The sequence below is a fragment of the Phenylobacterium sp. genome, assembly GCF_035309685.1.
GTDB lineage: Bacteria > Pseudomonadota > Alphaproteobacteria > Caulobacterales > Caulobacteraceae > Phenylobacterium.
Map to the genome: position 1 here is coordinate 1 of NZ_DATGEX010000049.1, position 55,105 is coordinate 55,105.

At 69.7% G+C, this 55,105-nt stretch carries 54 protein-coding genes (1 of these 54 cut by a window edge); 21 read left to right on the forward strand and 33 right to left on the reverse strand.

Annotation, left to right across the window (positions count from 1 at the left end):
* The coding region (locus VKQ35_RS15635) for a DUF3458 domain-containing protein (RefSeq protein ID WP_324363249.1) at positions 1-1,687 on the forward strand (1,687 nt) is incomplete at its 5' end.
* Between the two features lie 120 nt (positions 1,688-1,807).
* Here the strand turns inward: VKQ35_RS15635 and VKQ35_RS15640 are convergent.
* The 4 genes from VKQ35_RS15640 to darT form a co-directional block, all read right to left on the reverse strand.
* Positions 1,808-2,449 (reverse strand): dihydrofolate reductase family protein, encoded by a 642-nt coding sequence (locus tag VKQ35_RS15640; protein WP_324363250.1) that lies wholly within the window; start codon positions 2,447-2,449, stop codon positions 1,808-1,810.
* 554 nt (positions 2,450-3,003) lie between these two features.
* Positions 3,004-4,968 carry an ATP-binding protein gene (locus VKQ35_RS15645; RefSeq protein ID WP_324363252.1) on the reverse strand — a complete coding sequence of 655 codons (1,965 nt, stop codon included), beginning with the start codon at positions 4,966-4,968 and terminating at the stop codon, positions 3,004-3,006.
* Positions 4,969-4,974: 6 nt separating this feature from the next.
* Entirely contained in the window at positions 4,975-6,027 is a 1,053-nt protein-coding gene (darG, locus tag VKQ35_RS15650) for a type II toxin-antitoxin system antitoxin DNA ADP-ribosyl glycohydrolase DarG (RefSeq protein ID WP_324363254.1), read from the reverse strand.
* An 8-nt stretch (positions 6,028-6,035) separates the two neighbouring features.
* Complete coding sequence (gene darT / locus VKQ35_RS15655; RefSeq protein WP_324363256.1) at positions 6,036-6,680, reverse strand: type II toxin-antitoxin system toxin DNA ADP-ribosyl transferase DarT; 645 nt, start codon at positions 6,678-6,680, stop codon at positions 6,036-6,038.
* Between the two features lie 371 nt (positions 6,681-7,051).
* Between darT and VKQ35_RS15660 the strand changes: the two genes are divergently transcribed.
* The 3 genes from VKQ35_RS15660 to VKQ35_RS15670 all read left to right on the forward strand — a co-directional run bounded on the left by VKQ35_RS15660 (position 7,052) and on the right by VKQ35_RS15670 (position 11,088).
* Entirely contained in the window at positions 7,052-7,639 is a 588-nt protein-coding gene (locus tag VKQ35_RS15660; RefSeq protein ID WP_324363258.1) for a hypothetical protein, read from the forward strand.
* 401 nt (positions 7,640-8,040) lie between these two features.
* Positions 8,041-9,900: a PAS domain-containing sensor histidine kinase gene (locus VKQ35_RS15665; RefSeq protein WP_324363260.1), complete on the forward strand. Its 1,860-nt coding sequence runs from the start codon at positions 8,041-8,043 to the stop codon at positions 9,898-9,900.
* A gap of 30 nt (positions 9,901-9,930) precedes the next feature.
* Positions 9,931-11,088: a serine hydrolase domain-containing protein gene (locus tag VKQ35_RS15670; protein ID WP_324363262.1), complete on the forward strand. Its 1,158-nt coding sequence runs from the start codon at positions 9,931-9,933 to the stop codon at positions 11,086-11,088.
* Here VKQ35_RS15670 and VKQ35_RS15675 read toward each other — a convergent pair.
* Positions 11,055-13,961 carry a bifunctional [glutamine synthetase] adenylyltransferase/[glutamine synthetase]-adenylyl-L-tyrosine phosphorylase gene (locus VKQ35_RS15675; RefSeq protein ID WP_324363264.1) on the reverse strand — a complete coding sequence of 969 codons (2,907 nt, stop codon included), beginning with the start codon at positions 13,959-13,961 and terminating at the stop codon, positions 11,055-11,057. The genes VKQ35_RS15670 and VKQ35_RS15675 overlap by 34 nt on opposite strands.
* 165 nt (positions 13,962-14,126) lie before the next feature.
* On the opposite strand from VKQ35_RS15675, the gene VKQ35_RS15680 reads away from it, so the two are divergent.
* Positions 14,127-14,885 carry a PEPxxWA-CTERM sorting domain-containing protein gene (locus VKQ35_RS15680; protein WP_324363266.1) on the forward strand — a complete coding sequence of 253 codons (759 nt, stop codon included), beginning with the start codon at positions 14,127-14,129 and terminating at the stop codon, positions 14,883-14,885.
* A gap of 164 nt (positions 14,886-15,049) precedes the next feature.
* Here VKQ35_RS15680 and VKQ35_RS15685 read toward each other — a convergent pair whose 3' ends face one another.
* The gene (locus tag VKQ35_RS15685) at positions 15,050-15,700 is read right to left on the reverse strand and encodes a helix-turn-helix domain-containing protein (protein ID WP_324363268.1); all 651 of its coding nucleotides are present in this window, start codon (positions 15,698-15,700) and stop codon (positions 15,050-15,052) included.
* Positions 15,701-15,807: 107 nt separating this feature from the next.
* Here VKQ35_RS15685 and VKQ35_RS15690 point away from each other — a divergent pair, with 107 nt between their 5' ends.
* Together VKQ35_RS15690 and VKQ35_RS15695 are read left to right on the forward strand one after the other, a co-directional pair.
* The gene (locus tag VKQ35_RS15690) at positions 15,808-16,377 is read left to right on the forward strand and encodes a hydrolase (RefSeq protein ID WP_324363270.1); all 570 of its coding nucleotides are present in this window, start codon (positions 15,808-15,810) and stop codon (positions 16,375-16,377) included.
* 26 nt (positions 16,378-16,403) lie between these two features.
* Positions 16,404-17,510 carry an AbrB family transcriptional regulator gene (locus tag VKQ35_RS15695; RefSeq protein WP_324363272.1) on the forward strand — a complete coding sequence of 369 codons (1,107 nt, stop codon included), beginning with the start codon at positions 16,404-16,406 and terminating at the stop codon, positions 17,508-17,510.
* A gap of 88 nt (positions 17,511-17,598) precedes the next feature.
* Here the strand turns inward: VKQ35_RS15695 and VKQ35_RS15700 are convergent, their stop codons facing one another.
* The 13 genes from VKQ35_RS15700 to VKQ35_RS15760 all read right to left on the reverse strand — a co-directional run bounded on the left by VKQ35_RS15700 (position 17,599) and on the right by VKQ35_RS15760 (position 31,163).
* Positions 17,599-18,999: a HAMP domain-containing sensor histidine kinase gene (locus tag VKQ35_RS15700; RefSeq protein ID WP_324363409.1), complete on the reverse strand. Its 1,401-nt coding sequence runs from the start codon at positions 18,997-18,999 to the stop codon at positions 17,599-17,601.
* 19 nt (positions 19,000-19,018) lie between these two features.
* Entirely contained in the window at positions 19,019-19,690 is a 672-nt protein-coding gene (locus VKQ35_RS15705; RefSeq protein ID WP_324363274.1) for a response regulator transcription factor, read from the reverse strand.
* 24 nt (positions 19,691-19,714) lie between these two features.
* The gene (locus tag VKQ35_RS15710; protein ID WP_324363276.1) at positions 19,715-21,286 is read right to left on the reverse strand and encodes a Do family serine endopeptidase; all 1,572 of its coding nucleotides are present in this window, start codon (positions 21,284-21,286) and stop codon (positions 19,715-19,717) included.
* 137 nt (positions 21,287-21,423) lie between these two features.
* Positions 21,424-21,876, reverse strand: a complete 453-nt coding sequence (locus tag VKQ35_RS15715; protein ID WP_324363278.1) for a cytochrome c-type biogenesis protein — start codon at positions 21,874-21,876, stop codon at positions 21,424-21,426.
* On the reverse strand, positions 21,873-23,897 hold the full coding sequence (locus tag VKQ35_RS15720; RefSeq protein WP_324363280.1) for a heme lyase CcmF/NrfE family subunit: 2,025 nt from the start codon (positions 23,895-23,897) through the stop codon (positions 21,873-21,875). Before VKQ35_RS15720 ends, VKQ35_RS15715 begins: the two co-directional genes overlap by 4 nt.
* A 9-nt stretch (positions 23,898-23,906) precedes the next feature.
* The gene (gene ccmE / locus VKQ35_RS15725; RefSeq protein WP_324363282.1) at positions 23,907-24,398 is read right to left on the reverse strand and encodes a cytochrome c maturation protein CcmE; all 492 of its coding nucleotides are present in this window, start codon (positions 24,396-24,398) and stop codon (positions 23,907-23,909) included.
* The gene (gene ccmI / locus VKQ35_RS15730; RefSeq protein ID WP_324363284.1) at positions 24,395-25,489 is read right to left on the reverse strand and encodes a c-type cytochrome biogenesis protein CcmI; all 1,095 of its coding nucleotides are present in this window, start codon (positions 25,487-25,489) and stop codon (positions 24,395-24,397) included. Before ccmI ends, ccmE begins: the two co-directional genes overlap by 4 nt.
* Before the next feature lie 76 nt (positions 25,490-25,565).
* Positions 25,566-26,981: a hypothetical protein gene (locus tag VKQ35_RS15735; RefSeq protein WP_324363286.1), complete on the reverse strand. Its 1,416-nt coding sequence runs from the start codon at positions 26,979-26,981 to the stop codon at positions 25,566-25,568.
* Positions 26,982-27,066: 85 nt separating this feature from the next.
* Entirely contained in the window at positions 27,067-28,461 is a 1,395-nt protein-coding gene (locus VKQ35_RS15740; RefSeq protein WP_324363288.1) for a sensor histidine kinase, read from the reverse strand.
* 40 nt (positions 28,462-28,501) lie between these two features.
* The gene (locus VKQ35_RS15745) at positions 28,502-29,194 is read right to left on the reverse strand and encodes a response regulator transcription factor (RefSeq protein ID WP_324363290.1); all 693 of its coding nucleotides are present in this window, start codon (positions 29,192-29,194) and stop codon (positions 28,502-28,504) included.
* 31 nt (positions 29,195-29,225) lie between these two features.
* Positions 29,226-29,540: a hypothetical protein gene (locus VKQ35_RS15750; RefSeq protein WP_324363292.1), complete on the reverse strand. Its 315-nt coding sequence runs from the start codon at positions 29,538-29,540 to the stop codon at positions 29,226-29,228.
* A gap of 97 nt (positions 29,541-29,637) precedes the next feature.
* Positions 29,638-30,600, reverse strand: a complete 963-nt coding sequence (locus VKQ35_RS15755; RefSeq protein WP_324363294.1) for a DnaJ C-terminal domain-containing protein — start codon at positions 30,598-30,600, stop codon at positions 29,638-29,640.
* Positions 30,601-30,698: 98 nt separating this feature from the next.
* Positions 30,699-31,163, reverse strand: a complete 465-nt coding sequence (locus VKQ35_RS15760) for a YcgN family cysteine cluster protein (protein ID WP_324363296.1) — start codon at positions 31,161-31,163, stop codon at positions 30,699-30,701.
* A 71-nt stretch (positions 31,164-31,234) separates the two neighbouring features.
* Between VKQ35_RS15760 and VKQ35_RS15765 the strand changes: the two genes are divergently transcribed.
* From VKQ35_RS15765 to VKQ35_RS15790, 6 genes are all read left to right on the forward strand, one after another.
* A complete protein-coding gene (locus VKQ35_RS15765; RefSeq protein WP_324363298.1) occupies positions 31,235-31,573 on the forward strand; it encodes a hypothetical protein in 339 nt (112 codons plus the stop codon).
* 88 nt (positions 31,574-31,661) lie between these two features.
* Positions 31,662-32,384, forward strand: a complete 723-nt coding sequence (locus VKQ35_RS15770; protein ID WP_324363300.1) for a hypothetical protein — start codon at positions 31,662-31,664, stop codon at positions 32,382-32,384.
* 48 nt (positions 32,385-32,432) lie between these two features.
* Positions 32,433-34,244, forward strand: a complete 1,812-nt coding sequence (locus VKQ35_RS15775; RefSeq protein WP_324363302.1) for an ABC-F family ATP-binding cassette domain-containing protein — start codon at positions 32,433-32,435, stop codon at positions 34,242-34,244.
* A 477-nt stretch (positions 34,245-34,721) separates the two neighbouring features.
* Positions 34,722-35,735, forward strand: coding sequence for an ABC transporter substrate-binding protein (locus VKQ35_RS15780; RefSeq protein WP_324363303.1), 1,014 nt, complete (start codon positions 34,722-34,724; stop codon positions 35,733-35,735).
* Positions 35,732-36,469: an ABC transporter ATP-binding protein gene (locus VKQ35_RS15785; protein ID WP_324363305.1), complete on the forward strand. Its 738-nt coding sequence runs from the start codon at positions 35,732-35,734 to the stop codon at positions 36,467-36,469. The genes VKQ35_RS15780 and VKQ35_RS15785 overlap by 4 nt, the downstream gene beginning before the upstream one ends.
* Positions 36,466-37,233, forward strand: coding sequence for an ABC transporter permease (locus tag VKQ35_RS15790; protein ID WP_324363307.1), 768 nt, complete (start codon positions 36,466-36,468; stop codon positions 37,231-37,233). The genes VKQ35_RS15785 and VKQ35_RS15790 overlap by 4 nt, the downstream gene beginning before the upstream one ends.
* Positions 37,234-37,239: 6 nt before the next feature.
* On the opposite strand, the gene VKQ35_RS15795 is transcribed toward VKQ35_RS15790, so the two are convergent.
* From VKQ35_RS15795 to VKQ35_RS15815, 5 genes are all read right to left on the reverse strand, one after another.
* The gene (locus VKQ35_RS15795) at positions 37,240-37,923 is read right to left on the reverse strand and encodes a hypothetical protein (protein WP_324363309.1); all 684 of its coding nucleotides are present in this window, start codon (positions 37,921-37,923) and stop codon (positions 37,240-37,242) included.
* A 57-nt stretch (positions 37,924-37,980) separates the two neighbouring features.
* Complete coding sequence (locus tag VKQ35_RS15800) at positions 37,981-39,360, reverse strand: hypothetical protein (protein ID WP_324363311.1); 1,380 nt, start codon at positions 39,358-39,360, stop codon at positions 37,981-37,983.
* A 206-nt stretch (positions 39,361-39,566) separates the two neighbouring features.
* Positions 39,567-40,301: a 16S rRNA pseudouridine(516) synthase gene (locus tag VKQ35_RS15805; protein WP_324363313.1), complete on the reverse strand. Its 735-nt coding sequence runs from the start codon at positions 40,299-40,301 to the stop codon at positions 39,567-39,569.
* Complete coding sequence (locus VKQ35_RS15810; RefSeq protein ID WP_324363315.1) at positions 40,298-41,203, reverse strand: class I SAM-dependent methyltransferase; 906 nt, start codon at positions 41,201-41,203, stop codon at positions 40,298-40,300. Before VKQ35_RS15810 ends, VKQ35_RS15805 begins: the two co-directional genes overlap by 4 nt.
* Before the next feature lie 5 nt (positions 41,204-41,208).
* Positions 41,209-42,816 carry a peptide chain release factor 3 gene (locus VKQ35_RS15815; RefSeq protein ID WP_324363317.1) on the reverse strand — a complete coding sequence of 536 codons (1,608 nt, stop codon included), beginning with the start codon at positions 42,814-42,816 and terminating at the stop codon, positions 41,209-41,211.
* Between the two features lie 81 nt (positions 42,817-42,897).
* On the opposite strand from VKQ35_RS15815, the gene VKQ35_RS15820 reads away from it, so the two are divergent.
* Both VKQ35_RS15820 and VKQ35_RS15825 read left to right on the forward strand, forming a co-directional pair.
* Positions 42,898-43,257, forward strand: a complete 360-nt coding sequence (locus tag VKQ35_RS15820) for a hypothetical protein (RefSeq protein ID WP_324363319.1) — start codon at positions 42,898-42,900, stop codon at positions 43,255-43,257.
* Positions 43,254-43,592, forward strand: a complete 339-nt coding sequence (locus tag VKQ35_RS15825; RefSeq protein ID WP_324363321.1) for a type II toxin-antitoxin system PemK/MazF family toxin — start codon at positions 43,254-43,256, stop codon at positions 43,590-43,592. Before VKQ35_RS15820 ends, VKQ35_RS15825 begins: the two co-directional genes overlap by 4 nt.
* Before the next feature lie 3 nt (positions 43,593-43,595).
* Here the strand turns inward: VKQ35_RS15825 and VKQ35_RS15830 are convergent, their stop codons facing one another.
* From VKQ35_RS15830 to VKQ35_RS15840, 3 genes are all read right to left on the reverse strand, one after another.
* Entirely contained in the window at positions 43,596-43,997 is a 402-nt protein-coding gene (locus VKQ35_RS15830; RefSeq protein WP_324363323.1) for a VOC family protein, read from the reverse strand.
* A gap of 44 nt (positions 43,998-44,041) precedes the next feature.
* Positions 44,042-44,422 (reverse strand): hypothetical protein, encoded by a 381-nt coding sequence (locus VKQ35_RS15835; protein ID WP_324363325.1) that lies wholly within the window; start codon positions 44,420-44,422, stop codon positions 44,042-44,044.
* A gap of 74 nt (positions 44,423-44,496) precedes the next feature.
* Positions 44,497-44,829 (reverse strand): DUF1491 family protein, encoded by a 333-nt coding sequence (locus VKQ35_RS15840; RefSeq protein ID WP_324363327.1) that lies wholly within the window; start codon positions 44,827-44,829, stop codon positions 44,497-44,499.
* 133 nt (positions 44,830-44,962) lie between these two features.
* Here VKQ35_RS15840 and VKQ35_RS15845 point away from each other — a divergent pair, with 133 nt between their 5' ends.
* A complete protein-coding gene (locus tag VKQ35_RS15845) occupies positions 44,963-45,826 on the forward strand; it encodes a hypothetical protein (RefSeq protein ID WP_324363329.1) in 864 nt (287 codons plus the stop codon).
* Positions 45,827-45,835: 9 nt separating this feature from the next.
* Here the strand turns inward: VKQ35_RS15845 and VKQ35_RS15850 are convergent, their stop codons facing one another.
* On the reverse strand, positions 45,836-47,425 hold the full coding sequence (locus VKQ35_RS15850) for a HAMP domain-containing sensor histidine kinase (protein ID WP_324363331.1): 1,590 nt from the start codon (positions 47,423-47,425) through the stop codon (positions 45,836-45,838).
* Positions 47,426-47,672: 247 nt separating this feature from the next.
* On the opposite strand from VKQ35_RS15850, the gene VKQ35_RS15855 reads away from it, so the two are divergent.
* Both VKQ35_RS15855 and VKQ35_RS15860 read left to right on the forward strand, forming a co-directional pair.
* Entirely contained in the window at positions 47,673-48,443 is a 771-nt protein-coding gene (locus VKQ35_RS15855) for a HAMP domain-containing sensor histidine kinase (protein WP_324363332.1), read from the forward strand.
* Positions 48,444-48,484: 41 nt separating this feature from the next.
* Positions 48,485-48,904 (forward strand): SufE family protein, encoded by a 420-nt coding sequence (locus VKQ35_RS15860; protein WP_324363334.1) that lies wholly within the window; start codon positions 48,485-48,487, stop codon positions 48,902-48,904.
* On the opposite strand, the gene VKQ35_RS15865 is transcribed toward VKQ35_RS15860, so the two are convergent.
* The 3 genes from VKQ35_RS15865 to VKQ35_RS15875 form a co-directional block, all read right to left on the reverse strand.
* Positions 48,905-49,402, reverse strand: a complete 498-nt coding sequence (locus VKQ35_RS15865; protein ID WP_324363336.1) for a PAS domain-containing protein — start codon at positions 49,400-49,402, stop codon at positions 48,905-48,907.
* A 207-nt stretch (positions 49,403-49,609) separates the two neighbouring features.
* Positions 49,610-50,029, reverse strand: coding sequence for a MucR family transcriptional regulator (locus VKQ35_RS15870; protein WP_324363338.1), 420 nt, complete (start codon positions 50,027-50,029; stop codon positions 49,610-49,612).
* A 229-nt stretch (positions 50,030-50,258) separates the two neighbouring features.
* Complete coding sequence (locus VKQ35_RS15875; protein ID WP_324363339.1) at positions 50,259-51,155, reverse strand: crotonase/enoyl-CoA hydratase family protein; 897 nt, start codon at positions 51,153-51,155, stop codon at positions 50,259-50,261.
* Positions 51,156-51,295: 140 nt separating this feature from the next.
* Here VKQ35_RS15875 and VKQ35_RS15880 point away from each other — a divergent pair, with 140 nt between their 5' ends.
* Positions 51,296-52,846 (forward strand): acyl-CoA synthetase, encoded by a 1,551-nt coding sequence (locus VKQ35_RS15880; RefSeq protein ID WP_324363342.1) that lies wholly within the window; start codon positions 51,296-51,298, stop codon positions 52,844-52,846.
* On the opposite strand, the gene VKQ35_RS15885 is transcribed toward VKQ35_RS15880, so the two are convergent.
* Positions 52,843-53,181, reverse strand: coding sequence for a hypothetical protein (locus VKQ35_RS15885; RefSeq protein WP_324363343.1), 339 nt, complete (start codon positions 53,179-53,181; stop codon positions 52,843-52,845). The genes VKQ35_RS15880 and VKQ35_RS15885 overlap by 4 nt on opposite strands.
* Before the next feature lie 69 nt (positions 53,182-53,250).
* Here VKQ35_RS15885 and VKQ35_RS15890 point away from each other — a divergent pair, with 69 nt between their 5' ends.
* The gene (locus VKQ35_RS15890; protein ID WP_324363345.1) at positions 53,251-53,700 is read left to right on the forward strand and encodes a MaoC family dehydratase; all 450 of its coding nucleotides are present in this window, start codon (positions 53,251-53,253) and stop codon (positions 53,698-53,700) included.
* A 6-nt stretch (positions 53,701-53,706) separates the two neighbouring features.
* On the opposite strand, the gene VKQ35_RS15895 is transcribed toward VKQ35_RS15890, so the two are convergent.
* Complete coding sequence (locus VKQ35_RS15895; RefSeq protein WP_414692355.1) at positions 53,707-54,540, reverse strand: trypsin-like peptidase domain-containing protein; 834 nt, start codon at positions 54,538-54,540, stop codon at positions 53,707-53,709.
* Positions 54,541-54,706: 166 nt separating this feature from the next.
* Between VKQ35_RS15895 and VKQ35_RS15900 the strand changes: the two genes are divergently transcribed.
* Positions 54,707-55,105 carry the beginning of a S9 family peptidase gene (locus VKQ35_RS15900; protein WP_324363349.1) on the forward strand. The gene runs 1,722 nt beyond the window's last position, so 399 of the gene's 2,121 nt are visible here — the first part of the coding sequence; the start codon lies at positions 54,707-54,709; its stop codon lies beyond the right edge, outside the window.

A 55,105-nucleotide genomic window follows, 5' to 3' on the forward strand; every position in this document is an offset into this window, starting at 1 on the left:
CCGCGACTGGTTCCAGCTGTGCCTCAAGGAGGGTCTGACGGTCTTCCGCGACCAGAGCTTCTCGGCCGACCAGCGCGGCCACGCCGTCCAGCGGATCAAGGACGTCAAGGCGCTCCGCGCCCGCCAGTTCGCCGAGGACCAAGGCCCGCTCGCCCACCCGGTGCGTCCGTCCAGCTATCTGAAGATCGACAACTTCTACACCGCGACTATCTACGAGAAGGGCGCGGAAGTGATCCGGATGCTGAAGACCCTGATCGGGCCCGAGGCCTTCCGCAGGGGCATGGACCTCTACTTCGAACGCTGGGACGGCCACGCCACCACCGTCGAGGAGTTCATCCGCTGCTTCGCCGACGTCTCCGGCCAGGACCTGACGGCGTTCTTCGCGTGGTACGAACAGGCCGGCACGCCCCAGGTGACACTGAAGAGCGCCTATGACGCCGAGCGCCGCGAACTGACGCTGGAAATCGTCCAGGAGACCGCCCCGACCCCCGGCCAGCCGGTCAAGGGCGCCCTGCCCATCCCGGTCACCATCGGCCTGCTGGACGGCGACGGCCGCACCCAGGCCTTCATGCGCGACGGCCAGGCGGTGGACGAGACGGTCGTGGTGCTCGACGGCGCCAGGACCAGGGTCACCCTGACCGGCGTCGACGAAAAGCCGGTGATCTCGGCGCTGCGCGGCTTCTCCGCCCCGGTGAAGCTCACCTCCAACGCCGAGGCCCGCGACCGCTACATCCTGCTGGCCGGCGACCCGGACCTGTTCAACCGCTGGGAGGCCGGCCAGGAACTGGCCCGCGCGCTCATCCTGGCCCGCGCGACCGGCATGGCCGACGAGGTGGGCGAGGAACGCTATGCCGAGGCCGTCGGCCGCGCGCTCGCCGACCAGGCCTCGGACCCGGCGTTCAAGGCGCTCCTGCTGATCCTGCCCAGCGAGCCCGACCTGGCGCTGGCCATGAGCCCGGCCGACCCGGCGGCGATCCACGAGGCCCGGGACGCGCTCCGCACGCGCCTGGCCCTGCATCTCGAAACCGAGCTGAAACGCCTGCACAACGGCCTGCAGGAGATCGGCGAATTCTCCCCCGACGCCGCCGGCGCCGGCCGCCGCGCGCTCCGCAACGCCGCCCTCGACCTCCTGGCCGCCAACCCGCGCTCGGAGGTCGGCGAACTCGCCTTCGGCCACTACGAAGCCGCCGCCAACATGACCGACGCCATTGGCGGCCTGGCGGCGCTGGCCCTCATCGGCGGCGAGCTCTACGAGCGCGCGCTGGCCGACTTCTACGACCGCTGGAAAGCCGAGCCCCTGGTCATCGACAAGTGGTTCGCCCTGCAGGCCCGCGACCCCGACGAGAGCGCCCTCGGCCGCGTGCTCGCGCTCACCGCCCACCCCGCCTTCGAGGCCAAGAACCCCAACCGCCTGCGCGCGCTCGTCTCCACCTTCGCGAGCTTCAACCCGGTCCGCTTCCACGACCCCAGCGGCGCCGGCTACCGCTTCCTCGCCGACCAGATCCTCGCCACAGACGGCTTCAACCCGATGACCGCCGCAAGGCTCGTCGAGCCCCTCGGCGGCTGGCGCCGCTACAAGCCCGAGCTCGGCAAGCTGATGAAGGCGGAGCTCGAACGCATCCTCGCCGCCCCCGGCCTCTCCAAGAACGTCTTCGAACTGGTCAGCCGCGCGCTGGCCGACGACTGACCCCAGCCCAGATCCTCCCCCAGGGCGAAGCCCGATTGAGGGGGAGGTGTCGCGGCGCGCCGCGCCGTGACGGAGGGGGTTCCAGCCCACAGCGCACGCCGCGACAGCGGGCCGCCGGGGCTAGCGCGCGAGGACGATGTGGGTGGCATGCTCGGTGGCCTGGTGCTCGGTGACGCGGTAGCCGAGCGTCGGAAGGTCGATGCCGGCGAATATCGCCTCGCCCTGTCCGAGCACGACCGGCGACAAGGCGAAGTGCAGTTCGTCGATCAGACCGGCGCGCAGATACTGGCGCACCGTCTCGACACCGCCGCCGATCTTGACGTCGAGATCGCCGGCCGCGGCCTTGGCCTGCTCCAGGGCCGACTCGATCCCGTCCGTCACGAAGATGAACGTCGTCCCGCCCTCCATCTCGATCGGCGGCCGCTGGTGGTGCGTGAGGATGAACGTTGGCGCGTGATACGGGGGATTGTCGCCCCACCAACCCTTCCAGTCGGGCCCACCCCAATCGTCGCCGGCCGGGCCAAACATGTTGCGGCCGAGGATAAAGGCGCCGAACCCGCGCATCGCGCGGTCCGCGTACTCCTGATCGACGCCGTCCGAGCCCCCGTCCTGACCGATCATCGTCCGGAAAAAGAGCGTGCCGAACATCCACTGGTGCAGCTCGCGCCCACGCTTCCCGATCGGATCCTCCAGGCTCTGCTCCGGTCCGGCCCCAAAGCCGTCGAGCGAGATCGAAAAACCCCCAACGCGCACCCGTGACATCGCTGCCTCCACTGCTCAGACCGCCGACCAAAGAGGCCGGCCTTCCCAAGAACGGCCGGCGCCGGCGCGTTCCGACAAACGCGTGGCGCCTTTCGGCCGACGACGCGGTCGTCGCCGTTCGCAAGGGCGCCTAAGGGAGGTTCGCCCCGCCACCGTGATCTCGCCGCGCTGGTCAGCCTCGCGCCAGGAACGGACTTTTGGATCCCCTCCTAAAAGGTGACATTCAGCGGTGCTCCCGCCGAGGAATAGCCTCAGCCCAGATCCTCCCCCAGGGCGAAGCCCGATTGAGGGGGAGGTGTCGCGGCGCGCAGCGCCGTGACGGAGGGGGTTCCAGCCCAGGACGCGCGCCGCGGCGGCGGGCCCTCGGCCGCGATGCGCCATTCGCGGACATTGGCACTCGGTCCGAAAGCGGACCTCCGAGCTCCCCGGCTGCGACCAGCCTCGACTCTTAGCGGACTAGTCAGACTTGGCGCGACTGCGTTAGCCCGATCACTCACCAGGCTGCGAAAACCGACATTGCCATCCCCATAAGCCAGGGTTTGCGAAGTGCCGGACTAGCTCTCCGTGGCGTCCTTATCTAAGTCCGGCGCGCGCCCGAAGCTGGATTGAAGCTGGCGCAAGCGCGCGTTTATTTCCTCGTTCGACACCTGCACCTGCAGACGATCCTGAATGTACTGCAGGCGCGCTTTGCAATCGCGGATGATCTCGCTCCAGCACTTTACCCAAACCGTATAGTTGGGCTGCTTCACTGCAATGCCGATATCTCGGCCGTCCTGGGTGATGCTCTGCTTCACGGTGTCATCGTATTCCCCCACCACTAGGAAGAAGGTCCAGGTCGTGTCCGTGTGGGTGAAGGCGGGCTGCGTCGATAGCGTGAGCGCATAGTCGGTTATCTGGTTCAACACCTTGCGATCGGCGCGCACCGATGGGCGTTTCAGCTCGACCACGAGGTATTCATGGCGATCGGCATGGGCGCCGGGGATGGTCCGGCCTAGAAACTCGTCAAGCCGTGCGGCGCGGCCATCGCCTTGGATGACCTTGCCAGGCGCCTTGATGCCGAGCTCATTTGCCACCCTCTCCATCACGCGGGTCAGTCCGATCTCGTGCAGGGTGATGTGGAATTGCTCGCCAAAGATCCAGGTGTTGTCTCGGACTAGGGCGTCCAGACCGCCGCGCTCCTTCAGCACCCTCCGCCAGGCCGGATCGAAAACCGCCTGTTCGAGGGTCTGCAGAAACGCAACGCGATCGGCAATCAGACTAGAGGCGGAAATGATGTTGGAAAGCTCAGTCCGCTCGAGGAGTGAGGAGAACTGGTTCTGCTTGTCCTTCGGCAGGTCGACCACAGCGCGCAAGATTTGGGTCAGCGAATCCGGGTTGTGGCGGAGCGCCTCGCGGAGCAAGGCCAGCGTCATCCGCTTCAGCGAATTGTCCGCGCGGCGAAATTCTTTCGAATAGTTGGAGACCGCATAGGTCGCCATATCGAACACATCTCGTTCACGACGCTCCACGTCGTCAGTCGGATCGTCCTTATACGGATAGGCGCCGGCGTCCTTCAGCTCCTGAATGAGGTGTTGCGACCGCTCGGCCGACCGATTGCGGAAGTGCTCCTGCACAGGATCGCGGATGGCCTCCAGGACGCGGGCGAAATCCTGGTCGGTGAGGTCGTCTAACTCAAGAACGTTGTCCGCGGCGAGCGCCACGAAGAAGTCGGAGGTGGCGTAGACCGAGAAGGAGAAGTCGGGCGCCTGGATTCGCGCCGGCTGGGAGCCGAGCACCACCCCGTTCTCGCCACAGAAATGGATCTTGCGGCTCTCCATGGCCGTGGACCATTCGACAATGTCCACTTTGACACCCCGCACGGTCTGGGTGGGGCCGACAATGGCTGGGAGATCTATGGTCTTGGTCGAGGCGATTGCCGCGTTGGCGTCGATACGGCCGCCATCGTACCAGAGTTCAAGATCGGGGTGCAGGCGAAGGAACTGAGCGAAGACGGTGACGAACTGCTGGCGCGCCTCGTTGGTCGCGAGCCAGTCCTGCGAGCCTTTCAGCGGATGAAGTGAAACAATCGTGCCCGTTGCCCCGTCCGCAGCTATGGGATCGCTGATCCGCGATTTTTCCAAAGCTTCGGCACGGATCTCGATCGTCAGGGCCTGAACGCCGTCGCCAGCGTCAAAGCGCGTGCTCCATCTACATCGATCGGCAACTGAAAAGAAGCGTAGCCGGCCGCGGCCTTCCTTGCCATGCAGCGCTCGGCCGGTCGGCTTGACGTGGCGCTTCCAGGATTCGCCCAGTTGCCCGAAATCGCATTCGGCGCGCTCTGCGGTGATGCCGGTCCCGTTGTCGGTGACGATGACCTCATCGATCGACCCCAGCGGCGCGCGTTGGAAGGTCACCTCGACCCGGGTCGCCTGCGCATCGAACCCGTTCCAGACTAGCTCGGCGATTCCCTTGAGGGGATCAGCGCTCCGGACCACCTTCTCAATGTGGTCCTGCTTGGCCTTGAGGGTGAGTTCGTGCACGGCCCGTCAGGCCGCCTTCGCGGGGTCGAGCCAGCCCTGCCGCCTTAGGACATCATAGGCGAGCTTGATCTGTTCAGGCTTGAACCGCTGCTTGCGCTCTCCCCAGGCATAGGTCTGGGTGATCGCCTCGTCGGCGGAGTGAGCCCCGCCGCGCGAGGCGACCCAATGCACCGTCGCCAGAAGCTCTAGGCCGAAGGGGGACTCGAAGCCCGAGACCAGGTCCCCGACCCGATCGAAACGCTGGCGAGTTGCCGAGCCCGCCCGAAGCAGTTCCTCCGCGTCGCGCACCGCGCCTGGGACGAGCTCCAATTGCTTGTCGGGCGCATCGCCGCCGTCCGCGTAGCCTGAGATCAGGTGGCCTTCGACCGCGCGAAGGACGTGGCGCAGATTTTGCGCGTAGGGGCCGTAGGGCGCCTTGGCGTAGTCCAGACGCAGGCCCTCGCCCGCCTCCTGCATGAAGTACATCAGCTTGTGGACTTCCAGGAGGGTGACGAATGGGTCGAGAAGGCCGCTCAAGTACCTGTTCATCAGCACGACCAGGGCGGCCCGCCCCGGCGTCATCTTCGGTACGGCGCTGGACGACACCATCTCCTGCGCTGACGGGGCGCCCCCGGGTTCGAAGATCATCACCTCGACAGAAGGAAGGTCCGCCATCGCAGCCTCGATCCGCGGTCGCACCTGGCTCCAGTTCAAACCGCCGAGCCCGCTGCCCAGTGGCGGAATAGCGATCGAGCGAATCTTGCGGGCCTGGATCACCCGCACGAGGTCGACGAGGCCGGCGTCGATGTCTTCGATCCGGCTCTTACCGCGCCAATGCCGCTTGGTGGGGAAATTGATGATGAAGCGGGGATTATCGAGGCGATGGCGCTCGAACACGAACATTCGCCCGGGCTCGACCTCGTTGAGATCGCAGGCTCGCGCATAGGCGGCGAAATTGTCGCTGAACGCGTTCTTGAACTGCAGCGCGATCCCGCGGCCCATGATGCCCACGCAATTCACGGTGTTGACCAGCGCTTCGGCGTTGGATTTGAGGATGTCGCCCGTGGTGAATGTGATCATGGACCCCCCTAGTAGTACCAGGCCGGCACGAGATCGACCTTTGGCTTATGGGCCGCCGCGCCTACGATCTCATCCACCTGCAGCTTCATCGGCATGGTCTGCACGCCGATGCGTGTAAAAAGACTCCACGGAAAGTCGTCTCGCATCAAAAACTCGGCCTGCTTGCCTTCCTTGACGTCGGGCGCCGTCCACTGGTTCGCCGCAACTGCCGCCCATTGGACTTCGTCTAGCGCGCCGAGATCGTCGCGAAACTCGGCGTAGTTGGCACCGGCGTTGGACAAGGTGAAAGCCCAACGTCGGTTGTTCGCCTGCGCCCAGGCGACAGCCGTGTGCAAATCCGCCTCCAGATGGACAATGGGGGTCTGGCCGCCCTTGTAGTCCACCTCGGGGTGATTGCCCTTGTGTAGCAGATACAGCATCACGGATCTAGAACAAAAGTAGAACGGAACATATTGCCCTACCACGTCCCCGCCGTGGCATCGCACAGGAAGGTGCAGTCGTCGGGTCTTGATCGTCGACATACCGATCGCTTGCTGGGGACCGCCAGCCGCGACCATGTGCGCATCACTACGCAACCCACCGTTCGCGACAATGGCGGCGAGATTGCTGACGTGGGTGATGTGGTAGATTTTCGGATCGGCCGGTGTGGCCATTGTGTGGTGACCTCCCAGCCTTTGCCGAGCCGCCGTCGCAAGCATCGCGGATGCAAGCCGATTCGCCGGAAGTGTTTAGCCGATCGTGGCGTAGGGCAAGCTGCGTTCGTTCCAACGAACAGGCGCGTTGGGTGCCGTGTCATCGGTTCTCGCCACCACCCGTACCGTAGATGCTATCGGCTAGCGAACGGCGGTGTCGGAAAGCGGACCTTCCCAGCGTCGCCTAAGAGTCAGAACCCGTCGTGCGGGCAATCGGCCCTGCGCTCACCGCACAGGTTTGAGACCGCCGCTCACGACGCCCAACCGGGCGATAAAACTTGACATCCCGCCAAAGTGATGTTCTTGTTTTGTTCATGGACGAGGCGGCAGCCATGGTCGCAGCTCAGGAGCAGGCGCTCGGCATTTTCGCCGATGCGGTGCTGAAGCTCGCCCTGCACATCCAGCAGCAGGCGATGGAGGCCGAGGATCTGGACCAGAAGGTCCGGGCGGCCGGCGCCGTCCATCGGCTGGGCCGGGGCCTGCGCCAGACCGTGGCGCTGCAGGCCAGGCTCGCCCGCGACGCGCGGGCGGAGGCGGCGAAATCTGCGCCGCCGCGGCCGGCGCCTGACGAATGGGCGGAAGAGGACGAGCCGGACGAGCCGGACGATCCGAAGGCCGTCGCCGTCCGTCGCCGCCGCGACTGGCTGACGCGCGGCGTCGAGCGCTGCGTGTGGAACGAATACGACCGCGCCGACGAGACCGAGGAATTCACCGGCGAGTCCCTGCTCGAGGACCTGTACGAGCGCTTGAGCGACCTCATGGCGGACCCGGACTCTTTCCTCGAACTGGATCCCGACGACCTCCTGGTCGAACTCGCCAAGGAACTCGGCCTCAAGCCGCCGGAATTCCACCCCCGCGCGCCGCCCGTGCCTGCGCCGCCGTCGCAGGCTGGCGCCATCAACGGCCACGACTCCTCGTAAGCCGTTTTTATCGCTGAGCCGTGTTGTCCGTGGTCGGACCTGGGGCGGATCGACATTCAACAGTGTTGCGGGCTTCCAAATCCCCCTTCCTCCTCGACGGAGGAAGGGTCGGGGATGGTGGTGTGCCGGCAGCGATGACGTCATGGCTCGGGCTGGCTCAGGCGCCCAACGGCGCTCGGACCTCCACACCCTTGCGCACACCACCACCCTGTCCCTCCTCCATCGAGGAGGAGGGGACGCCAAACACCGACCGCCTGAATATCGATCCGCTCCACAACCCCGGCGGTTAACCAACAAGCGGGACAATTCGTCGCCGAATGGCGGTGACGCTGTTTACCCTTATTGCGTAGAGTCGCGCGCGATCGGGGTGATTTGCCTTGTCTTGGTAGGAGCTGCGAGCCTTGTCGGCACGCGACAGCGAGAGCGCTGCGGGCGCGCAGGCGGAGGATCGGTCCGCCGATCTGGCGCTGGCCAAGCCGCCGACGCAGCGCTTTGCGCGCATCGCCATACTCGCCGCCCTCTTGCTGCTCGCCTCCTATACCGGCGTCGCCATCGACAGGGTGATGCATGGCCCGCTCAGCCTCATCATGCAGATCGCCTCCCTGGTGGTCCCGCTGGCCGTGGCGATCGCGCTCGGCGTCCTGCTGCTGCTGGAATCCCGCCGGGTCGAGCGCGCGCACGCCGCCTACAGCGACAGCGAGCAGCGCTTCCGGCTGGCCGTCGAGGCCGCCCGCTGCGGTATCTGGGAATGGGACCTCTCCGAAGACCGCATCTTCATGTCCGACGTCACCGCGGCGCTGTTCGGATGGCGCGGCGGCGTGGTCGACGGCCAGCAGGTACTGGAGCGGGTCTCCGAGGGCCACCGCGACGGCCTGCGCGAGGCGCTCTCGACCGCGGCGGTCTACGGCGGCTTCGACGTCTCGTTCCGGGTGCCCAGCCTCTCCGGCGGCCGCCCGGTCTGGATCGACGCCCGCGGCCAAGGCTTCGGCAAGAGCCCGGAGGGCGGCTACGCGCGGATCATCGGCGTCGCGCTCGACGTCACCGAGGAGCGCCTGGCCCAGGCCCGCGCCCAGGCCGCCGAGACCCGCCTGCGCGACGCCATCGAGAGCGTGTCGGAAGCCTTCGTGCTCTGGGACAGGCAGGGCCGCCTGCTGATGTGCAACAAGAACTACCGCAGCTTCTTCCGCCTGGAGCCGCAGGTGCTGAAGCCCGGCGTGGCGCGCGAGGAGCTGGAGGCCCAGGCCAAGCTCGCCGTGCGCCAGGAGTTCCCGGCGCTCGGCGGCCGCAAGGGCGTGCGCGAGGCCGAGCTGGTCGACGGCCGCTGGGTGCAGATCTCCGAGCGCACCACCGCCGAGGGCGGCCTGGTGGTCACCGCCGCCGACATCACCGCGCTGAAGGCCCAGGAAGAGGCGCGCCGGGTCAACGAGGACGAGCTGCGCCGGGCCGTCGTCAATCTGGAGCGCAGCCAGGAACAGCTCTCGGAACTGGCCCGCAAATACGAGAACGAGAAGCTGCGCGCCGAGGGCGCCAACCAGGCCAAGAGCGAGTTCCTGGCCAACATGAGCCACGAACTGCGCACGCCGCTGAACGCCATCAACGGCTTCTCCGAGATCATGGTCGCCGAGATGTACGGGCCGGTCGGCGACGCCCGCTACAAGGACTACGCCCGCGACATCCTCAATTCCGGCCAGCACCTCCTGGCGCTGATCAACGACATCCTCGACATGTCGAAGATCGAGGCCGGCAAGATGAACCTGCGCTTCGAGCCGGTGGCGCTGGAGGACGTGGCCGAGGATGCGCTGCGCCTGGTGCGCAACCGCGCCGAGGCCGCCGGCCTCTCGCTGCGCCTGGACTTCAGCGACCTGCCGGAGGTCGAGGCCGACTATCGCGCCATCAAGCAGGTGCTGCTGAACCTGCTCTCCAACGCCATCAAGTTCACCCCGCGCGGCGGGCTGATCACCGTGGGCGCCGAGCGCCGCGACGACCCGCTGGGCGAGCGGGTGCGGATCAGCGTGCAGGACACCGGCATCGGCATCCCGCCGGAGGACCTGGCCCGCCTCGCCCAGCCCTTCGAACAGATCGAGAGCCAGCACGCCAAGACCCAGCAGGGCACGGGGCTGGGCCTCGCGCTCACCAAATCGCTGGTGGAGATGCACGGCGGCCTCTTGGACCTGCGCAGCGCGCCGGGCCAGGGCACCAGCGCCATCTTCTCGCTCCCGGTCCACCAGATCAGCGCCGCCCTGGCCAAGGCCGCGCTCTAGCGCCAAGCTCGCCATCGAAGCGGAGGGTTGATGTTCCAACGATTTGAGCAGGCGCTGGCGCAGGCCGTGAGCAACGGCCGGATCGCCGGCGGCGTCGCCCTGATCGCCGACCGCGACGGCGTCCTCTACGAGCACGCCGCCGGCGTGCGCGCGATCGGCGCGGCGGCGCCGATGGACGCCGCGACCGTGTTCTGGATCGCCTCGATGACCAAGGCCGTGGTCTCGGTCGCCGCCCTGCAATTGGTGGAGCGCGGCGAGCTCACCCTCGACGGCGACCTGACCGGCCTCGTCCCGGATTTCAAGGACCTGCAGGTCCTGACGCCGCAGGGCCTGCGGCCCGCCAAGCGCGGCCCAACCCTGCGCCAGCTCCTCACCCACACCTCCGGCTTCGCCTACGGCTTCACCAGCGCCGAGCTGGCGGCCTGGATCGAGGCGAGCGGCTTCGAGGCCAACGGCGGGACCCGCGCCAGCCTTCGCCAGCCCCTGCTGTTCGATCCCGGCCAAGGCTGGATCTACGGCATCGGCATCGACTGGGCCGGCCTCGCCGTCGAGGCGGCCAGCGGCCAGCGCCTCGACGCCTATCTGCGCGAGCACATCCTCGCGCCGCTCGCCATGCCCGACACCGGCTTCATCGGCGCGCCGGATCGGGCGGCGCGGACCGCCGGCGTGCATGTCCGCGGGCCTGAGGGCGGCCTCGTCCAGATCCCCTTCGGCATGCCGGCCGACCCTGAGGTGCTGGCAGGCGGCGCCGGGCTCTACAGCACCGCGCGCGACTACGGACGCTTCCTGCGGATGCTGCTGAACGGCGGCGAACTGGAGGGCGTCCGGGTGCTGAGCGGCGAGACCGTGCGGGGCCTGAGCCAGGTGCAGACCGGAGAACGCCGGGCCGGCTATATCCGCAGCGCCATGGCGAACATGAGCAACGACTTCGACCTCTATCCGCAGATGGCCACCGGCCATGGCCTGGCGACCATGGTGACGCCGCAAGCCACGGCCGAGGGCCGCGGCCCCGGAAGCCTGGCCTGGGGCGGCCTGGCCAACACCTACTACTGGGCCGATCCGGCGGCGGGAAAGGCAGGCGTCCTGCTCACCCAGCTCCTGCCCTTCGGCGACCCGGAAGTGCTGGCCCTGATGCGCGCGCTGGAGCGCGACGCCTATGGGACGCCCTGGCCGACGATGGTCTCATAGGCCTTGCGCGCCGCGGCCCTCGCGCGGTTGAGCGCCGGGGCCAGGCTGCGGAAGTCGCGCACGCCGCCGGCTCGGGCGAGCAGGCTCTTGAAGGCGGCCGGTTCGGCCTGCGGATCGGCGCCGTCGTCCAGCGCGACCTTCAGCAGCTGCGTCAGGTCCTGCTGCAGCCGCCAGGCCTGCTCGAGGGCGGTGAGCGCCGCCTCCGGAGCCAGGCCGGTCTCGCGGAACGCCGCCAATGCCGCCGCCGTATTGGGCTCCAACGGCCCGCCGTCCGCGGCATGGGCCAGCTGCAGGTATTGCGCGGCGAACTCGATGTCGACGAGGCCGCCCGGCGAGAGCTTCAGGTCCCATTCGCCCTTGGCCGGCCGCTCGCGGTGCATCAGTTCGCGCATCTCGCGCACGTCGGCGGCGGTCTGGGCGCGGCCGCGGGGCCGGCGCAGCGCCGCGCCGATGGCGGCTTCAGCGTCGGCGGCGAAGGCCGGGCTGGTCGCCCAGACCACCCGCGCTCGGGTCAGGGCCAGCAGCTCCCAGGTCTCGGCTTCAGCTTCGTAGTAGCCCTCGAACGCCGCGAAGCTCACCGCCACCGGACCCTTGGTCCCCGAGGGCCGCAGCTGCATGTCGACCTCGTAGAGGCCGCCCTCGCCGGTCTGGCTGGACAGCGCTGCGATCAGCCGCTGGGTGAAGCGGCCGTAGAAGGTGACCGCGTCCCAGCCCTTTACCGCCGACACGCCCGCGGGATCGGCGGCGCGGTACAGCGTCATCAGGTCGAGGTCGGAGCCGGCGCTCATTTCGCGCGAGCCGCATTTGCCGAGCGCGACCACGGCTGCGTCGCCCTCGAAGACGCCGCCGAGGCGCCCGGTCTCGGCCAGCGCCGCCGCGGCCAGGGCGTCGATGCAGAGGTCGGCGAGGTCGGCGAAGGCCTTGCCGGCCGTGACCGCGCTCGCGGCCCCGCTCATCACCTGCACGCCGACCCGGAAGGCCTGCTCGCGGTGGACGATGCGCACGGCGTCCATCGCCGCTTCGAAGGCGCCCTCTTCAGTGCGGGCCGCCCTGGCGACGGCGGCCCGCATGAAAGCCCGGTCATCGGCGATGTCGATGGGCTCGAAGAACCCGCCGTCCAGCATGGCGTCGATGGCCGCCGGCCGCCGCGCCAGCGTCGCCGCGAGCCTGGGCGCAAACGCCATCACCTGCACGATCAACTCGAAGAGGTTGGGCTGCGCCAAGAACAGCGACTGCAGCTGCACCCCCGACGACAGCCGCGAGAAGAAGTCGGAAAACCGCGCGAAGGCCGGGTCCGGCGCGCCGGTGGCCTGGGCCGCGTCCAGCAGGCGCGGCGCCAGCCGGGTGAACAGCTCGCGGCCGCGCTCGGTCGCCGTCGCCGGGATGCGGCCGTGGTGCCAACTGCGGATCGTCTCGGCCACCTTGTGCGGGTTGGAGAAGCCCATGCGCTTGAGCGTCGCCAGCGTCGCCGGGTCATCCTCGACGCCGGTGAACACCAGGCTGCCGAACCGCGAGGACAAGGGCTCCTCCGACGGGAAAAGCTCGCCATAGCGGGCGTTCACGCCCTGCGCCGTGCGGGTGATCGCCGCGTCGAAGGCCCGCAGGCTGTCGTAGCCAGAGAGCGCGGCCACACGCCGGCGGTCGGCGTCGGCTTCCGGCAGCTTGTGCGTCTGTTCGTCGGCCAGCATCTGCACGCGGTGCTCGACGCTGCGCAGCCGGCCATAGGCTTCGGTGAGCTCGGCGCAGGTCTCCGGCGCCACGTGGCCGGCGATGGTGAGCGCGGCGAGCGCATCGAGCGTGCGGCGGCTGCGCAGCTGCGGATTGCGGCCGCCCAGGATCAACTGCTGGGTCTGGACGTAGAACTCGATCTCGCGGATGCCGCCGGCCCCCAGCTTCACGTCGAAGCCCTTGGCGGTCATGCGCTCGTCGACCTTGTAGGCGTGGATCTGGCGCTTGATCGAATGGATGTCGGCGATGGCGGCGAAGTCGAGGTTCTTGCGCCAGACGAAGGGCGCCAGTTCGGCCAGGAACGCCTCGCCTGCCGGGATATCGCCGGCGCAGGGCCGCGCCTTGATGAAGGCCGCCCGCTCCCAGTTCTGGCCGACGCTCTCGTAGTATTCCAGCGCTGCGGGGATCGGCACCGCCGCCTGGGTCGAGGACGGATCGGGACGCAGCCGCAGGTCCATGCGGAAGACGTAGCCGTCGGCGGTGCGCAGCTGCATCAGGTCCGACAGCCGCTGCGTCAGGCGCACGGCGAAGGCCTCGGTCTCCACGCCGGGCGCCAGCGGCATGGCGTCGGGATCGAAGAACACCGAGACGTCGATGTCGCTGGAGTAGTTGAGCTCGAAGGCGCCCTGCTTGCCCATGGCGATGCAGAACCAGCCGGGGACCGGCCCCTCCGGCCCGTCGCTGAGATGGGTCAGCCGCCCTGCCTCCACCTCGCCCCGCGCCGCCACGGTGAGCGCGGACGCCACCGCCGCGTCGGCGAATCGGGTCAGCGCGCCGGTCACCTGGTCGAGGTCCCACGCCCCGCCGAGGTCGCAGAGCGCGGTCAGCAGATGCAGTTCGGCCTTCAGCACGCGCAGGCCGACCGTCGCCGCCTCGCTGGAGAGGTCGGCCGCCGCGGCGGTGCGGGCGAGGATGTCGTCCAGCCGCGCCATCGGCTCGTCGGCCAGCAGGGCGTCGAGCCGCGCCGGATCGCGCCTCGCCAGGCTCGTCAGATAGGGCGAGGCGGCGAACACGGGGCTGAGCGCCGGCCAGGCCTGCTCCAGCCTTGGCGTCCACGCCGTCTGAGCCAGCACGCCGCGCAGGCGCTCAGCCGCCTTGTCGTCGACGACCGGCCCGCAGGGCTTCAGGATTTCGGCGAGCGCCATGGGGCTTCGGCATAGCGGAGGGCTCTGGCGCCCGCGAGCTTTTCAATACTGGCGCGAGGTCTTCTCATCCTCGGTGCGAGCGCTTGCGCCGGTATGGACCGCGTCCCTAGCGTCCCCCGCGTCATCCGCCGATCCCTTCGCGCGGCCTGACCGGAGGAGTATCAGATGATCCGCGAAACCCCGCGCCAAACCCCGCGCCTGCGCGCCGCAACCTTCGCCGCCGCCACGCTTGCCGCGGCCGCGCTCAGCGCCGGCGCCGCCCAGGCCGCCCAGGTGTTCAGCGACAACTTCAACACCGAGAACGGCGGCGCCGCCGCGAACCCCTACACCAACTTCGCCAACTGGACCGTCTCCGGCGGCGAGTTCAGCGTGGTCGAGGGCGCGCGTTGCGAGGGCGGTTCGGGCGGCTGCGTCGGTCTCGACGGGCGCGGCGGCGGCCCCGTCGGCAACGAATTCCACACGACCGACAGCTTCAACTACCTCGCCGGCGCCGTGGTCACGCTCACCTTCGACATCTCCGGCAGCCACGCCGACTGCGGGAAATGCGACGCCGACGACATGTACGAAACCGGCTTCCTGTTCGGCGTCGAGCCCACCACGATCACCAACGTGACCTTCGACAACGCCAGCTTCGGGACTCTCCACGAAACCACGGGCATCGACCTGTTCGGAAACGGCTTTGCGGTCCCGCGCAACGATCCGTGGACAGCCCACACCATCAGCTTCACCGCCACCCAGGCCGGGTCGGTCCAGATCGACCTGCGCAGCTACAGTGTCGATGGCATTGGCCCGCTGCTCGACAACGTGGCCCTCGACGTAACCGGCGGCAGCGTCCCGGAGCCCGCCAGCTGGGCCCTGATGATCCTGGGTTTCGGCGGGGCCGGGGCGGTGCTTCGCCGCCGCCGCACGGCGCTCGCGGCCTGAGCCACGACGCCTGATCCTGGCGCGCCGCCGGTCTCTCAGATCGGCGGCGTTGTCATGTCCGCCACCGCCGCGCCTCAGGCCCGCGGCGACACCAGCGCCACCCGCAGGCCCGGGCCCATCTCGCCGACCTTGCCCCGGCCACGACAGAGCCGGACACAACCGGGCTATCCGTCGGCGCGCTGTCGTGCGGCGAACCTGTCGGGCGCGAGCTTGGCCGCCAGGTAGAGCCGGGTCATCAGCCGCAGCTGATCCGGCGCGCCAGGGCTGGTCGGCGCATCCTTGGTGGCCATGCCCACCATGGTCTTCATGTTGTTGAGCACCACGGCGGCGATGTCGTCCGCTTCCTTGTCATCGAGTGCGGGCGCGCAGATTGTGAGCGCCGTCTTGACCCCCGCCAGGGTCTGCGCGCGGAACCTTTGGCGCACGGCGGTCGAGTCCGTCCGCGAGTCGATCAGGGCCGCAAGGCCTCGGGTCCGCGGATGCAGCTTCACCAGCAGATCGATCAGGATGTCCGCCAGCTCTTCTGGCGTGGCGCCAGCCGCGCGAGCGTGGATCGCATCGTATTCGGTGCGCAGAATCCCGGCCTGGTGCTCCATGAGCGCGTCGGCGATGGCGTCCTTGTTGGGGAAGAAGCGGTAGAGGGAGCCAATCTTCGCCTCCGCCCGAGCGGCGATCTCCGCCATGGTCGCCGCCTCATATCCCCGCTCCTGAATGACCGCGGCCGCCGCCTCGATCAGTTCGGCGACGCGCTGGCGGCCGACCTCGCGCTGGGGGGGCAGCGCGCCGCGATTAGGGCTTGACGAAATTGAGGGCATGCTCAAATAGAGATCTTAGTTGAGGAGCTCCTCAACTATATAGCGGTCCGCGCGGCGCCGCACAACGGTGGTCGCGGAGGCCCAGCCTCAGTCGAAAGGACACTCCCATGATCACCCTGTCCGCGCCGACCACGGCGCTGATCCTCATCGACCTCCAGCAGGGTATTGTCGGCTATCCGCTGGCGCCGCACGCCGGGGAGGCCGTGGTCGCCAAGGGCAAGGACCTTGCCCGCCGTTTCCGCGCCGCCAAGGCGCCCGTCGTCCTGGTGAACGTCTCCTTCTCGCCCGACTTCGGCGACGCCCTGCAGACTCCGGTCGATGAGCCTCCGCTGGCGCCGCCCGGCGGGTTCCCGGAGGGTTGGAGCTATCTCGTCGACGGCCTGGCCGAACCCCACGATCTGCGGGTCACCAAGCGGCAGTGGGGCGCCTTCTATGGGACGGAGCTGGACCTGCAGCTGCGTCGACGGGGCGTGGCCACGGTGGTCGTGGCCGGCATTGCGACCAACATGGGCGTCGAGTCGACCGTGCGCGCCGCCCACGAGCATGGCTATGCCGTGGTGCTGGCAGAGGACGCCACGACCTCGCTCTCGGCCGAGATGCATGCCTTCGCCTTCGAGAAGATCTTTCCGCGCCTCGGCCGGGTGGCCAAGGCCAACGAGATCGAGCTGCGGGCGTGAGCCGGGCCTCGTCGGCGGGGAAGGGCTTGCCGCTGCAGTCCCTGCCCACGGCCGCTCGCTGGGCCGTGCTCCTGGCGGCCTCCGCGCTGGGCGCCGGGCTCCTTCAGTGGGCTCGGCTGCCGGCGGCCTTGATGCTCGGGCCGCTGGCGGTCGCCGTGCTGGTGCAGACGGCCGGCGGCGCGGTGAGAGTCCCCCGCGCTTTCATGGCGGTGGCCCAGGCGGTCATCGGCTGCCTCATCGCTCGCTCAATTACGCCCGCGATCGTCGGCGGCTTCGCCAGCCACTGGCCGGTGTTCCTCGCCGTGGTGGCGCTATCCATCGCGGCCGGCGCCGGCATCGGTTGGACCATGAGCCGCCTGGGTATAGTGCCCGGGACCACGGCCGTCTGGGGCATGCTTCCCGGCGCCGCGATGGCCATGATGGTGATGGCCGAGGCCTACAGCGCAGACTTCCGCCTTGTCGCGTTCATGCAATACCTTCGCGTGGTGCTGGTGGCGACGGCCGCCTCGGTGGTGGCGTTGCTCTTCGTGCACGGGGGCGGCGGCCCCCGTTTCGCAGGCGGCTATTTCCCACCGATCCACTGGCTGGCCCTTGCCGAGACCGTCGGCGTGGCCGTCCTCGGGGGTGGCCTCGGCCTCGTCGCGCGCATTCCAGCCGGTGTGCTCCTCGGCCCGCTGGCGCTCGGGGCGGCGCTCAATGTCCTGGGGTGGGTGACGATCGAGCTGCCACCCGTCGTGTTGATCGCCAGCTATGCGGTCATCGGCTGGAACACCGGCCTGCGCTTTACCCGCGACGTGCTGGCCGCCGCCGCCCGGGCGCTGCCCCAGACCCTGGGCGCCACCGCCCTGCTGATGGCTTTCTGCGGCGTCCTGGCCTGGCTGCTGGTCGTCCTGCTCCACGTCGATCCGTTGACCGCCTACCTGGCCACCAGCCCCGGCGGGGTGGACGCCGCGGCGATCATCGCCGCCACCACCAAGGTGGACACGCCGTTCGTCATGGCGCTGCAGACCCTGCGGGTGATCGTCGTCCTGGCGATCGGCCCGCAGGTGGCGCGATGGGTGGCTGGCACGCTGAACGCAGCCGCCACTCGCCCCGACCCCGCTGCGCCGGCCGACCTCGGCGATCTCGACTAGCCGAAAATTCGCCCACCGGTGGATGAAGGCGGGCCGCGGCCGGCAAGCGGACGCTGTGCAAGCCCGCAAGGAGTCACGAGCGGCCCCCTCAGGCCCGCGGCAACACCAGCGCCACCCGCAGGCCCGGGCCCATCTCGCCGACCTTGCCCGGGCCCTCGGCCAGCTCCAGCCGGCCGCCATGCGCCTCGGCGACCGCGGCGACCAGGGAGAGGCCCAGGCCCGCGCCCGGCTCATTGCGGCTGTTCTCCAGGCGGACGAACCGCTCGACAACCCGCTCGCGGTCGCCGTCGGGGACGCCGGGGCCGGTGTCGGTGACCGAGAACTCGATCTCGCCGGAGGAGCGGCGGCGCACCCGCAGCATGATCGCCCCGCCACCCGGCGTGTACTTCACCGCGTTGTCGAGGATGTTGGCGAGCGCCTGGGCCAGGAATTCGCGGTTGCCGCGCGCCTGCAGGTCCTTGGTGAACTCCGCGGCGAAGTCGATGCCCTTGTCCTCGCAGAGCGGCTCGTAGAGCTCGGAGATGTTGGCCGCCAGTTCCGAGGGGTCGAACAGCACCGGGTCGGGCGCCGTGCCCGCCGCCTGCAGCCGGGCGATCGCCAGCACCGCGGCGAAGGTCTTCAGCACCCCGTCGGTGTCCTCCAGCGCCTGGGCCAGCGCCTGGGTCGGGTCGCCCTTGCCGGCCTCGACATCGAGATAGGCCACCTCGAGGCGGGCGCGCAGGCGGGTGAGCGGCGAGCGCAGGTCGTGGGCGATGGCGTCGCCGGCGTGGCGGTGGCCGGCCATGGAGCGCTCCAGCCGGTCGAGCATCTCGTTGATGCCGGCCGAGAGCTCGTCGAACTCGTCGCGGGCGCCGCGCACGGGGGCTCGCGCGCCGAGGTCGCCGTTGCGCACCGCGTCGACCACGGTGGTGAGGCCGGCCATGGAGCGGCTGACGTTGCGGCTCATCAGCATGCCGCCGGCCAGGCCCAGCAGCACCACCAGGGCGCCGGAGCCCTGCAGGGCGCCGACCACGCGGGCCACATAGGCGTCGTCGCGCGCGACGTCGGAGCCGACGAACAGGATCGGCCCGCCGTTCAGCTGCTCCTGCAGGCCGCGCGCCGGATGCTCGACCTTATGGCCCTGCGGGTCCTGGTCGCCGACCGAGAAGGTGGTCCAGGTCGGCTTGCCGTCGAACCGGTCCACCGGGCTCCCGGCGATGGAGCCGGAAATGCGCTTCTGGTTCTTGTCCATCAGGACGTAGAGGAACGGCTGCTCGCTCGCCGCGCGCTCGATCACCGACTGGTTGACCGCATCGACGCCGCCGCGGTCGTAGGTCGCCGACAGCGAATGCATCTCGCGGGTGATGTCGAGATCGGTGCGCCGCCGCGCCTCGCCGGCGGTCGCCACATAGATGTAGACGAAGAGCGCGCTCGCCGCGAAGACGAAGGACGCCAGGAACAGCAGCGTCAGCCGGAACGGCGTGGTGCGGAAGATGCGCGGCAAGCGCACGGGTCCCGCCATCGCAGGCTTAGGCGTCTAGCCGGTAGCCCGCGCCGCGGACGGTCTGCAGCATCGGCCGGTCGAAGCCCTTGTCGATCTTCGAGCGCAGGCGCGAGATGTGCACGTCGATGACGTTGGTCTGCGGGTCGAAGTGATATTCCCAGACCTTCTCCAGCAGCATGGTGCGGGTCACCGACTGGCCGGCGTGGCGCATCATGAATTCCAGCAGCTGAAACTCGCGCGGCTGCAGGTCGATCTCCTTGCCCTGCCGGTGCACGGTGCGGCCGATCAGGTCCATCTCCAGCTCGCCGACCTTCAGAAGGGTCTGGACCGAGCCGGTCTCGCGGCGGCGCGACAGGGCCTCGACGCGCGCGATCAGTTCGGCGAAGGCGTAGGGCTTCACCAGGTAGTCGTCGCCGCCGGCCTGCAGGCCCGCGACCCGGTCGCCGACCTCGCCCAGCGCCGAGAGGAACAGGACCGGCGTCTGGTCGCCCTCGCGGCGCAAGGTCTCGATCAGCTGGACGCCGTTCATCTTGGGCATCATGCGGTCGACGATCATCACGTCGAACTCGCCATCGCGCGCCGCGCTCAGGCCCTCTTCGCCATCGGCGGCCTTGGTGCAGGCGTGGCCGGTCTCGGTGAGGCCGCGCTCCATGGCCTCGGCCGCCTCGAGGTCGTCCTCGACGATCAGAATCCGCATGCTGTCTCCGCCCCTCGCGAAACCCTAGCCGGCGATCTTGATCGGCAGGAAGGTGGTGCGCCCCTGCCGGAAGATGCCCAGCAGCACGCTGGTGCGGCCGGCCTTCTTGGCCGCGTCGACCGCAGCGGTCACATCGGCGGCGGTGGTTACCGGGTGGCCGTTCGCCTGGACGATGACGTCGCCGCGACGCAGCGCCTTCTGACCGGCGTCGGAGTTCTGGTCGATGGTTTCCACCACCACGCCATGAAGCTCCGGCGGGGCGTTGATCCGCCGCCGCGTGGTCTCGTCCAGCGGGCCGAGCGCCATGCCCAGCACCGTCGGATGCGGCGCGGGCGGCGGCAGCGCCGGGTTGGCGCGTTCGCCGCCGCCGGGCGTGTTGTCGTTGGAGGCCAGGTCCTTCTCCGACGGCCGGATGCCCGAACGGATCTCGATGGTGTGGTGCTTGCCTTCGCGGATCGCATCGAGACGCAGAGTGTCGCCGGGCTTGGCCTTGGCCACTTCCCGGGTCAGTTCCGTGGAGGTCTTGATGGCCACGCCATTGACCGAGACGATCACGTCGCCCGATTGCAGCCCGCCGCGCGCCGAGGGGCCGCCGGGCACGGTGTCGGAGACGATGGCGCCCTTCTGCGAGCCCAGACCTTGGGCCTCGGCCATGTCGGCGGTGAAGTTCTGGATGGTGGCGCCGATGTAGCCGCGCTGGATCTTGCCGCCGCTGATCAGCTGCTTGGTGACGCTGTCGGCCACCTCGGCGGGGATGGCGAAGCCGATGCCGACCGAGCCGCCGGACGGCGAGAAGATCATGGTGTTGACCCCGATCACGCGCCCGTAGATGTCGAAGGTCGGGCCGCCGGAGTTGCCCCGGTTGATGGGGGCGTCGATCTGGATGTAGTCGACGAAGGTCTCGCCGATGTCGCGCCCGTAGGCCGAGACGATGCCGGCGGTGGCCGTGCTGCCCAGGCCGAAGGGGTTGCCGACCGCGATGATCCAGTCGCCGACGCGCGGCTTGCCGGCGTTCTCGAAGCTGACGAACGGGAAGTTGGTGCGCCCGCCCTTGACCTTGATCACCGCCAGGTCCGAGCCCTCGTCGCGCCCGACGATGGTGGCTTCCAGCTCGGTGTCGTCCTTCAGCACGACCTTGATGGTCTCGGCGTTCTCGACCACGTGGTTGTTGGTGACGATGTAGCCGTCGGCCGAGATGAAGAAGCCGGAGCCGGCCGACTGCTGGGTCGGCAGCTTCGGCTGGCCGCGCTCGGTGCGCCCGCCCTGGGGCGGCGCACCGCCCTCCTCGTCATCGCCGCCGCCACCGCCGCCGGGGAAGTTCTCGAAGCCGGGGATGCGGCGCAGCGCGCTGGTGTCCACGCGGCTGGTCACATTGATCGAGACCACCGCCGGCGAGACCCGGTCGAAGATGTCGGCGAAGGACATCGGCGCGCCGGGCGGCGGGGCGAAGATCGGCGCGGTCGACGCCTTGATCAGGTGGCCGCCCTGGTCGGCGTGCGCCTGCGGCAACCGCATGCCGGCGCCGGCCACGGCGGCGGCCATCACGCCCGCACCCGCCACGGCGCCCAGGAAATAACCGGTCTTCTTGGAGGTCATATGACTTCTGTTCCCTCTGCGCGCCTCGCGGGCGCGCCTCGTAAACCTAGGTTCGATGCACGAGAGCGCAACGGCTCTCAAGTTACGGTTAGGTCACCCTGCGCTATGCAATCCGACCGTTGTAGGGCGCCATCATGTCAGGCGGCATCGGTTTCTGACAGTCGTCTCACGCGCTCCGCCTCTTCCGCCGAGAGTTCGGTGTCGCCCGATCGGCGCCGCAGCCTCGTCACCAGCAGGCCTGCTCCCAAAACGACCACCGCGAACGGCCCGCCCCAGAGCAGCAGATTCATCCAGGAGAACGCCGGCGTGAGCAGGATGAACTCACCATAGCGGTCGACGAGATAATGTTTGATTTCCGCGTCGCTGTGGCCGGCGCTCACCTGCTCGCGCACGGTGCGGCGCAGGTCGCCGGCCAGTTCGGCCTCGGAATCGTCGATCGACTCGTTCTGGCAGACCAGGCAGCGGACGTCCTGCATGATGTGCCGCGCACGCGCCTCCTGCGCCGGATCGGCCAGGCGGTCGGCGGGATCGGACGCCGCGGCGATGCAGAGGACGCCCGCGGCGATCGCGGCGAGAGTCCGCAACCTCATGCTGGCTGTTCCTTGGCCGGGCGCTCCTGCGGCCGCGGCTGCGGCTCGGGCTGACGCCGACGCGCCACGCCCAGCCGCATGCGCCGGTCGGAGAGCGAGGTCAGGCCGCCCAGCGCCATGATCACCGGGCCCAGGAAGATCAAACTGGCCCAGGGGTTCCAGTAGGCGCGGATCAGCCAGACCGGCGTCCCGGCGGTCGTCCGCCGCCGCTCGCCCAGCACCATGTAGAGGTGCGACGCGCCGCGGTAGCAGAGCGCGATGCCGCTGATCGTCTGGCCGCCGGCCGGATAGAAACGGCGGTCCGGCTCGCCCGTGCAGACCGGCTTGCCGTCCTTGGTGACGCGGATCATCGCCCGCTCGGCGTCGAAGTTCGGGCCATCCACCGGGCCGACGGTCTCCAGCGTCAGGTGGTAGCCGGCGACGTCGAGCGAGCCGCCCAGCGGCAGGGCTTCGGCCGCCTCGCCCTTCCAGCCCAGCTCCACGCAGGCGCCCAGCACGAAGACGCCCAGGCCCAGGTGCGCGAGCGTCATGCCCCAGGCGCCGCGCGGCAGGCCGGTGAGCCGGCGCCAGCTGTCGGCGGCCGGCGCGCGGAAGGCCCGCGTCCGCTCAAGGATTTCCACCGCCGCGCCTGTAACCAGCCAGACGCCGATGGCCACGCCGAGCGCGCCCAGCGCCTTCTTCGGACTGACCAGCGCGTAGGTCAGCAGGCCGCAGCCGAGCGCGATCAGGGCGGCGAGCCACAGCCGCTGGCCGACGCCCTGCAGATCGCCGCGCTTCCAGGCGAGCAGCGGCCCGGCCGGCAGGATGATCGCCAGCACGGCCATCAGCGGGGCGAAGGCGATGTTGAAGAAGCCCGGGCCCACCGAGATCGCCGCCCCGGTGAGCGCCTCGCGGATCAGCGGATAAAGCGTCCCCAGCATGACCGCCGTGGTCGCCGCCGCCAGGAGGACGTTGTTGAGCACCAGCGCGCTCTCGCGGCTGACGGGTGCGAAGACGCCGCCGGGCGCGAGCTTGGGCGCCCGCCAGGCGAAGAGCGCGAAGCCCGAGCCCGCGGTGACGCCCAGGATGATCAACAGCAGCACGCCCCGCTTGGGATCGACCGCGAAGGAGTGGACGCTGGTCAAGACGCCCGAGCGCACCAGGAACGCGCCCAGCATGGAGAAGGTGAAGGCGCCAAGCGCCAGGAACAGGCTCCAGCCCGCCAGCGCCCCGCGCTTCTCGGTGACGATGGCCGAATGCAGCAGAGCCGTGGCCATCAGCCAGGGCATGAAGGAGGCGTTCTCCACCGGGTCCCAGAACCACCAGCCGCCCCAGCCGAGCTCGTAATAGGCCCAGAAGGCGCCGAGCGTGATGCCGACGGTGAGGAAGCTCCAGGCGGCCAGCGCCCAGGGCCTGACCCAGCGCGCCCAGGCCGCGTCCACCCGGCCCTCGATCAGGGCGGCGACCGCCAGCGAGAACACCACCGACATGCCGACATAGCCCGAGTAGAGGAACGGCGGGTGGATCGCCAGCGCCGGGTCCTGCAGCAACGGGTTCAGGGACGCGCCCTCCACCGGCATCTTGTCGCCGGCGAGCCGCATCAAGGGATTGGACGCAAACACCGTGTAGGCCAGAAAGACCGTCCCCAGCGCGCCCTGGGTCGCCACCATCAGGGCCTTCAGCCCCTTGGGGAGGCCGCGCCCCAGCGTCGCCGCCGCCGCGCCGTAGCCGGTCAGGATCAGGCACCAGAGCAGGATCGAGCCCTCGTGGCTGCCCCAGGCCCCGGCCACCTTGTAGAGCAGCGGTTTCTCGGTGTGCGAGTTCTGGGCGACGTTGGCGACCGAGAAGTCCGAGGTGATGAAGGCGTGCAGCAGGCAGGCGAACGCGATGGCCACGCAGGCGAAGGAGGCCACCGCCGCGCCCTCGCCGGCCGCCGCCAGCACGCTGGCGCGGCGGATGCGCGCCGCCGCCGACAGGCCGAACTGCGCGGCCGCGAACGCCAGCGCCAGGATCAGCGCGAAGGACCCGAATTCAGCGATCATGGGAGCGGATCATGTGGCCGGTTGCGCCTTCGCGTAGTCCGGCGTGGAGCCGTCGCCACGCCATTCGCCCTGCGCCTTCAAGGCCTTCTGCAGGTCGGGCGGCATGTATTTCTCGTCGTGTTTGGCCAGCACCTGCTTGGCCTCGAAGGTCCCATCCTCGCGGAACGCCCCCACCGCCACCACGCCCTGGCCCTCGCGGAACAGGTCCGGCAGGTCGCCCTGGAAGACCACCTTGTCGGTGGCCGTGCGGTCGGCGACCACGAACTCGACGCGGCCATCGGGATGCTTGGCGACGCTGCCCATCCGCACCATGCCGCCCAGCTGCACCGAGCGGCCGGCCGGCGGATGCGCCGCGGCGGCCTGGCTTGGCGTGTAGAAGAACGAGATCGAGTCCCGAAGGCCCCAGAGCGTCAGGCCGACGGCCAGCGCCAGCACCGGCGCGATCACCGCCACCAGGGTCAGGCGCCGCCGCGCCTTGGGGGATTTGGGCAACCAGCTCATTTCATCTTTTCCGTCGCCGCGGCCTGGCTCAACTTCGCGAGCACGTCGGGCTTGCCGGCGTAGCGCGCTCGCGCCGTCTTAAGCGCCGCATCGCGCTTTTGTGTGTCACCCAAGACAGCATAGGCCTTCACCAGCTGCACCCAGCCGGCCGGGTCGTCGGGACTGGCGGCCAGGCGAGCGGCGAGACCCGCCACCATGCCGCGCACCGCGGTCATCTGGTCGGCGGAAAGCCCCTGCGGCGCGGCCGCGGCGGGCGGAGGCGGCGCGCCTTCCGCGCTCGCGATCGCCGCCTGGACGTTCTGGCGGCGCGGATCGCTGGCCGGCATCTCGGCGAGCAGCGCCTTCCAGTCGGCGAGGCCGCCGGCCTTGTCGCCGTCGCGGATCTTCACCGCGGCCAGCTGGAAGCGGGCTGGCAGGCTGTTCGGCTCCAGCTTGATCAGATGGCGGAAGGCGTCGACCGCGTCGTCGGTCAGCTCGCCGTTGGCCTGGTAGAGCTCGGCTTCGCCCAGCATCTGCCACAGGTCCGCCCGCTCCGGCGCGACGCGCACGCCGCGCCGCAGGGCCTCCACCGCGCCCAGCAGGTCGCCGGCGCCGCCGCGGGCCAGCGCCAGGTATTTGTAGCCGTCCGGATCGGTCGGCCGGCCCTTGACCTTGTCGGCCACCAGGGCGGCCAGTTCCTGCGCCCGAAGCGCCTGCGGCGGCGTCGCCTGCCACTGGGCGAGCCTCGCCTTGAACGGCTGGTCGCCCAGCTGAGGCGAGCCCACCGCCATATAGACCGCCAGGGCCAGCACCGGCGCGCCGATCGCGACGGTCAGGATCACGGCGCGGTGCGGACCGGCGGACCAGACCTCGGCCGGCGCATCGGCGGCGGCCAGCAGGCGGCGGCCGGCCTCGGCCTCGGCGCCCTTGCGCTCGTCGGCCCCAATCAGCCCGCGGTCGGCCAGGTCGCCGATCTCGGCCAGCTGGCGGCGGTAGAAAACAGAGGTGGTGTCGCCGGTCTCCGCGGCGGTCGCGGCGCGGGCGGCGCGGAACAGGACGAGGATGACGGCTGCGGCCGAGAGCAAGGCGGCCGTAGCCCACAAGGCGATCATGCCGCGCGTTTAGCGGAAAGCGCCACCGAGCGCGAGGGGACATCGGGTCGCCGCCGACGCGGCCCGGCTCACCGCCTCAGGCGTCGAGGACGATCGGGCTGTCCGACGGCGGCGCACACGCGCTGGCGGCGCGCCGGCGGACCAGCTCGGCCGCCTTCTCGTCGCGGGTCAGGCCGACGACGTCGGCGGCGATCTTCAGGAAGGCGTGGGCGTTGGCGACGTTGGCCACATCGCCGTTGCGGAGATCGCCCAGCACCTCTTCGACATAGTGGTCGGCGAGCGCCGCGAGCTTCTCCGTCACCTTGGCGTGCATCGCCGAGAAGCCGCCGTAGTTGGCGCAGAGTCGGATCTCGTGGGCGAGCGTCAGCAGGGTCATCGCCCGGCGGACCGACCTGGGCTCCGGCGGCTCGTCGAGCTTTGGCCCGGTCTTGCGCGGCCGCGCGAAGCCGGAGGACTGCATGGGGAGCGCCGCCGTGGTCAGCTTCTCGGCCTCGCGCAGGCGGGCCTCGACCAGATTCGCCAGGGTCTTCTTCTGCCCGACGATCCGATGGCCCCAGCCGTGGTCGCGGGTCAGCTCGATGCAGCCTTCCAGCTCGTCGGTCTGCCGGGTGATCAGTTCGACCAGTTGACCCGCGGCGCGGCCGGCGTCGGGCCCGCCGTCGAGGTCGAGCTTGCTGATGGCCTTCAGGGCGTCGTCGATCTCGGCCATCACCCGCTCGGGGAAGCCGCCCAGTTCGGAATCGGCCAGATAACGCTCGGTGGGCTTGTCCATGATCGCCGAGATGATCCGCAGGACCATCCACGGCGGGGTCAGCTGGGCGGCCAGCATTTCGAAGAAGCGCGGCCCGGCGTCCTCGGCGATGGCCACCGAGTCCTTGTAGGCCAGGCGCGCCGGCGCGCTGGTCTCGTCGCCCGTCTGAGCGACCCATTCGGCCAGGCGCGGCAGGGTGCGGCGCACGATGGGCGTGATGTCGAGGCAGGCGGCCAGCGCATCGGCGGCGCCGGGCCGGGCCCGCTCGCAGATCTCGGCGGCGGTCTTGAAGTCGCGCTGTTCGGCGGCCCGCAGGCCCTCGGCCGCCAGCTTCACGACCGCATTGTAGGCGGTGCTGGGGTCGGGCACGCGCTGCTCGGTGGCGACGGCCTTCTCGATGGCCGCCGTCGCGGCCGCCACGGCGGCCATTTCGGGGCTGGCCGTGGCCTTCAGTCCGCGCCAGACGTAGGTCAGGGCCTGGGCGGGAAACACCAGGCTGTGCGGGTCGGAACCCCCATTGCTGGAAGAGGGGCCGACGCAGAGCGGGACGACCGGCTGGAACACCGCGTTGCGCAGCAGCCGGTCGCGGGCCTCGGCCTCGACCAGCTGGCGGACGGACGCCAGCACCGTGTCGCCGCCGGTTTCCGCCAGCGCCCGCTGCAGTCCGCCCACGATCTTGTCCGGCGCCGATTGAACCAGCGTCCTGACGATTTCGATCTTGCGGTCGGACAGAGCGACCATCTGACAGTTCCCCCGGACGGAACCCGGTTCCTCCATCAGCAAGCTGACATAACACGGGTTAAGGTTGTCCGAAGGTCGAGCCTATTCAAACGCCTGCGCGCGGCAGCACGGCTTCCACGCGCAGGCCGCCCAGGCTGGACTGCGAGAGCGCCAGCGAGCCGCCATAGGCCCGCGCCAGTTCGTCGATGATGGAGAGGCCCAGGCCCGATCCCGGCGCGGTTTCGTCAAGCCTCGCGCCCCGCTGCAGCACCTCGGCGTGGCGCGCCGCCGGCAGGCCCGGTCCATCGTCGTCCACCAGGAGCCGGAAGCGTTCGGGGCTCGCTTCCTCGGCGCGGACGCGCACCTTCGCCTTACCCCACTTGCAGGCGTTTTCGATGGCGTTGCCGGCGATTTCCAGAAGGTCTTGCCGCTCGCCCAGGAAATACAGGGCCTCGTCGGCGTCCCAGTCGATCTCGATCCCCTTGTCGCGGTAAATGCGCCCCAGCGTGCGCGACAGTTCGTCCAGCACCTCGGCGACCGAGGTCCGCTCGCCCGACCCCTGCGAGCGGGCGGCGGCGCGGGCGCGGCGCAGATGGTGGTCCACCTGCTTCTGCATGGCGTCGGCCTGGCGGGAGACCACCTCGGCAAGCGGGCCCGGCCGCTGGCCGGCCTCGGCGATCATCACCGAGATCGGGGTCTTCAACGCATGCGCCAGGTTGCCGACGTGGGTCCGCTGGCGCTCGACCACCTGCTGATTGTGCGCGACCAGCGCATTCAGTTCCTCGGCGAGCGGCGTCAGCTCGCTGGGATAGACGCCCGTCAGGCGCTGCGACTGGCCGCGCCGCAGGCCCGCCACCTCGTTCCTGAGGTTGAACAGCGGGCGAAGGCCGACGCGCACCTGCACGAAAATCGCCGCCACCAGGCCCGCGCCCAGCAGGATGAACAGCCAGGCGGTGGCGGTGACGAAGCCGCGGACGTCGCGGTTGACCGAGCTCTGGTCCTCGGCGGCCAGGAAGATCACCGGCGCCTTGCGGCCCTGCAGCTGGTACTGCTGGGCCCGCGCCCGCAGCGGCTCGTTGTTGGGGCCCTCGGTCTGGTAGCTGATGTGCCGCCCGGGGTTGGCCTTGAGCTTCGCCACCAGGTCGGGGGGCGTCCCCAGCACCGAGTCGAACAGCGAATAGGATCGCGCCAGCGGGTGCAGCTTGCCGTCCGGCGTCGGCTCGGCGATCTCCCAGTAGCGGCCGGAATAGGCGCGCTCGGCCCGCTCGTCGGTGAGCGGCGGGGCGAACACCTGGCGCTCGTCGCTGGGATCGACGGTCGATCCCGCCACCAGGTTCACCGTCAGGTCGCTCAGCGTCTGGTCAACCCCCTGCAGGGCGGCCCGCTCGAACAGCACCGCCAGGACCACGCCGGTCAGGACCAGGGCCGCCAGGCTCCAGACCAGAGCCAGCAGCACCAGCCGCCGCGCCAGCGACGGATTGCGCAGCCCCGGAAGGAGCATCAGCCCGGGTTCACGTGGCCGGCCCTCACCAGGCCCATATTCACGAGACCAGGGCCTCGTCGCCCAGCTCGCCCTCCGGGCAGGTCAGGCGGTAGCCCAGGCCCCGCACGGTCTCGATCCGATCGGACCCGATCTTCTTGCGGACGCGCCCGATGAACACCTCGATGGTATTGGAATCGCGGTCGAAATCCTGATCGTAGAGGTGCTCGACCAGCTCGGTGCGGCTGATCACCCGGCCCTGGTGCATCATCATGTAGTGCAGCAGGCGGTACTCCAGCGAGGTCAGCCGCAGCGGTTCGCCGTTGACGCTCGCCCGCGCCGCGCGCGGGTCCAGCCGCAGGCCGCCGCAGGCCAGGTTCGGCGCCGAATGGCCGGCCGAACGGCGCAGCAGGGCGCGCAGCCGCGCCAGCAGTTCCTCGGTGTGGAAGGGCTTGGTCAGGTAGTCGTCGGCGCCGGCGTCGAAGCCCGCCACCTTCTCGCTCCAGGCCCCGCGGGCGGTGAGGATCAGCACCGGCGTCGCCATGTTCTCGCGCCGCCAGCGCTCCAGCACCGACACCCCGTCCACTTTCGGCAGGCCGAGATCAAGGATCACCGCGTCATAGGGCTCGGTCTCGCCCAGGAACTGGGCCTCCTCGCCGTCCGGCGCGTGGTCGACCGCATAGCCGGCGTCGGCGAGCGCCAGCTTCAGCTGGCGGCTCAGGTCCGGATCGTCTTCCACAAGCAGGATGCGCATGATCGCCTCCCTTTCCTACTACCAAATTGGCCTACTGACTGAGCAATCCGCCGGTCTGGGCGTCGACGGTGAAGACCTTGATCTGCCCGTTGGCGAGCTGCCATTGCACGAGATAGACGGCGCGACCGCCCGACTGCCCCATGGTGGTGTTGAGCTGCCGGCCCGGATGGCTCTTGGCGATCGTCTTCAGAACGCTCGAAAGCGGCGCCTGGCGCCCCTCTTTCACGGCTTCGCGGGCCGAGGCCTGGCCGTGGTCGGCGCCCGGCGGCGGCGCGGAAGGCTGCGCCGCGGCGAGGCCCGAGCTCAGGCCCAGGGCAAGCATGGCGGCGAGGAGGGTGCGTTTCATGGCGCATGACCTAGGCGGCCCGGACTGAACCGGGGCTGAACGCTTCCGCTTATGCGGCGGGTCGCCGGCCCTGTCACGCCCGGCGGCGGCGAAGGCGCTAGCTCTTGCGCTTCGGCGAATAGGGCCGCTCGCGCTTCCAGGTCTCGGCGATGGCGTCCAGCGCCGGGTCGGGGGTCTCGGGCAGGGTCACCACCAGGCGGGCGAAGAGGTCGCCGCGGTGGCCCTTGGCGTCGGAGAGACCGCGGCCCTTCAGGCGCAGGCGCGTGCCGGAGTTGGCGCCCTTCGGCACGGTCAGCGTCACCGGCCCGTCCGGCGTCGGCGCCTCGACCTTGCCGCCCAGCACCGCGTCATAGACGGAGATCGGCACGTCCATCACCAGCACCTCGCCCTCGCGGCGGAACACCGGGTGCGGGGCGAAGGCGAGTTCGATGAAGGCGTCGCCGGGCCCGGCGCGTCCGGGCGAGCCCTGGCCCTTCAGGCGCAGGGTCTGGCCTTCCTGCGCCCCCTTGGGGATGGTCACATCGATGGTGCGGCCGTCGGAGAAGGCGATCCGCTTCTTGCCGCCCTTAATCGCATCTTCCAGGTCGATCTCGAGCCGGGCGCGCACATCGGAGCCGCGCTGCGAGAAGCCGCCGAAGCCGCCGCCCGCGCCGCCGCCCCGCGGACCGCCGCGCCCGCCGCCGAACATCTCGCCCAGGATGTCGCCCAGGTCGACGCCCTCGAAGGTCTGGCTGTGCATGCCGGGGCCGCCCGCGCCGAACGGTCCGCCGCCCGGCGGAGGACCCCAGGGACCACCCTGCCCGCCGCCGCCGCGCGCGAAGCCGCCGAAGGTCTCGCGCCCGTCGGCGTCGATCTCGCCGGCGTCGAACTTCTTCTTCTTGGCCGCGTCCCCCAGGATGTCGAAGGCGCCGGAGACCTGCTTGAAGCGTTCCTCGGCCGCCTTGTTGTTCGGATTGGTGTCGGGGTGGTTGGCCTTGGCGAGCTTGCGGAACGCCTTGCGGATATCGTCCGCGCTCGCCGTGCGCGGGACGCCCAGGACCTGATAGGGGTCGCTCGCCAAGTCAGTTCAGTCCTTTTGGAGGTGTGGTCGCTCTGCAGGCGTAGATTGGTCGGTTCGGCTTCCGGCGCAAGGGCTGATGTTGCAGAAATATCACAGACCTAGCGCCGCCCCCGCTCCGGGATCAGGTCGGGCGCCGCGAAGTCCAGCGCGTCCTCGGCCTCGGCCAGGGCGCTCTCGCTGATCGTCTGGCCGCGCACCGAGACGCCGGCGCGGTGGACGCTCTCCGGATCGCCACTGATCAGCGGATGCCAGTCGGCCAGGTCGCGGCCCTCGTGCAGCCGGCGGTAGGCGCAGGAGAGCGGCATCCAGGCGAGCTGCTCGATATTGCCCGGCGTCAGCTTCACGCAGTCGGGCACATAGTCCTGGCGATTGGCGTAGTCGGTGCAGACGCAGGCCTGCGCGTCGAACAGCTTGCAGTGCACGCGGGTCGGCGTGACCTGGCCGGTGTCCTCCTCCTCGAAGCGCACCAGGCAGCAGAGGCCGCAGCCGTCGCAGAGACTCTCCCATTCCTGGGCGGTCATCTGCTGCAGCGTCTTGCGCCGCCAGAAGGGTTCGCCAGCCATGCGGCATGATCTAGGCTCACAGGGCGCGCGGGTCGAGCGCCGCCTAAGCTGAAACCTGGGGGAAACCGCACATGAACTGGCTGCACGAGGTCGCCTATTTCTTCGGCGGCGCCTTTCTGATCAACGCCCTGCCGCACCTGGTCGCCGGCCTGCAGGGCAAGCCCTTCCAGTCGCCATTCGCCCATCCCCCGGGCCAGGGGCTTTCCAGCTCGCGGGTCAACACGGTCTGGGGCGCGGCCAATGTGGTCGTGGCCTGGCTGCTGCTGGCCAAGGTCGGCGCCTTCGATCTGCGCGCGCCGGAGCACTTCATCGCCGCCTTCGCCGGCGGCCTCGTCCTGGCCTACCCGCTGTCGATGCGGTTCGGGCGGTTCAACGGCGGGAACAACCCGACCGGCGACGGGGCCGGCTGAGGGCGCGCCCTTACCGCGAGTTCATTGGACTTCGCCCCCGCCAGGCCCGACGCTTGCGCAACGAATGCTGATGGAAAGCCGCCAAGTCATGCGCAAAGCCCTGTCTCTGGCCGCCGCCGCCGCCCTGGCGGCGACCGCGACGCTCGCCCACGCCGGCGCCCAGCTCGACGGCCCGCCGCTGCGCGCGCCGGCGAAGCTGGATTGCCCCGCTGCGTCCGCCGACCTGACCCGGACCGCGCAGTCGCCCGATGGCCAATGGTGCGACTACGCCGGCCAGCATGGGGAGACCGTGCGGCTGCGGCTGGCGCCCCTGAACGGCCAGACGCCGTCCGAAGCCCTGGCGCCGGAGCGCGCCCAGCTGCATGGCCTGGTGCCGGTCTACCACCAGCCGATGCCGATCAGCTACAGCGGCGGCGACAGCGCCGACGTCAATGTGCCGTTCGTCCACGTCCATAAGGACGGCGACAAGGCCGACGTGCGCCTGTTCGGCATTTTCCACATCGTCGGCCACGACCACGACAGCGATTTCGATCATGACCGCGCGCAGGAGCACACCTCGGTGCACGCCGGCCTGCGCGGCGCCGAGGTGGTCGCCGACAAGGTCGGGCGCAACAACGCCTCCCTCGTCTATGTGCTGGCCGGCAGCCACCGGTACTCGTCGGGCTATCGCGCCGTCGGCTATGTGGCCAAGGGCCCGACAGCCGGCCCCCTGGTGGTCGCCGAGTTCCGTAGCCCCGTGAACAGCCACCGGGACAATGACACCGGCCACCTCGATCTCGACCGTCTGATCGACCTTCAGCTCGGTCGGTAGCGGCGTCGCCCTTGCGCTCTTCGCCCGGGGCTATATGTCCCCGCTCCGATGCGCGCCCCGATACTCGCCCTGAAGGACGTCCGCCTGGCGGACGGTCCGCTGATGCTGTTCGACGGCGTCGACCTGGCCTTGGACGCCCGCGTCCGCGCCTGCCTGGTGGGCCGCAACGGCGCGGGCAAGTCGACGCTGCTGCGCATCCTGGCCGGTGAGATCGAGCCGGACGGCGGCGAGCGCAACCTGACCACCGGGACCCGCATCGCCTTCGTGCCGCAGGAGCCGGAGATCGCCGGCGCGACTCTGCTGGACTACGCGACCGCAGGCGGGGCGCAGGACTATCAGGCGCAAGCCCGCCTCACCGACTTCGGACTCGATCCGGCCAAGAGCACCCAGGGCCTCTCCGGCGGCGAGATCCGCCGCGCGGCGCTGGCCCGCGCCTTCGCCGAGGACGCCGACGTCATCCTGCTGGACGAGCCCACCAACCACCTCGACATCCTGGCCATCGAGACCCTGGAAGACGAACTCGCCGCCTCCAAGGCCGCGGCGCTGATCGTCAGCCACGACCGCGCCTTCCTGGAGCGGGTGACCAAGCGCTGCTTCTGGCTGGAATACCGGCTGGTGCGGCGGCTGGACGAGGGCTTCGCCGGCTTCGAGGACTGGGCCGAGAAGATCGCCGCCCAGGAGGCCGAGGAGGCGCGGCGGCTCGACCGCTTCATCGCGCGCGAAGCGCACTGGATGGCCCGTGGCGTCACCGCCAGGCGGGCGCGCAACGAGGGCCGCAAGCGCCGCCTGGAGAGCCTGCGCCAGGATCGCCGCGACCGGCTGAAGGACACCCGCAGCGAACTCAACATGGGGATCGCCAGCTCGGGCGTGTCCGGCAAGCGGGTGGTCGAGGCCAAGGGCGTCTCCAAGGCGTTCGGCGACAAGGTGCTCCTGAAGAACTTCTCCACCCGCATCCTGCGCGGCGACCGCGTCGCCGTGGTCGGGCCGAACGGGGCGGGCAAGACCACGCTCGTCAAACTGTTGCTGGGCGAGATTCCCGCCGACGCCGGCACGGTGCAGCTCGGGACCAATCTGGAGATCAGCTACATCGACCAGGCGCGCGCCACGCTGTCGCCCGAGACCACGCTGCGCGAGGTGCTGCTGCCCAAGGGCGGCGACCAGATCATGGTCCGCGGCGTCCCTAAGCACATCGCCTCCTACGCCAAGGACTTCCTGTTCACCGACGCCCAGCTGCGCCAGCCGGTCCGCACGCTCTCGGGCGGCGAGCGCAACCGCTTGCTGCTGGCCAAGGCGCTGGCCAATCCGGCCAACGTCCTGGTGCTGGACGAGCCGACCAACGACCTCGACATGGACACGCTCGATCTCCTGGAGGACCTGCTGGCCGACTATGAGGGCACGCTGATCCTGGTCAGTCACGACCGCGACTTCATCGACCGGCTGGCGACCTCGACGATCGGTCTGGACGGCAAGGGCAACGCCGTCGAGACGCCGGGCGGCTGGCAGGATTTCATCTCCCAGAACCCGGGCTTCTTCCACCGCCTTCCGGTGGCGGCCTTCACGGCGCCGAAGGCCGCCGCGCCGGCCCCGCCGCCCCGGCCCGAGCCCCCGCGCGCCAAGCTCAGCTACAAGGACCAAAGGCGCCTGGGCGAGCTCGAAACCCTCATCGCCGAGGGGCCGGCCAGGGTCGCGAAACTCGAATCCGACCTCGCCGATCCGGGCCTCTACGGCCGCGATCCGACCCGGTTCCAGCGCCTGTCCGCTGAGCTGGAAACCCTCCGGACACAGATCATCTCGGCGGAGGAGGAATGGCTCGCCCTGGAGGAGCGCCGTGAGGCCCTGGAGGCGGCCCGATCGACCTAGGCCCGCTTTCCTGTGGAAAACTATAAGCCACTGAAAATACTTGAATAATGTCGCAATGACCCCGAGTTCTCCACCGGTTCTCCACCGCTTCTCGATGGTCGAGTCACACCCCGCCCGAATCAGCCTCTTGCCGGATTTCGGGTTCGGGAGCACCGTTCACTTGCCGAGAGGGACTGCGGCGCGGGCAGACGGAGAGGCCGGAAACGGCGGACCCAGAAGCAGAGGCGAGCAGAAGGTTTCTAGAGGCGAGGACCGGGGCGACCCGGGACAGACCACCTGAGACACCGGCCGCGACGGAAAACCATCGGGGGCGACCCCGAGAACCGAAGGCGCGATCGACCTGGAAGGCACAGATCCCCCAACGGATCTGGATGAGAGGGCGGGGTTTCGGGCAACCGAAGCGCCGCCCTCTTGCTATGGGCGGCTTCCAAGCTGAAGCGCAGCGCCTTAGGCTCCCCGCGTCATCGGGGACCTCGCATGAAATCCAGCCTTCTCATCGCCGTCGCCGCCTTGGCGCTGGCGGCCGCCTGCTCGCCCGCCAAGCAGGATCAGGCCGCCGCACCGTCCGGCCGGACCGCGATCCGCTTCGCCACCGACTGGAAGGCGGAGGCCGAACAGGGCGGCTTCTATGAGGCCCTGGCCGAAGGCGAGTACGCTAAACGCGGCCTCGACGTGAAGATCGTCCAGGGCGGTCCCGGCGTGAACGTGCCCCAGCTCTTGGCCGCGGGCGCGGTCGACATGGGCGTCGGCTCCAACGCCTTCATCGTGCTCAACATGGTCCAGCAGGGCGTGCCGGTGAAGGCGGTCTCGGCGGTCTTCCAGAAGGACCCGCAGGTGCTGCTGGCGCATCCGGACACCGGGGTGAACACGCTCGCCGACCTCAAGGGCCACCCGATCCTCTTGGGCGACGCCTCGGTGACCGGCTTCTGGGTGTGGCTGAAGGCCAAGTACGGCTTCACCGATGACCAGGTGCGCAAATACGCCTTCAACAACGGCCCGTTCCTGGCCGACAAGCGCGCCGCCCAGCAGGGCTATGTGACCAGCGAGCCCTACACCATCGAGAAGGAGGCGCATCTGAAGCCGGTGGTCTTCCTGCTCGCCGACAACGGCTACCCCGGCTACGCCAACATGCTGCTGGCGCCCGACAGCCTGACCGACAGGAACCCGGCGGCGGTGAAGGCCTTCGTCGAGGCCACCGCCAAGGGCTGGTCCGACTATCTGAACGGCGACCCCAAGCCCGCCGACGCGCTCATCCTGAAGGACAACCCGGAGATGACCCAGGACGTCCTCGACCAGGCCCGCGCCAAGCTGAAGTCCTATTCCATCGTCGAAGGCGGCGACGCCAAGACCGCCGGGGTCGGCGCCATGACCGACGCCCAGTGGAAGGCCTTCTTCGACATGGCCTCGGGCCAGGGCGTGTTCCCCAAGACGCTCGACTACAAGAAGGGCTATTCGCTGCAGTTTCTGCCTTCCCCGCCGCCCGCGAAGTGACCGTCGCCGCCCTCACCGACGTCGAGGTCGACTATCCGCGCGGCCGTGCGCTCGGGCCCTTCGGCCTGGCCTTGGCGGCGGGCGAGATCCTGGCGCTGGTGGGGCCGTCGGGCTGTGGCAAGTCCACCGCCATGCGCCTCTTGGCCGGACTGGAGGCGCCGACGCGCGGCGAGGTCTCGCGGACGCCTGGCCGGGGCGAGACGGCGGTGGTGTTCCAGGCCCCGACTCTGGCGCCCTGGCGCACCGCCCGCGCCAACGCGGCGCTTCCGCTTGAGCTGGCCGGCGCGCCCCGCGGCGAGGCGCTCACCCGCGCCGACGCGGCGCTGGCCCGCGTCGGCCTGAGGGGCGCCGAGGCCGCGCGGCCGGCGCAGCTCTCCGGCGGCATGGCCATGCGGGTGTCGCTGGCCAGGGCGCTGGTCACCAACCCCAGGCTCCTGCTGCTCGACGAGCCGTTCGCGGCCCTGGACGAGATCACCAGGCGCGCGCTCGCCGACGACGTGCTTTCGCTCTGGGCGGACACCAAGCCCGCCATCGTCTTCGTCACCCACAATGTGGAGGAGGCCGTCTACATGGCCTCGCGCGTCGTAGTGATGAGCCGCGGGCCGGGCCGCATGGTCGGCGAAGTGGCGGTCGAGGGCGCGCTCCCCCGCGCGCCGGGCTTCCGCACCACCGAAGCCTTCCGCCGCCAGGTGGAGGCGGTCTCGGCCCTGCTGGCGAAAGGGATGGCGACATGAGCCACCTCCTCCGCGGCCTCGCGCCCGTGGTGCTGATCGCGCTGCTGCTGGCGGCGTGGGAGGTCGCCTGCCGCGCCCTGCAGGTGCCGCTGTTCTTCCTGCCGCCGCCCTCGGCCATCGCCGTCGCCATGGCCGCCGACTGGCGCGAGCTCCTGCAGTCCGCCTGGAGCACGCTGTCGATGGCGCTGATCGCCCTGTTGCTGGCCAGCGCCATATCGCAGGCCCTGGCGCTCGCGGTCAGCCTCAGCACGACGGTGGAGCGCACCGTCTGGCCGCTGGCCGTCGTGCTGCAGGTGACGCCGGTCGTCGCCATCGCGCCCCTGGTGGTGATCTGGGCGGGCCTCGATCACGCGGATCGGGCGATCGTGGCGCTGGCGACGATCGTCGCCTTCTTCCCGATCTTCTCGGGCGCGGTGGCCGGCCTGAAGGCCGCCGATCCCGACCTCGAGCGCCTCTTCGACCTCTATGGCGCGAGCCCGTGGCAGCGGCTCTTCAAGCTGCGCCTGCCGTCCGCCGTGCCGCAGCTGCTGGAGGGCCACAAGGTGGCTGCGGGCCTGGCGCTGATCGGCGCGGTGGTGGCCGAGTTCGTCGCGGGCTCCGGCGGCGCCCAGGGCCTGGCCTGGCGGATCCTCGAGGCCAGCCACCGCATGCAGACGGCCAAGATGTTCGCCGCCGTCGTGGTCCTGGGCCTGATGGGCGCAGGCCTGAACACCGCGCTTCGCGCCTTGGAACGGGCTGGCCTGCGCTGGTGGCGCGGACGCTAGGCGCCTCTACTTCGCCGCCGGTGCGACGGGCGTCAGGACATAGTGGATCGGCAGCCTGATCTTGGCGCCGACTGTCGGCTCGCCGTCGGTGCTCCAGGGCGCCATGCGGAACTTGGCGGTCAGCGCCAGCGCGCCCGCGCCATAGCCCTGGCCGGCCGGCGTCTCCTGCGCCACCGCGCACCCGCCCAGCGAGCCGTCGGCCGCCACCGTGCAGCCCAGCACGACACGCACGTCGTTGACGCCGTTCTGGGCCACGGGGAAGGTCGCGCGGTAGTCTTCGATGCCCGGCGCGGCGGTCCAGGCGGGCTTGGTCACCATCGCCGCGCCGGTCAGCACCGCCGGGTCGAAGGTCACCGGGATGAAGACGTTCTTGCCGATCATGTCGGACTCGCTGGCCTTCAGCTTCTCGGCCAGTTTGCGCGCCACCGGCGCGAAGCCGTAGAGGCCGGGCTTTTCCTTCAGCGCCTCGCAGTCGCGCGGATGCAGGTCGCGGCCGATGGCGCAGGTCAGGGTCACGGTCCCGCCGATGTTGGCGGCCTTGGCCTTGGCCGGATAGGCCGCGGCGATGTCGGCGACGGTGGGCGCCTCGACCCAGGTCGCGCCGTCGGCCCGCGGGTCGGCGTAGGCCGCGACGGCGCAAGCGGCCGCGGCGGCGGCGCTCACGGCCATCAGGGCGATTTTCAGAGACATAACAAGCGCTCCCCGTGTTCGGGCGACCTTGCCACGGCCTTGCCGGTCTTGAGAAGCCTAGACGGCGGTGCGCTTGGCCGCCGGCCCGGCGCGCAGCCGCTCCAGGGCTTCGCTGGCCATGATGGTCAGGGAGCGCAGGCCGTGGTCGGCGAAGACGTCGAGGGCGGCGTCGAGCGCCATGACGCCGGCTGCGCGTTCGCCGCGATCCTTGCCGGTGATGTCCACGCGGGCCTCGTAAAGCCGGGCCAGGTGCAGCTGCACCAGGGCCCAGGCCACCGGGTCGCGGCGCGGCTGCAGGGTGGCCAGCTCGATCTTCAGCGCCGCCTGGGCGGTGTCGAGCACGGCGAGGTCGCCGGTCAGCTCCGCCGAACGCGCCAGGCACATGGCCCGCTGGCCGGCCGCGAGGCCGCGCAGCGGGGTCGCCGGCGCGTCCTTCAGCACCAGATTGGCGCGGTCGTAGCAGGTGACGGCCTTTTCGTAGGCGCGCTCGTCGGCGCTGGCGTCGCCCAGCGTCTGCAGGGCATGCGCCAGCGCGATCTGGGTGCGGGCCCAGTCCAGCGGGCTGTGCTCCTTGCTCAGGTGATCCAGCGCGCCGGCCAGCGTCGTGGCGCCGGCGGCCACCGCGTCGATGTCGCCGGACGCCTCGCCCCACAGCGCCAGGCCTTGGCCACGCAGGATCTCGGCGCGGGCCCAGGTCAGCGGCTCATAGGCCAGGTCAACGCGGTCGGCGGCGGCGGCGGCGTCATCGATGGCCGCGCGCAGCAGGGCCTCGTCCTTCAGCCGGGCGCCCCAGCCGCAGATGAGGTCGGCGCGCATCAGCCGCGCCTCGGCGGCGAGCGGTCGCGCGGCGGGCGAGCGCCGGGTCATGGCGTCCAGCGCTGCGATCGGCGCGTTGAAGCGGACGACAGCGGCCCAGGCCGCCTCGGCGTCGCCCTTGGCCAGGCCCTCGCGGCCCTCGACCAGCGCCAGGCCGACGTCGGCCAGCGGGGCGGCGATGCCGCCGCGGGCGACCCCGCGGGCTTCGCGGAAGGTGGCGGCCGCTGCGGCGTCGAGGCCCGGATCGCCGAACAGCTCGGCGCCCAGCAGGCCGGCGAAGGCTTGCTCGCAGCGGGCGCGGGCCCAGGCGTCGGGGCGGCGATGAGGATCGAAGGCGGCGCAGGCGGTCTCGGCGGCGCAGGCGGCCTTGCGCAGGGCCACGGCGTCGCCCGAGCGGCGGGCCACTTCGCGCCAGACCATGGCGGCGTCCAGCCGGCGCTGCGCGCGGTCGTGGGCGCTGATCCGCCCGGCGGCCACGTCGGCGGCCTTGGCCTCCTGTTGCAACAGATTGAGGTCGAGCAGTTCCAGGAGGGTCGTGTCGCCGCCGGTCAGGCCATCGGCATGCGGCCGCACCCGCTCCGCGCCCAGCAGCCGCATCAGTTCACGACCCAACTCGAACATTCCGCCACTCCCGGCGGCTTTCCGTCCCGGTATGAGACGAAGGCCGCGCGCTTTGACGGATAAGAGCAAAGCCGGAGCCGCGATCGTAAACAAGTGGTTAATTTCCCAAGTATGGTTAACCGTGTCTTACGATCCACAGTAAAGCGCGACGGATTCAGGAGTTCCGTGGGTCACCGCATGAATTCGTTAACGCAGGCGGCCCGCGATCAGCCGAAGATCGCGGCCTGCTCCTCGCCGGTCAGGACCCGCCATTCGCCGGGCGCGAGGTCTTCCGGCAGGGCCAGGCCGCCGATCCGGTCGCGGTGCAGGGCGGTGACGTGGTTGCCCACCGCGGCGAACATCCGGCGCACCTGGTGATAGCGGCCCTCGGTGATGGTCAGCCGCGCTTCCCTTGGCCCCAGGGGCTCCAGCACCGCGGGTTCCACGGGGTCGGTCTCGCCGTCCAGCATCAGGGTTCCGGCGGCGAAAACCTCGGCCTCGGTCCCGGTCATCGGCCGGTCGAGGCTCGCCACATAGCGCTTGGCCACGTGGCTCTTGGGCGAGATCACCCGGTGCAGGAACGGCCCATCGTCGGTGATCAGCAGCAGGCCCGTGGTGTCCTTGTCGAGGCGGCCGATGGTCGAAAGCGCCGGCTCCCGCGCCCGCCAGCGGTGCGGCAGGAGTTCATAGACGCTGCGTCCCGGCTCGCGGTGCGAGCAGACCACGTCCGGTGGCTTGTGCATCAGGATCGTCAGGGGCGCGGGCGGATCGAGCGGCTGGCCGGCCACCGTCATGCGCGCCGGCAGATCGGCGCTGACCGCGATGCGCGCGCCGGCGTCCTTCAGCGCCGCGCCGTCCAGAGCGACCTGACCGCGGGCCACCAGCGCGGTCACCTCGCGCCGGGAGCCATAGCCCAGGTTGGCCAACAGCCGGTCGAGCCTGGCCATCGGAAGCTTGCTCACTTGCGGGCCTCGAAGATCTTGTAGCCGCCCGCGTCGCCGCGCACGGTCACAGCCTCGAACGCCTTGGCCAGCGCCGCCTCGTAGGGCAGATGCCGGTTGGCCACCAGCCAGCAGACGCCGCGTTTGCTGAGCATCCTTGCCGCCGTCTCGATGAAGGCCACGCCCAGCCCCTGGTTCTCCATCCCGCCGTCGTGAAAGGGCGGGTTCATCACTACGAAGTCGAGATCGCCGACGCCTTCCAGCGGGCGGCGCAGATCGGCCCAGACCACCCTGGCGCGCGCGTCGTCCAGATTGTGCTCGGCGCAGGCCACCGCGCGGCCGTCGATGTCGGCGCAGGTCAGCGCGGTGACCTTCGGCGAGGTCAGCACCGCCCGGGCCAGGAGCCCGATGCCGCAGCCCAGGTCCGCGCCCTCGCCGTAGAGCGCGGGGAGCGCCTCCAGCAGCCGCAGGCTGCCGGGATCGGGCCGGTCCCAGCTGAACACGCCGGGCTGCGACCAGAGGCCGAGCGACGGCACGATCCGCGGGCTGCCCGCGGCGATCGCTTCGTCGAGGCCGATCGGCTCGGCCGGCCGCGTCGCGCTACAGAACCGGTGATGCTTGCGGGCGTCCTCCGTGACCCGGCAACCGAAAGCCTCCAGTGTCTTCTTCAGTCGCGAACCGCCCTTGTCCTTGGGCGCGAAGGCAATGAGCGGCGCGCCGGGTTTCAGGGCCCGCAGCGCGTGCGCCAACACGCAGTCCCGCTCGATCGTGCCGGGCGGCGCGAGGATCAGGGCGCTATCGGCCGATGCGTCGCCTATGCTCGCGATGTCCGCCGAATCCGGGATCAAGGGTGAGAGCTGGACCGCGCCCTTCGGAACCTCGATCAAGCCCGGCGCCGGCGTTCCATAGAGCAGCGCCGCCACCGGCCTCAGGCCCGTTCTTTCGACCGCTCGAAGCGGACCTTGGGATAGCGCTCGCCGACGTAGCCGGTCTCCCAGGCGGTCTTGGCCAGGAACACCGGCTGGTCGTCGATGTCGGTGGCCATCTGCATGCGGTGTTTGCCCGTGAAGTCTTCCAGATCGGCCTTCTCGCCAAGGGTCCAGCGCGCCTCGGCATAGGGACTGGGCTCGAAGATCACCTCCAGCTGGTACTCGTTGGCCAGGCGATCGGCCATCACCTCGAACTGCAGCTGGCCCACGGCGCCGACGATGAAGTCCGCGCCCATGGTCGGGCGGAACAGCTGGGTCACGCCCTCCTCCGCCAAGCTCTCCAGCGCCTTCTTCAGGTGCTTGGCTTTCAGGGGATCCTTGACCCGCACCCGCTGCAGGATTTCCGGCGCGAAGTTGGGCAGACCCGCGAACCTTAAGGTCCCGCTCTCGGACAGGCTGTCGCCGACGCGCAGCACGCCATGGTTCGGGATGCCGATCACGTCGCCGGCGAAGGCGTCTTCCGCCAGCTCGCGGTCCGACGCGAAAAACATCATCGGCGCGTTGACGCTGAGCTGCTTGCCGGTGTTCTGGACCTTCAGCTTCATGCCGCGGGTGAACTGGCCCGAGCAGAGCTTGAGGAAGGCGATCCGGTCGCGGTGGTTGGGGTCCATGTTGGCCTGGACCTTGAAGACGAAGCCCGCGACCTCCTTGTCGCCGGGGACCACCTTCGTCGCCTCGCCGCCCTTCACCGCCGCCACCGCCTTGGGCGCCGGGCAATAGGCGCCGATCCCCTCCAGCAACTGGTCGACCCCGAAGTGGCGCAGCGCTGAGCCGAAGAACACCGGCGTCATGTGGCCCTCGAGAAACGATTGGACATCGAACGGTTTCGACGCGCCGGTCACCAGTTCGGCGCTGTCGGTCAGTTCGGAAAGCTCGTCAGGGTCGAGATAATTCGAGATCGAATTACCTTTGAGCGGCAAGGCGTCCGGATGGCCGTCCTCCTGCCCCGCCGGGCCGCCGCCCTTCTTGGCGAAGGGGATGAATTGGTCGCGGGCGAGGTCCAGCATGCCCTTGAAGCGGCCGCCGGAGCCGGCCGGCCAGTAGAGCGGGGCTGGGTCCAGCGCCAGCTTGCTCGCGATCTCGTCGAGGATGGCGAAGGGGTCCTGCGCCTCCCGGTCCATCTTGTTGATGAAGGTGACGATCGGGATGTCGCGCAGACGGCAGACCTCGAACAGCTTCAGCGTCTGCGGTTCGATCCCCTTGGCCGCGTCCAGCACCATGATCGCGGCGTCGGCCGCGGTCAGCGTGCGGTAGGTGTCCTCCGAGAAGTCCTCGTGGCCCGGCGTGTCCAGCAGGTTGAACATCAGGCCGGCGTGGTCGAACGTCATGACCGACGCCGAGACCGAAATCCCCCGCTCGCGCTCGATCTTCATCCAGTCCGAGCGCGTGCGCCGGTTCTCGCCGCGCGCCCGCACCTGGCCGGCCGCGCGGATCGCGCCCCCGGCCAGCAGCAGGTTCTCGGTCAGCGTGGTCTTGCCGGCGTCAGGGTGCGAAATGATCGCGAAGGTGCGGCGGCGAGCGGCCTCAGCGGCGAGGGAAGTGGTCATTTGCGGCGATTAGCAACTCCAAGAGGTTTGACGCAAGGAAAAATAAGGATTATTTTCATCTTCGATTGCAAGAGGATGCACATGGCCAACCTCATTCGCCGCCGCAAACTCCCCGACGGCCGCGTCGAGGTGTTCACGCCGATGCGGAACGCCGATGGGTACTACATTCTCGCCGACCGCGCCGTCGACCCCCAGCACAACAAGGCGGCAAACCAGTTTTTCGTGCGAGACCTTGATGCCGTGATCGCGCGTGTGCGCCGCGGCGGAGTGAGTCTGCGCATGCAGGGCGACATCACGCGTCAGCCCAACCTGATCAGCGCCGGAGAGATCGAGATTGAAGAGGAGGCGCCGGTAGCTGGCGTTGCGGAGGATGACGATCCCTTCGCCACCTTCACCGAATGGAACAGCGCGGCTGACGACGCCGCCTACAAAGACCTTTGAGCTTCGCCACTTTCGATGTGGTCGTGGTTCCCTTCCCCTACAGCGACAAGCTTGCGGAGAAGCGGCGGCCGGCGCTGGTCGTCTCGGCGTCGGCGGTGGGCGACGAGCTTGATCGGCTCTGGGTGGTGATGATCACGACGGACCGCGGTCGGCGCCTGACAGGCGACGCCGCTATCGCGGACCTGACTTCGGCAGGCCTTCCCGCTGAATCGCTTATCCGTGCGAGCAAAATCGCGACGATCGAGGTTGATCGCGTGGTGCGCCGCGCCGGACGACTGTCGGACCACGACCTTGCGGCGGCGATGGCCGCCTTGCGCGCCTGCGCCGGCTTTTGACCGTCAGGCGGCCGGCAGATTGAGCTGCCAGGACACCCCGAACCGGTCGTCGACCCAGCCGAACCGCAGGGAGAAGCCGTAGTTCTCGAGCGGCATCCTGACCTCGCCGCCGTCGGAGAGCCCCGCGAACAGTTGCTCGATCTCCAGTTCGTCGGCGCAGTCCACGAACATCGAGATCGAGGGCGTGAAGGAAAAGGCGTGCTTCACCGGGCTGTCGAAGATCATCAGCTCCTGCCCCGCCAGCACCAGGGTGGCGCGGCGCACCTGCCCCTGCGGCCCCGGCTCGCCGGCGCCATAGTGCTCCAGATGCCTGACCTCCGCGCCCGCGAACAGCTCGCGGTAGCGCGCGATCGCCGCGACCGCATCGCCCTGGAACATCAGGAAGGGGGTGACCTTGTCGACCATGGCGGGGCCTCCGGCGCCTTGCCGGAGCAAAGCACAAGGCGCCCCTAGGCCGCCAGCCGTCGCCAGATCTTGCGGTCGGCGATCACCGCGTCGAGGCCGCCGTCGCGCTGCAGGGTGTGCAGTTCGGCCATCACCTCGAACTGACAGGCGACGAACCGCACCGTCACCTCAGCGGGCGAGCAGTCGAGCTTGGGGGCGACGAAGAGGGCGGCGTTGATCATCGGCGCCTTGGCGGTGATCAGCGCGCAGAGCCTTCGCGCCCGCTCGGGATTGGTCCTGTGCAGCAGCGGCTCGCGGGCGAACAGCTCCTGGCCCATGCGCAGGATCGCCGGAAAGCTCAGCCGCTGCATCCGCTGGCCGTCCAGCTTGGCGTCCATGGCCACGCCGTCCAGGCGCAGCACAACATCGTTGAGCAGGAAGAGCATGTCGCCCTTGTCGCACAGGCACGCTTTCGCGCCCGTTCACGAAGGGGGTTAACCGGCGAAAAACCTTAAGTTTCTCAGCCCCTCTCCACCGGCTCGGTCAGGAAGTGGCGGCCCTGGCGGTCGTCGATCTCCACCACCCAGACGTCCGGGTCGACGCGGACGGCGCGCTCGATATAGGCGTCGAGGTCGCGCTCCTGCTCGGAATTGGCCGGCTGCATCCACACCCGTTCGCCGTCGAGCCGGGTCGCTTCGGCATAGAGCTTGGCGGTGCCTTCGGGGCGGTTCAGCACCTTGACCAGCACCGCGCCGGCGCGTGCGTCGCCCTTGCGGATCACCATGCCAAAGGCCCCCGAGAGCTCGGCCCTGCGGATCAGGGCCGAGACCCAGATGTCGGTGGAGAGCAGCATTTAAGGGTTTGTTCCGGCCTCGCTAACGGAGTGGCAACGCTAGCTGCGCTACTCCGCAGGCTGGTCGCAAGACCATAGCGAAAGAAGACGCATGAAAAGCTCGCGCAGAAGCGCGAAGCCGGCGTCTCGGTGGATGGGGTTGTTGTGGGGGGCTCTGGCCCTTTCGCCCGCCGTTGCGCACGCGCAACCGGCGGACCTGTTCTACGAGCGCGCGGTGATGTCGGCGGCGGATCAGCGCTGCGGACTGTTCGCCCCGGAAGTCGGCGCGGCGCTCGCCGCTGCGACCGCGCAGGCGCGTGGCGCGGCCTTGCGCGCCGGAACCCCGGGCGAGGTGCTGCGCCAAACCGAACGCACGGCCCATGCGCGCGCCGCCACGGCCGATTGCCGCTCGCCGGACATCCAGACCGCCGCCGCCCGCGTCCGCAGCGCCTTTTCAGGCTTCGCGAAGATGACGCGGCTGACCTACGCCGGCGACGTCGCTGGCTGGCAGGCCGACCGCAACATCTACCGCGGCGCCCGCTGGCAGCTGTCGCAGGAAACGGCGTTCGGCGCCGACCGCATGGCCTTTGGCCTGATCGGCAAGGAGGGCCCCGGCGCCCTGGTGGCCGTGGCCCGCTTCGCGGACGGCGCCGAGCCCTATGCCGCGCGCCTGGTGCTCCGTGACGGCGCCCGCAGCGCGCAACCCTATCTGGCGCGCTACGGAACCGGCTCGACCGCCGGCCTGCCGCTCGCCCAGCGCCTGCCGCCGCCGCTGGCGCAGAAGGCCTATGCCGCCGCCGCCCGCGCGCCGGCCGGACCCGATCTGCTGCCGAAAGGCGCCGCTTCCGGCTGGGCGTTCCGCTTCCCGGACGCCGCCTCGCAGGAACTGGCCAACCTCGACCCGCGCGAGTCCGTGGCGGTCGACTTCCTGTTCCCGGGCGACGTGACGCGGCGCGCCTATATCGAGGTCGGCGACTTCGCCGCCGGCCGCGCCTTCCTGCAGGCGTCGGGCCGCTAGGTTCGGCCGCTAGGCTTCGGCCGCGCGGGCCACGGGCTCGGGCTGGACCAGCACCGGCATCCGCACCGTGACGGTCGTGCCCTCGCCGAGCGCGCTTTCCATGGTCATGTCGCCGCCGTGCAGGCGGGCGAAGGCGCGCACCAGCGACAGGCCCAGGCCCGCGCCGGCCGCGCGGTGCTCCGCGTCGCCGGCCTGTTCGTAGGGCCGGCCCAGCCGCGCCAGGTCCTGCGGCGAGATCCCCACGCCGGTGTCGGCGACGACGATCTCCAGCACCTCGCCGACCGGATGGACCGAGACGGTCACCGATCCCCCCTTGGGCGTGAACTTGAGCGCGTTCGAGATCAGGTTGAAGGCGATCTGCTTGATCGCGCGCCGGTCGGCTTCGGCTTCCAGAGACTCCGACGACAGCTCGCCCCGCAGGCTGACGCCCTGGCGGTCGGCCTGGCCGCGCATCAGGCGCAGAACCGCGGCGATGGCGTCGCGGGCGTCGAAGTCCTCGCGCGCCAGCTCGAACCGCTCGGCCTCGATCTTCGACATGTCGAGCACGTCGTTGATCAGTTCGAGGAGGTGCGCACCGCTCTCGTGGATCAGGTCGGCGTATTCGGAGTAGCGGTCGGACATCGGCCCGAACAGCCGCTGCCGCATGATGTCGGAGAAGCCCATGATGGCGTTGAGCGGCGTGCGCAGCTCGTGGCTCATATTGGCCAGGAACCGCGACTTGCCGGCGTTCTGCTGCTCGGCGACCAGACGGGCCTCGTCCAGCTCCAGCTCGCGGCGCTTCTGGGCCCGCGCGTCGCGGAGCGCGGCGACCAGCCGCTTGGGGCCCATCCGGCGCACGGTCAGCACGCACCAGCCCTGGGCGTCGTGGGCCGGCGTGAACGCGATCTCGGCCGAGCCGTCGGCGGCGGCGCGGATCAGGGCGTCCTCGACGCCGGTCCGCTCGTCGACGCAAACCAGTTCGCCCAGATTGCGGTTGGGCAGGTCGCGGGTCTCCAGGCCGACCGGCGCCTCGCCGAAGGCCTCCAGGATCCGTCCGCCCGGATAGACGCTGAGCAGCAGCTGCGGCTGGTGGTCCAGCGCCTCGCGCAGCTTCAGCTCCGCCTCGCGGGCCCGCGCGTCCTCGCCGCGCACCTTGCCCTGCAGGGCCACCAGGCCGGCCGCGAACCCCAGGCCGGTGGTCCCAAGCGCCAGCAGGCTGAGCCAGGGTGTCAGCGCCTGCGGCGGCAGGGGAAGCAGCAGGATCGATGAGCCGATCGCGGCCACGGCTGCGGCCGCGACCCCGGCGGCGGCGCCAAGCGCCAGCAGCTTGGGCCGCCCGAGCGCCGCGCTCGCCGCCAGCGGCGCCAGGCACCAGGCGGCCAGCGGCCCGGCCGTCCCGCCGGTGAGCAGCGCGGCCGATCCCCCGGCCAGCGCCCAGATCAGGATCGCGCCGAAGGCCCCGGTCTCCCCGCCGGCCTGCGCCAGCATAGCCCCGGCCAGGCCGGCCGCGCCGATCGCGCCCAGGGCGGCGAGTTCGGCCGGCGGCAGACCGGTCCCGCCCAGCGCCAGCGCGCCGGCGCTCAGCCCTACGACCAGCGTCCACGCGAGGTGCCAGCTCACGGCGAAGCGCCGTCCCGCGGCGGTGGCCGCGCGGGGGCGCGGCCGTCGTTTGGGACTGGTCAGGGGCAAACCTGGATGATCTGTGCGCCGGACATGGTCGGACAGTTTAGCGTCCAAGGTGAGTCCAAGTAAGTCTGCTCGCCCAGCGGGCGATAGTTGCTCCACAGGCAAGACCGCTTTGCGAAAGGAAATCGTAAGCGGCGGCGGCGAAAATGGCGCCTCTTGGAACGAGGGCCCAGCGCCTCCTATGCCGCCAGAGGCCGACCCCGCGACCGCGCCGCCAGCGCCCGACGCCGCCGCGCGCCGCAGGCGCAGGACCGGCGGCATCGCGGCCCTGGAGGACCAGAAACGCGCCTTCCTGCGGCTGGTCAGCCACGAGCTTCGCACGCCGCTGAATTCGATCCTCGGCTTCTCCGAGATCCTCTCGGCGGAGCTCTACGGCCCGCTGGGCGCCCCGCAATACAAGGAATACGCCGAGATCATCCGCGGCAGCGGCAAGAAGCTCTTGCGCCTGGTCAACCAGGTGCTGGAGATCGGCCGCCTGGAGGGCGTCGAGCTCGAGGTCGGGCCTGAGGCCCTGGAGCCGGCCTTCGAATCCGCCATCGCGTCGTCGGCCACCGATTTCGTCCGCGGTGTCCGCCCCGTCGTGGTCGAGGCCGAGGAACTGCCCCTGGTGCTGGCCGACCCCTGGGGCCTGCGCACGGTGCTGAGCCACCTGCTGCAGAACGCCGCCATGTTCTCCCCCGACGACGGCGAGGTCCGCCTGCGCGCGCAGGTCCGCGAGCGGCACGTCGACGTGCTGGTCGAGGACGACGGCGAGGGCGTCGACCCGGCCGACCTGCCGCGCCTGCTGCTGCCCTTCGAGCAGGGCCAGAATGCGCTCGTCCGCCGCACAGAAGGCGCGGGCCTGGGCCTGGCGATCTGCGAGCTCACCTGCCGCGCCATGGGCGCGCGTCTGATGCTGACCTCGGCGCCGGGCAAGGGGATGACCGCCCGGGTGCGGTTGAAACGCGCCTAGTCGTGGTTGCGCGGGCGCCCGCCTGCGCCTAAGTCGCGACCATGTCCGCAATAGACGACGAACTCGCCGAGCTCTCCGCCGAGTTCGAGGTGCTGGGAGACTGGGAAGAGCGGTATCGCTACGTCATCGACCTGGGCAAGGACCTCGCGCCCCTGACCGACGCCGAGCGCTCCGACGCCAACAAGGTACGCGGCTGCGCGAGCCAGGTCTGGCTGGTCAGCGAACCTCAGGCCGACGGGACGATCCGTTTCCGCGGCGATTCCGACGCCCACATCGTGCGCGGCCTGATCGCCATCGTGCTGCGGCTGTTCTCGGGCCGCCGGCCCGAGCAGATCCTGGCCTTCGACGCTCCGGCCGCCTTCGAAACCCTGGGCCTGAAGGGCGCGCTGTCGCAACAGCGCTCCAACGGCCTGGCCTCGATGGTCGCCCGCATCCGCCGCGACGCGGAAGTCCGGGTCTAGCTAGGCCGCGCGGATGCCGCTGACGCCCTGGCTCATGCCGACCACCGCGTCGAAGCCCAGGATCATGTCCACCTGCTGGCCGTCGGAGGCCAGCGGCAGGCGCAGCCACAGGATCGACAGGTGCGAGGCGCCGCGCCAAGCGAGGCTGTGCACGCCTACCGCCGGGCGCTTCTGTGCGACCACCTTGCCCAACTCCGCCCGCCAGTAGTCGGCGGCGGCGGTGTTGTAGATGTCGCCAAGCCGCTTGCCGGTGATCTCGCGTCCATAGACGCCGTAGAGTCCGGTGCCGGCCAGCCGCATGCGGAAGTCCGCCGCGGCGCTTCGCGGGTCCGCCGTCACCTCGATCAGGCTGATGGTCGGCAGCAGGCGCTTGATGCCGCCCGGGTCCAGATGGGCCCGTCCAGGCAGCCGGGCGCCATCCCGCAAAGAGGCCCAATAGGCGAAGAGTTCCTCGTGTGCGCGTACTGCCGCACCGGGAGCCCCTATCTGCGCCGCCATGTGCAGATGCCCCGACAACCGGTTGGATTCACAACGAATCAGTTATCGCCGATGTGACGAATCGGCGGCAAGCGGAAAAGGGTTAACGCGGGCCGAATTCGCGCAATGCGTGCACAAATGAATCGATGAGCATCGAGGCGGGGCGCACAAACGGAAACGCCCGCCGAAGCCGGCGGGCGTCCCGAACTCGAAACCGGGTGTTGAGGCCTAGCGCTTCTTGCGCGGCGCCTGGCGGCCGCCTTGGCCGAGGCCCATCTGCTTGGCCAGGTCCGAACGCGCCTTGGCGTAGTTCGGGGCGACCATGGGATAGTCCTTCGGCAGGCCCCACTTGGCGCGATATTCCTCAGGGCTCATGTTGTACTTGGTGCGCAGATGCCGCTTCAGCGACTTGAACTTGCGGCCGTCTTCCAGGCAGATCAGGAAATCGGGCGTGATCGAGCGGCGGATCGGCACCGCCGGCTCCTTCGGCGCCACCTCGGCGGTCTCGCCGCCCGAGGAGATACCGCTCAGCGCCCGGTGCACGCTCTGGATCAGCGCGGGCAGGTCAGCTGCCGTAACGGAATTGTTGCCCACATAGGCGGAGACAATATCCGCCGTCATCTCGATGACTTCCGACTTCTCATCCATTCTTGTTTTCCATAGGAAGCGCGCCGTCGAGGGCGCTGAGTTGATTCACAACATCAGTAGCGCGTTGCTTATCTGGACTTTATGCCCAACACAAGCACACAAATAGAGGTTATTTCAGCGTAACAGGCAGAAAATCGAGATCGAAACAGGCTGTTGAGTTCAAAGAACCGGTTTCTCCGAGTAAGCGCCGAGCCCTCTACCTGGGCGCCTGCAGCCTAAGCGGGTGATCTCACCGAAAATCCGGCGCCTGCCAGTGATCCCAGATGTCCGGCAGGTCGCTGGACACCTTGTCCGGGAAGGCGGCGGGGCGTTTTTCCAGAAACGAGGTCACGCCCTCGCGCGCATCGCCCGACTTGCCGCGCGCCTGGATGCCGCGGCTGTCGGCGCGGTGGGCGTCCATCGGATGCGCCGCGCCGGCGTTGCGCCAGATCAGCTGGCGTGTGAGCGCCACCGAGACGGGGGCGGCGTTGTCGGCGATCTCGCGGGCCAGCGCGCGGGCCGCGGGCAGGAGGTCGTCCGGCGCGTGCAGCGAGCGCACCAGGCCGGCGTCGAAGGCGTCCTGCGCCGGGAAGATGCGGCCGGTGTAGCACCACTCCAGCGCCGTCTGGACGCCCACCAGATGCGGCAGGAACCAGGACGATGCCGCCTCAGGGTTCAACCCTCGCCGCGCGAACACGAAGCCGTAGCGCGCCTCGGTGGACGCCAGCCGGATGTCCATGGCCAGCTGCATCGTCGCCCCGACCCCGACCGCCGCGCCGTTGCAGGCCGAGATCACCGGCTTCAAGCTGTCGAAGATACGCAAGGTCAGGAGGCCGCCGCCGTCGCGCTGCCGGCCCTCGCGGGTGCGCGCCTCCAGATCGGCCTGGCCCGCGCCGGCGCGGCTCGAATAGTCGAAGGTCTGGGCCCCGGCTGACAGGTCCGCCCCGGCGCAGAACGCGCGGCCCGCGCCGGTGACGATCACCGCGCGCACCTTGTCGTCGCGGTCGGTCTCGTCGAAGGCGGCGATCATGTCGCGCATCATCTGAGTGTTGAAGGCGTTGAGCTTCTCAGGCCGGTTCAGCGTGATGGTCGCGACGCCGTCCTCGACGGCATAGAGCAGGGTCTCGAAGGTCGGCGCGGCGGCCATGGCGTTCTCCCGTTTTTCATGTCCGTTTTTCAGGCCCATGCCGCCGCCTTGACGGACGGTAGGTCAAGGCCCGCTATAGCGCCTGAACAAAGATAAGTTGGCGGCGGCCCGCGAGAGGCGGCCCCAACGGGAGTGAGACCATGCATCCGTCGGCGCACGCCAAGACCCACCCGGACAAGCCGGCCTTCATCATGGCCTACTCCGGCGAGACCGTGACCTACGGCCAGCTTGAGGCCCGCTCGAACCAGGGCGCGCACCTGTTCCGCAGCCTGGGCCTTCAGACCGGGGACTCGGTCGCCTTCTTCATCGACAACCACCCGCGCTACTACGAGCTCATCTGGGCCGCCCAGCGTTCGGGCCTGCGCTACACCTGCCTCAGCTCAAAGCTGACCACCGGCGAGGTCGAGTACATCGTCAAGGACTGCGAGGCGAAGGTGTTCGTGGCCTCCGTCGCCACCGCCGAAACCGCGTTGGCTGTCGCCCCGTCGATCCCGGGCGTGGCGCTTTACATGGTGGGCGGCGCGAAGGGGCCGTTCCAAAGCCTGGAGGACGCTCGGGCCGCCATGCCGACGACGCCGATCGCCGACGAGAGCGCCGGGCGGCCGATGCTCTATTCCTCGGGCACCACCGGACGGCCCAAGGGCGTCAAGCGGATCGCGCCGGACGGGACGGCCGACACCGCCATCGACCAGCCCAACCCGCTCGCGAACCTCGGGATGGCGCTCTACGGCTGGAACGAGGACACCGTCTATCTGTCGCCGGCCCCGCTCTATCACGCCGCCCCGCTCGGCTGGTCGACGGCGGTGCAGGCCATGGGCGGCACGGTGGTGATGATGGAGCGCTTCGACGCCGCCGACGCGCTCAAATTCATCGAGCAGTACAGGATCACCTCGGCCCAGTGGGTGCCGACCCACTTCGTGCGCATGCTGAAGCTGCCGCCGGAGGATCGCGCCCGCTACGACATGAGCTCGCTCAAGGCGGTGTTCCACGCCGCCGCCCCCTGCCCCGTGCCGGTCAAGGAGCAGATGATCGCCTGGTGGGGCCCGATCGTGCACGAGTACTACGCCGGCACCGAGGGCAACGGCTTCTGCATCATCAACTCGCAGGAGTGGCTGGCCCACAAGGGCTCGGTCGGCCGCGGCCTGATGGCCCAGGTGAAGATCTGCGACGAAGACGGCAATGTGCTGCCGCCGCGCAGCGAAGGTCTGGTCTTCTTCGAGGGCGGCGGCCAGTTCGAATACCACGGCGACCCCAAGAAGACCGCCGAGAGCCGCAACCAGCACGGCTGGACGACGCTGGGCGACGTGGGCTGGCTGGACGAGGAGGGCTACCTCTACCTCACCGACCGCAAGAGCTTCATGATCATCTCCGGCGGGGTGAACATCTATCCGCAGGAGCTCGAGAACGTGCTGATCGGCCACCCCAAGGTCGCCGACGCCGCGGTTGTCGGCGCGCCGGACGAGGAGATGGGCGAGAAGGTCGTGGCGGTCATCCAGCCGATGGACTGGGCCGACGCCGGCGACGATCTGCGCGCCGAACTGATGGCCTACGCCCGGGCGCACCTCAGCCACGTGAAGTCGCCCAAGGTCATCGACTTCATGGCCGAGCTGCCGCGCCACGCCACCGGCAAGCTCTACAAGCGGCTGATCCGCGACGCCTACTGGGCCAAGGACGGCGCGCGCATCGCCTAGTCCGGCGCCGGGCCGAGCCCCTTGGGCAGCTCGCGCACCTCGATCACGCCGCCGGCCTCGAACACCGGATTGCCGGCCAGGAGGCCCTGGGCCGCGGCCATGTCGTCGACCTCGATCCGCAGATAGCCCACGATGTGGCTGCTGATCGGCGGCGCCGGGCCATCCTTCTTCAGGCAGAACCCGCGCCCGATCGCCGAGCCGCCGCGCAGCACGCCCCGCTCGCTCAGCCGGCCCAGATAGGCTTCCCAGGCGGCCGGATCGGCGGGCGCGGCCTCGTGCATGAGGAAGATGAAGTCGGCCATGATCGAGGTCCCCTGCGGTTCGCCCGCGCCCATCCCGCTTGCTCGCAGTCCGGCAGATGCTAGATCGGTTGGCAGCCAAGCCAATCCAAGAGGGAGCGAACAATGAACCCGGTTGAGATCAAAGACCTGCCCGGCCTGATCGGTACGGAGGTGGGCGTTTCGGACTGGGTCCAGATCACCCAGGAGCGCGTCAACATGTTCGCCGAGGCGACCGGCGACCATCAGTGGATCCACGTCGACGTGGAGCGCGCCACCCGCGAGATCGGCGGCCCGATCGCCCACGGCTACCTGACGCTGTCGCTGATCCCGTTCCTGGGCCAGGGCATGCTGCCGGTGAAGGGCGTGACCCGGGGCATCAACTACGGCTCCGACAAGGTGCGCTTCGTGAACATGGTCCGCGTCGGCAAGCGGGTGCGGATGCGCCAGAAGCTGATCGGCGCCGAGCCCAAGGCCGGCGGCATGCAGCTGAAGAACGAATGCACCATCGAGATCGAAGGCGAGGACAAGCCCGCCTGCGTCGCCGAGACGATCTCGATCGTCTACGGCGCTTAGGACGCCCTATTCCGGCCGGGCGGCTTCCTCGGCGGAGGCCGCCTTGGCGCCGGAGATCGGCTCCTGGCTGGCCACCTCGGTGACCGGGGCCGCCGGGTCCTTGATCAGCGCGATGGTCTCGCGGATGAACCGGGCGTTGGTGACGATGCCGATGTCCAGGCGCTCGCTGTTCAACTCCACCTGCTGGGTCAGCAGCCCGGCGATGAACTCCACGTCCTGGCTGCTCTGACCGTTGTCGCCGGCGGCGGTGTGGCGCGCCGGGCCGCTCATGAACACCGGCCCGCCGGAGTTGCCGGGGAACACCGAGAAATCGAGCAGGAAGGTCGGGAAGATCTTGGCCGGCGCGATCGGATAGGACGCCACGCGGCCGGCGCGCAGGATCGGGAAGCCCGCCGAATTGGCCGCAAGCCCCCGCGGGAAGCCCAGCGTCATCATCTGGTCGCCCGCGCCCACCTGGTACTTGGAGAAGGTGTCGTCGGCCGCCAGGTAGTCTTCCGGGATCGCCGCCTTGGTGAAGGCCGCCGGCGCGGTGATGGCGATCGCGGCCACGTCGCGCGACGGATGGTGCGTCCACAGGGGATGGCCCTGGGCGTCGCGGATCTTCAGGCTCTGCGGCGAATAGCTCCAGCTGCCGTCGGCGTTGGCGAAGCGATAGCCGATCCGCGCGTTCGACTTGGGCATCTTGTCGAAGACGTGGTTGGCGGTGACCAGGATGGTGTGCGGCTTGCCGTCCGGGGTGGTCTCGGTGATCAGAAAGCCGGTGCCTACCGTCCGCGTCCCGTCGCCGAGCGGCTGCTCCAGCTGCACGGTCGCCTGCATCATCTGCGCGGACAGGTCCATGACCATGGTCGCCGGTTCCCAACTCTCTTGATGCCGTTCGCGTCGTGAGATTGCGCGAGCTCGATTGCCGTACAGTGAATCGGAACGCACTTTTTCCGCAAGACGCCATGGCGTCGCGCCTTGACCACAATGGACAGCTGCCCGCCTGGACGGCATCTAGCGCCGCATGAGCACGCCAAAGCCTCCCGTCGTCCAGAAACACCCCAAGCGCATCGAACAGCTCGGCCGCGTGCGGATCGACGACTACGCCTGGATGAAGGACGACAACTGGCAGCAGGTGCTGCGCGACCCCAAGACCCTGCGCGCCGACGTCCGCGAGCACCTGGGCGCGGAGAACGCCTACACCAAGGCCATGCTGGCCGGGACCGAAGGCCTGCAGGCCGAAATGTTCGGCGAGATGAAGGGCCGCATCAAGGAGGACGATAGCTCCGTCCCCGCGCCGGACGGCCCTTGGGACTACTACGTCCGCTATGACCTCGGCGCCCAGCACCCGATCCACGCGCGGCGTCCCAAAGGAAAAACTGACGGCGAGCAGATACTGCTGGACGAGGAGGCGCTGTCGAAG

Coding starts and splice junctions, on each gene's coding strand:
- VKQ35_RS15880 (WP_324363342.1), top strand. CDS start 51,296: ATGCATCCGTCGGCGCACGCCAAGACCCACCCGGACAAGCCGGCCTTC.
- VKQ35_RS15640 (WP_324363250.1), bottom strand. CDS start 2,449: ATGTCACGGGTGCGCGTTGGGGGTTTTTCGATCTCGCTCGACGGCTTT.
- VKQ35_RS15790 (WP_324363307.1), top strand. CDS start 36,466: ATGAGCCACCTCCTCCGCGGCCTCGCGCCCGTGGTGCTGATCGCGCTG.
- VKQ35_RS15855 (WP_324363332.1), top strand. CDS start 47,673: ATGCCGCCAGAGGCCGACCCCGCGACCGCGCCGCCAGCGCCCGACGCC.
- VKQ35_RS15770 (WP_324363300.1), top strand. CDS start 31,662: ATGCGCAAAGCCCTGTCTCTGGCCGCCGCCGCCGCCCTGGCGGCGACC.
- VKQ35_RS15760 (WP_324363296.1), bottom strand. CDS start 31,163: ATGGCTGGCGAACCCTTCTGGCGGCGCAAGACGCTGCAGCAGATGACC.
- VKQ35_RS15845 (WP_324363329.1), top strand. CDS start 44,963: ATGGGGTTGTTGTGGGGGGCTCTGGCCCTTTCGCCCGCCGTTGCGCAC.
- VKQ35_RS15750 (WP_324363292.1), bottom strand. CDS start 29,540: ATGAAACGCACCCTCCTCGCCGCCATGCTTGCCCTGGGCCTGAGCTCG.
- VKQ35_RS15815 (WP_324363317.1), bottom strand. CDS start 42,816: ATGACCACTTCCCTCGCCGCTGAGGCCGCTCGCCGCCGCACCTTCGCG.
- VKQ35_RS15670 (WP_324363262.1), top strand. CDS start 9,931: ATGTTCCAACGATTTGAGCAGGCGCTGGCGCAGGCCGTGAGCAACGGC.
- VKQ35_RS15860 (WP_324363334.1), top strand. CDS start 48,485: ATGTCCGCAATAGACGACGAACTCGCCGAGCTCTCCGCCGAGTTCGAG.
- VKQ35_RS15885 (WP_324363343.1), bottom strand. CDS start 53,181: ATGGGCGCGGGCGAACCGCAGGGGACCTCGATCATGGCCGACTTCATC.
- VKQ35_RS15835 (WP_324363325.1), bottom strand. CDS start 44,422: ATGCTCTTCCTGCTCAACGATGTTGTGCTGCGCCTGGACGGCGTGGCC.
- VKQ35_RS15735 (WP_324363286.1), bottom strand. CDS start 26,981: ATGGTCGCTCTGTCCGACCGCAAGATCGAAATCGTCAGGACGCTGGTT.
- VKQ35_RS15895 (WP_414692355.1), bottom strand. CDS start 54,540: ATGGACCTGTCCGCGCAGATGATGCAGGCGACCGTGCAGCTGGAGCAG.
- VKQ35_RS15800 (WP_324363311.1), bottom strand. CDS start 39,360: ATGTTCGAGTTGGGTCGTGAACTGATGCGGCTGCTGGGCGCGGAGCGG.
- VKQ35_RS15865 (WP_324363336.1), bottom strand. CDS start 49,402: ATGGCGGCGCAGATAGGGGCTCCCGGTGCGGCAGTACGCGCACACGAG.
- VKQ35_RS15870 (WP_324363338.1), bottom strand. CDS start 50,029: ATGGATGAGAAGTCGGAAGTCATCGAGATGACGGCGGATATTGTCTCC.
- VKQ35_RS15660 (WP_324363258.1), top strand. CDS start 7,052: ATGGTCGCAGCTCAGGAGCAGGCGCTCGGCATTTTCGCCGATGCGGTG.
- VKQ35_RS15890 (WP_324363345.1), top strand. CDS start 53,251: ATGAACCCGGTTGAGATCAAAGACCTGCCCGGCCTGATCGGTACGGAG.
- VKQ35_RS15875 (WP_324363339.1), bottom strand. CDS start 51,155: ATGGCCGCCGCGCCGACCTTCGAGACCCTGCTCTATGCCGTCGAGGAC.
- VKQ35_RS15675 (WP_324363264.1), bottom strand. CDS start 13,961: ATGGCGCTCGCCGAAATCCTGAAGCCCTGCGGGCCGGTCGTCGACGAC.
- VKQ35_RS15740 (WP_324363288.1), bottom strand. CDS start 28,461: ATGCTCCTTCCGGGGCTGCGCAATCCGTCGCTGGCGCGGCGGCTGGTG.
- VKQ35_RS15690 (WP_324363270.1), top strand. CDS start 15,808: ATGATCACCCTGTCCGCGCCGACCACGGCGCTGATCCTCATCGACCTC.
- VKQ35_RS15820 (WP_324363319.1), top strand. CDS start 42,898: ATGGCCAACCTCATTCGCCGCCGCAAACTCCCCGACGGCCGCGTCGAG.
- darT (WP_324363256.1), bottom strand. CDS start 6,680: ATGGCCACACCGGCCGATCCGAAAATCTACCACATCACCCACGTCAGC.
- VKQ35_RS15710 (WP_324363276.1), bottom strand. CDS start 21,286: ATGACCTCCAAGAAGACCGGTTATTTCCTGGGCGCCGTGGCGGGTGCG.
- ccmE (WP_324363282.1), bottom strand. CDS start 24,398: ATGAGCTGGTTGCCCAAATCCCCCAAGGCGCGGCGGCGCCTGACCCTG.
- VKQ35_RS15840 (WP_324363327.1), bottom strand. CDS start 44,829: ATGCTGCTCTCCACCGACATCTGGGTCTCGGCCCTGATCCGCAGGGCC.
- VKQ35_RS15765 (WP_324363298.1), top strand. CDS start 31,235: ATGAACTGGCTGCACGAGGTCGCCTATTTCTTCGGCGGCGCCTTTCTG.
- VKQ35_RS15745 (WP_324363290.1), bottom strand. CDS start 29,194: ATGCGCATCCTGCTTGTGGAAGACGATCCGGACCTGAGCCGCCAGCTG.
- VKQ35_RS15705 (WP_324363274.1), bottom strand. CDS start 19,690: ATGCGGATTCTGATCGTCGAGGACGACCTCGAGGCGGCCGAGGCCATG.
- ccmI (WP_324363284.1), bottom strand. CDS start 25,489: ATGATCGCCTTGTGGGCTACGGCCGCCTTGCTCTCGGCCGCAGCCGTC.
- VKQ35_RS15720 (WP_324363280.1), bottom strand. CDS start 23,897: ATGATCGCTGAATTCGGGTCCTTCGCGCTGATCCTGGCGCTGGCGTTC.
- VKQ35_RS15830 (WP_324363323.1), bottom strand. CDS start 43,997: ATGGTCGACAAGGTCACCCCCTTCCTGATGTTCCAGGGCGATGCGGTC.
- VKQ35_RS15780 (WP_324363303.1), top strand. CDS start 34,722: ATGAAATCCAGCCTTCTCATCGCCGTCGCCGCCTTGGCGCTGGCGGCC.
- VKQ35_RS15795 (WP_324363309.1), bottom strand. CDS start 37,923: ATGTCTCTGAAAATCGCCCTGATGGCCGTGAGCGCCGCCGCCGCGGCC.
- VKQ35_RS15685 (WP_324363268.1), bottom strand. CDS start 15,700: ATGCCCTCAATTTCGTCAAGCCCTAATCGCGGCGCGCTGCCCCCCCAG.
- darG (WP_324363254.1), bottom strand. CDS start 6,027: ATGATCACATTCACCACGGGCGACATCCTCAAATCCAACGCCGAAGCG.
- VKQ35_RS15775 (WP_324363302.1), top strand. CDS start 32,433: ATGCGCGCCCCGATACTCGCCCTGAAGGACGTCCGCCTGGCGGACGGT.
- VKQ35_RS15715 (WP_324363278.1), bottom strand. CDS start 21,876: ATGAGGTTGCGGACTCTCGCCGCGATCGCCGCGGGCGTCCTCTGCATC.
- VKQ35_RS15680 (WP_324363266.1), top strand. CDS start 14,127: ATGATCCGCGAAACCCCGCGCCAAACCCCGCGCCTGCGCGCCGCAACC.